This is a genomic window from Solimonas soli DSM 21787 (genome assembly GCF_000474945.1).
Classification (GTDB): Bacteria; Pseudomonadota; Gammaproteobacteria; order Nevskiales; family Nevskiaceae; genus Solimonas; species Solimonas soli.
The window spans coordinates 1-55,154 of the sequence record NZ_AXDW01000017.1 but is presented as its reverse complement, the minus strand read 5'-3'; the positions used below and the strand labels follow the sequence as shown (position 1 = coordinate 55,154).

General features: G+C 69.6%; 56 protein-coding genes and 1 tRNA gene (1 of these 57 running past the window's edge). 35 read left to right on the top strand and 22 right to left on the bottom strand.

Annotated elements, in window-relative coordinates:
• A protein-coding gene (locus K344_RS0109610; protein WP_043114212.1) for an MFS transporter crosses the window boundary here: on the top strand, positions 1-300 show its end. Its footprint begins 1,605 nt before the window's first position; 300 of the gene's 1,905 nt are visible here — the last part of the coding sequence; its start codon lies off the left edge, out of view; it ends in the stop codon at positions 298-300.
• 36 nt (positions 301-336) lie between these two features.
• Here the strand turns inward: K344_RS0109610 and rlmH are convergent, their stop codons facing one another.
• The 6 genes from rlmH to holA are packed head-to-tail and all read right to left on the bottom strand — an operon-like array spanning position 337 to position 4,745.
• Positions 337-807 (bottom strand): 23S rRNA (pseudouridine(1915)-N(3))-methyltransferase RlmH, encoded by a 471-nt coding sequence (rlmH, locus tag K344_RS0109605; protein WP_028080489.1) that lies wholly within the window; start codon positions 805-807, stop codon positions 337-339.
• A gap of 12 nt (positions 808-819) precedes the next feature.
• The gene (gene rsfS, locus K344_RS24990) at positions 820-1,359 is read right to left on the bottom strand and encodes a ribosome silencing factor (RefSeq protein ID WP_084197224.1); all 540 of its coding nucleotides are present in this window, start codon (positions 1,357-1,359) and stop codon (positions 820-822) included.
• Complete coding sequence (gene nadD / locus K344_RS0109595; RefSeq protein WP_028080488.1) at positions 1,343-2,005, bottom strand: nicotinate-nucleotide adenylyltransferase; 663 nt, start codon at positions 2,003-2,005, stop codon at positions 1,343-1,345. Before nadD ends, rsfS begins: the two co-directional genes overlap by 17 nt.
• A gap of 24 nt (positions 2,006-2,029) precedes the next feature.
• A complete protein-coding gene (locus K344_RS0109590) occupies positions 2,030-2,437 on the bottom strand; it encodes a VOC family protein (RefSeq protein ID WP_028080487.1) in 408 nt (135 codons plus the stop codon).
• Entirely contained in the window at positions 2,437-3,726 is a 1,290-nt protein-coding gene (locus tag K344_RS0109585; RefSeq protein ID WP_051362080.1) for a glutamate-5-semialdehyde dehydrogenase, read from the bottom strand. The genes K344_RS0109590 and K344_RS0109585 overlap by 1 nt, the downstream gene beginning before the upstream one ends.
• A complete protein-coding gene (holA, locus tag K344_RS0109580) occupies positions 3,723-4,745 on the bottom strand; it encodes a DNA polymerase III subunit delta (protein WP_028080485.1) in 1,023 nt (340 codons plus the stop codon). Before holA ends, K344_RS0109585 begins: the two co-directional genes overlap by 4 nt.
• A gap of 153 nt (positions 4,746-4,898) precedes the next feature.
• Between holA and coq7 the strand changes: the two genes are divergently transcribed.
• From coq7 to K344_RS21040, 3 genes are all read left to right on the top strand, one after another.
• On the top strand, positions 4,899-5,570 hold the full coding sequence (gene coq7 / locus K344_RS0109575; protein ID WP_028080484.1) for a 2-polyprenyl-3-methyl-6-methoxy-1,4-benzoquinone monooxygenase: 672 nt from the start codon (positions 4,899-4,901) through the stop codon (positions 5,568-5,570).
• Between the two features lie 112 nt (positions 5,571-5,682).
• Positions 5,683-6,063, top strand: coding sequence for an MAPEG family protein (locus tag K344_RS0109570; protein ID WP_028080483.1), 381 nt, complete (start codon positions 5,683-5,685; stop codon positions 6,061-6,063).
• Positions 6,064-6,074: 11 nt separating this feature from the next.
• Positions 6,075-6,440: a DUF6489 family protein gene (locus tag K344_RS21040; protein ID WP_043114210.1), complete on the top strand. Its 366-nt coding sequence runs from the start codon at positions 6,075-6,077 to the stop codon at positions 6,438-6,440.
• A gap of 16 nt (positions 6,441-6,456) precedes the next feature.
• On the opposite strand, the gene K344_RS0109560 is transcribed toward K344_RS21040, so the two are convergent.
• The 4 genes from K344_RS0109560 to K344_RS0109545 are packed head-to-tail and all read right to left on the bottom strand — an operon-like array spanning position 6,457 to position 10,149.
• Complete coding sequence (locus K344_RS0109560; RefSeq protein WP_028080482.1) at positions 6,457-7,737, bottom strand: c-type cytochrome; 1,281 nt, start codon at positions 7,735-7,737, stop codon at positions 6,457-6,459.
• Positions 7,734-8,483, bottom strand: coding sequence for a c-type cytochrome (locus K344_RS21035; RefSeq protein WP_245586177.1), 750 nt, complete (start codon positions 8,481-8,483; stop codon positions 7,734-7,736). Before K344_RS21035 ends, K344_RS0109560 begins: the two co-directional genes overlap by 4 nt.
• On the bottom strand, positions 8,480-8,725 hold the full coding sequence (locus K344_RS0109550) for a DUF2970 domain-containing protein (protein WP_084197222.1): 246 nt from the start codon (positions 8,723-8,725) through the stop codon (positions 8,480-8,482). Before K344_RS0109550 ends, K344_RS21035 begins: the two co-directional genes overlap by 4 nt.
• Before the next feature lie 11 nt (positions 8,726-8,736).
• Complete coding sequence (locus K344_RS0109545; protein ID WP_245586176.1) at positions 8,737-10,149, bottom strand: aminotransferase-like domain-containing protein; 1,413 nt, start codon at positions 10,147-10,149, stop codon at positions 8,737-8,739.
• A gap of 260 nt (positions 10,150-10,409) precedes the next feature.
• Between K344_RS0109545 and K344_RS0109540 the strand changes: the two genes are divergently transcribed.
• The 7 genes from K344_RS0109540 to K344_RS21030 are packed head-to-tail and all read left to right on the top strand — an operon-like array spanning position 10,410 to position 16,157.
• The gene (locus tag K344_RS0109540; RefSeq protein ID WP_028080479.1) at positions 10,410-10,892 is read left to right on the top strand and encodes an MSMEG_0572/Sll0783 family nitrogen starvation response protein; all 483 of its coding nucleotides are present in this window, start codon (positions 10,410-10,412) and stop codon (positions 10,890-10,892) included.
• A 7-nt stretch (positions 10,893-10,899) separates the two neighbouring features.
• The gene (locus K344_RS0109535; protein WP_043114207.1) at positions 10,900-11,952 is read left to right on the top strand and encodes a Nit6803 family nitrilase; all 1,053 of its coding nucleotides are present in this window, start codon (positions 10,900-10,902) and stop codon (positions 11,950-11,952) included.
• A complete protein-coding gene (locus K344_RS0109530; RefSeq protein ID WP_028080477.1) occupies positions 11,882-13,021 on the top strand; it encodes an MSMEG_0568 family radical SAM protein in 1,140 nt (379 codons plus the stop codon). Before K344_RS0109535 ends, K344_RS0109530 begins: the two co-directional genes overlap by 71 nt.
• A 2-nt stretch (positions 13,022-13,023) precedes the next feature.
• Entirely contained in the window at positions 13,024-13,587 is a 564-nt protein-coding gene (locus tag K344_RS0109525; protein ID WP_028080476.1) for an MSMEG_0567/Sll0786 family nitrogen starvation N-acetyltransferase, read from the top strand.
• On the top strand, positions 13,587-14,591 hold the full coding sequence (locus K344_RS0109520) for a sll0787 family AIR synthase-like protein (protein ID WP_043114206.1): 1,005 nt from the start codon (positions 13,587-13,589) through the stop codon (positions 14,589-14,591). The genes K344_RS0109525 and K344_RS0109520 overlap by 1 nt, the downstream gene beginning before the upstream one ends.
• Positions 14,584-14,868 carry an MSMEG_0570 family nitrogen starvation response protein gene (locus tag K344_RS0109515; RefSeq protein WP_028080474.1) on the top strand — a complete coding sequence of 95 codons (285 nt, stop codon included), beginning with the start codon at positions 14,584-14,586 and terminating at the stop codon, positions 14,866-14,868. The genes K344_RS0109520 and K344_RS0109515 overlap by 8 nt, the downstream gene beginning before the upstream one ends.
• A 20-nt stretch (positions 14,869-14,888) precedes the next feature.
• Complete coding sequence (locus tag K344_RS21030) at positions 14,889-16,157, top strand: MSMEG_0569 family flavin-dependent oxidoreductase (protein WP_043114204.1); 1,269 nt, start codon at positions 14,889-14,891, stop codon at positions 16,155-16,157.
• Here K344_RS21030 and K344_RS0109505 read toward each other — a convergent pair.
• Together K344_RS0109505 and K344_RS0109500 are read right to left on the bottom strand one after the other, a co-directional pair.
• Positions 16,154-16,453 (bottom strand): hypothetical protein, encoded by a 300-nt coding sequence (locus tag K344_RS0109505; RefSeq protein ID WP_028080473.1) that lies wholly within the window; start codon positions 16,451-16,453, stop codon positions 16,154-16,156. The genes K344_RS21030 and K344_RS0109505 overlap by 4 nt on opposite strands.
• Before the next feature lie 145 nt (positions 16,454-16,598).
• Complete coding sequence (locus tag K344_RS0109500) at positions 16,599-17,063, bottom strand: phasin family protein (RefSeq protein WP_028080472.1); 465 nt, start codon at positions 17,061-17,063, stop codon at positions 16,599-16,601.
• A gap of 224 nt (positions 17,064-17,287) precedes the next feature.
• Here K344_RS0109500 and K344_RS21025 point away from each other — a divergent pair, with 224 nt between their 5' ends.
• Together K344_RS21025 and K344_RS0109490 are read left to right on the top strand one after the other, a co-directional pair.
• Positions 17,288-18,610 carry a YihY/virulence factor BrkB family protein gene (locus K344_RS21025; protein ID WP_043114225.1) on the top strand — a complete coding sequence of 441 codons (1,323 nt, stop codon included), beginning with the start codon at positions 17,288-17,290 and terminating at the stop codon, positions 18,608-18,610.
• A 73-nt stretch (positions 18,611-18,683) separates the two neighbouring features.
• Complete coding sequence (locus K344_RS0109490) at positions 18,684-20,378, top strand: AMP-binding protein (RefSeq protein ID WP_028080471.1); 1,695 nt, start codon at positions 18,684-18,686, stop codon at positions 20,376-20,378.
• 211 nt (positions 20,379-20,589) lie between these two features.
• Here the strand turns inward: K344_RS0109490 and K344_RS0109485 are convergent, their stop codons facing one another.
• The 4 genes from K344_RS0109485 to minC form a co-directional block, all read right to left on the bottom strand.
• Entirely contained in the window at positions 20,590-21,366 is a 777-nt protein-coding gene (locus K344_RS0109485) for a ferredoxin--NADP reductase (RefSeq protein WP_028080470.1), read from the bottom strand.
• 200 nt (positions 21,367-21,566) lie between these two features.
• On the bottom strand, positions 21,567-21,824 hold the full coding sequence (gene minE, locus K344_RS0109480; protein WP_028080469.1) for a cell division topological specificity factor MinE: 258 nt from the start codon (positions 21,822-21,824) through the stop codon (positions 21,567-21,569).
• A 3-nt stretch (positions 21,825-21,827) separates the two neighbouring features.
• On the bottom strand, positions 21,828-22,643 hold the full coding sequence (gene minD, locus K344_RS0109475) for a septum site-determining protein MinD (RefSeq protein ID WP_028080468.1): 816 nt from the start codon (positions 22,641-22,643) through the stop codon (positions 21,828-21,830).
• Between the two features lie 44 nt (positions 22,644-22,687).
• The gene (minC, locus tag K344_RS0109470) at positions 22,688-23,404 is read right to left on the bottom strand and encodes a septum site-determining protein MinC (protein WP_028080467.1); all 717 of its coding nucleotides are present in this window, start codon (positions 23,402-23,404) and stop codon (positions 22,688-22,690) included.
• A gap of 131 nt (positions 23,405-23,535) precedes the next feature.
• On the opposite strand from minC, the gene K344_RS0109465 reads away from it, so the two are divergent.
• Both K344_RS0109465 and K344_RS0109460 read left to right on the top strand, forming a co-directional pair.
• Complete coding sequence (locus K344_RS0109465; protein WP_028080466.1) at positions 23,536-24,987, top strand: circularly permuted type 2 ATP-grasp protein; 1,452 nt, start codon at positions 23,536-23,538, stop codon at positions 24,985-24,987.
• Complete coding sequence (locus K344_RS0109460; protein WP_028080465.1) at positions 24,987-25,958, top strand: alpha-E domain-containing protein; 972 nt, start codon at positions 24,987-24,989, stop codon at positions 25,956-25,958. Before K344_RS0109465 ends, K344_RS0109460 begins: the two co-directional genes overlap by 1 nt.
• A gap of 18 nt (positions 25,959-25,976) precedes the next feature.
• Here K344_RS0109460 and K344_RS0109455 read toward each other — a convergent pair whose 3' ends face one another.
• Positions 25,977-26,747 carry a proteasome-type protease gene (locus K344_RS0109455; protein ID WP_028080464.1) on the bottom strand — a complete coding sequence of 257 codons (771 nt, stop codon included), beginning with the start codon at positions 26,745-26,747 and terminating at the stop codon, positions 25,977-25,979.
• 162 nt (positions 26,748-26,909) lie between these two features.
• On the opposite strand from K344_RS0109455, the gene K344_RS0109450 reads away from it, so the two are divergent.
• Positions 26,910-27,497 (top strand): 2-hydroxychromene-2-carboxylate isomerase, encoded by a 588-nt coding sequence (locus tag K344_RS0109450; protein ID WP_028080463.1) that lies wholly within the window; start codon positions 26,910-26,912, stop codon positions 27,495-27,497.
• 148 nt (positions 27,498-27,645) lie between these two features.
• Positions 27,646-28,644, top strand: a complete 999-nt coding sequence (gene gcvA, locus K344_RS21020; RefSeq protein ID WP_051362078.1) for a transcriptional regulator GcvA — start codon at positions 27,646-27,648, stop codon at positions 28,642-28,644.
• Positions 28,645-28,653: 9 nt separating this feature from the next.
• Here the strand turns inward: gcvA and K344_RS0109440 are convergent, their stop codons facing one another.
• From K344_RS0109440 to K344_RS21015, 3 genes are all read right to left on the bottom strand, one after another.
• Positions 28,654-29,169 carry a CC0125/CC1285 family lipoprotein gene (locus tag K344_RS0109440; protein WP_028080462.1) on the bottom strand — a complete coding sequence of 172 codons (516 nt, stop codon included), beginning with the start codon at positions 29,167-29,169 and terminating at the stop codon, positions 28,654-28,656.
• A 79-nt stretch (positions 29,170-29,248) separates the two neighbouring features.
• Complete coding sequence (locus K344_RS0109435) at positions 29,249-30,070, bottom strand: DUF72 domain-containing protein (protein WP_028080461.1); 822 nt, start codon at positions 30,068-30,070, stop codon at positions 29,249-29,251.
• Between the two features lie 25 nt (positions 30,071-30,095).
• The gene (locus K344_RS21015; RefSeq protein ID WP_211234512.1) at positions 30,096-30,443 is read right to left on the bottom strand and encodes a glycine zipper 2TM domain-containing protein; all 348 of its coding nucleotides are present in this window, start codon (positions 30,441-30,443) and stop codon (positions 30,096-30,098) included.
• A 175-nt stretch (positions 30,444-30,618) separates the two neighbouring features.
• On the opposite strand from K344_RS21015, the gene K344_RS0109425 reads away from it, so the two are divergent.
• From K344_RS0109425 to K344_RS0109375, 11 genes are all read left to right on the top strand, one after another.
• Complete coding sequence (locus K344_RS0109425) at positions 30,619-31,569, top strand: histone deacetylase family protein (RefSeq protein ID WP_028080460.1); 951 nt, start codon at positions 30,619-30,621, stop codon at positions 31,567-31,569.
• Positions 31,566-33,938, top strand: coding sequence for a GNAT family N-acetyltransferase (locus tag K344_RS0109420; protein ID WP_028080459.1), 2,373 nt, complete (start codon positions 31,566-31,568; stop codon positions 33,936-33,938). Before K344_RS0109425 ends, K344_RS0109420 begins: the two co-directional genes overlap by 4 nt.
• Positions 33,905-35,149 carry an MgtC/SapB family protein gene (locus K344_RS0109415; RefSeq protein WP_028080458.1) on the top strand — a complete coding sequence of 415 codons (1,245 nt, stop codon included), beginning with the start codon at positions 33,905-33,907 and terminating at the stop codon, positions 35,147-35,149. The genes K344_RS0109420 and K344_RS0109415 overlap by 34 nt, the downstream gene beginning before the upstream one ends.
• A 323-nt stretch (positions 35,150-35,472) precedes the next feature.
• Positions 35,473-35,991 carry a translation initiation factor IF-3 gene (gene infC, locus K344_RS0109410; RefSeq protein WP_157622860.1) on the top strand — a complete coding sequence of 173 codons (519 nt, stop codon included), beginning with the start codon at positions 35,473-35,475 and terminating at the stop codon, positions 35,989-35,991.
• 181 nt (positions 35,992-36,172) lie between these two features.
• Positions 36,173-36,370 carry a 50S ribosomal protein L35 gene (gene rpmI, locus K344_RS0109405; protein WP_028080456.1) on the top strand — a complete coding sequence of 66 codons (198 nt, stop codon included), beginning with the start codon at positions 36,173-36,175 and terminating at the stop codon, positions 36,368-36,370.
• A gap of 15 nt (positions 36,371-36,385) precedes the next feature.
• Positions 36,386-36,748 carry a 50S ribosomal protein L20 gene (rplT, locus tag K344_RS0109400; RefSeq protein WP_028008748.1) on the top strand — a complete coding sequence of 121 codons (363 nt, stop codon included), beginning with the start codon at positions 36,386-36,388 and terminating at the stop codon, positions 36,746-36,748.
• Positions 36,749-36,855: 107 nt separating this feature from the next.
• Entirely contained in the window at positions 36,856-37,860 is a 1,005-nt protein-coding gene (gene pheS / locus K344_RS0109395) for a phenylalanine--tRNA ligase subunit alpha (RefSeq protein WP_028080455.1), read from the top strand.
• An 86-nt stretch (positions 37,861-37,946) separates the two neighbouring features.
• Complete coding sequence (gene pheT, locus K344_RS0109390) at positions 37,947-40,316, top strand: phenylalanine--tRNA ligase subunit beta (RefSeq protein ID WP_028080454.1); 2,370 nt, start codon at positions 37,947-37,949, stop codon at positions 40,314-40,316.
• 21 nt (positions 40,317-40,337) lie between these two features.
• Entirely contained in the window at positions 40,338-40,634 is a 297-nt protein-coding gene (locus K344_RS0109385; RefSeq protein ID WP_028080453.1) for an integration host factor subunit alpha, read from the top strand.
• Positions 40,618-41,052, top strand: coding sequence for a MerR family transcriptional regulator (locus K344_RS0109380; protein ID WP_028080452.1), 435 nt, complete (start codon positions 40,618-40,620; stop codon positions 41,050-41,052). The genes K344_RS0109385 and K344_RS0109380 overlap by 17 nt, the downstream gene beginning before the upstream one ends.
• 79 nt (positions 41,053-41,131) lie before the next feature.
• Positions 41,132-41,208 (top strand) — tRNA-Pro (locus tag K344_RS0109375).
• Positions 41,209-41,537: 329 nt separating this feature from the next.
• Here the strand turns inward: K344_RS0109375 and K344_RS0109370 are convergent.
• Positions 41,538-43,181: an isovaleryl-CoA dehydrogenase gene (locus K344_RS0109370; RefSeq protein WP_028080451.1), complete on the bottom strand. Its 1,644-nt coding sequence runs from the start codon at positions 43,179-43,181 to the stop codon at positions 41,538-41,540.
• Between the two features lie 268 nt (positions 43,182-43,449).
• On the opposite strand from K344_RS0109370, the gene K344_RS0109365 reads away from it, so the two are divergent.
• Positions 43,450-43,785, top strand: a complete 336-nt coding sequence (locus tag K344_RS0109365) for a hypothetical protein (RefSeq protein ID WP_028080450.1) — start codon at positions 43,450-43,452, stop codon at positions 43,783-43,785.
• Positions 43,786-43,836: 51 nt separating this feature from the next.
• On the opposite strand, the gene K344_RS0109360 is transcribed toward K344_RS0109365, so the two are convergent.
• Positions 43,837-45,972, bottom strand: coding sequence for a site-specific recombinase (locus tag K344_RS0109360; protein WP_245586175.1), 2,136 nt, complete (start codon positions 45,970-45,972; stop codon positions 43,837-43,839).
• A 118-nt stretch (positions 45,973-46,090) separates the two neighbouring features.
• Here K344_RS0109360 and K344_RS0109355 point away from each other — a divergent pair, with 118 nt between their 5' ends.
• From K344_RS0109355 to K344_RS0109330, 6 genes are all read left to right on the top strand, one after another.
• Positions 46,091-46,771: a response regulator transcription factor gene (locus tag K344_RS0109355; RefSeq protein WP_028080448.1), complete on the top strand. Its 681-nt coding sequence runs from the start codon at positions 46,091-46,093 to the stop codon at positions 46,769-46,771.
• 3 nt (positions 46,772-46,774) lie between these two features.
• Positions 46,775-48,238 carry a sensor histidine kinase gene (locus K344_RS21010; RefSeq protein WP_084197217.1) on the top strand — a complete coding sequence of 488 codons (1,464 nt, stop codon included), beginning with the start codon at positions 46,775-46,777 and terminating at the stop codon, positions 48,236-48,238.
• The gene (locus tag K344_RS22995; RefSeq protein ID WP_051362076.1) at positions 48,238-48,915 is read left to right on the top strand and encodes a response regulator transcription factor; all 678 of its coding nucleotides are present in this window, start codon (positions 48,238-48,240) and stop codon (positions 48,913-48,915) included. The genes K344_RS21010 and K344_RS22995 overlap by 1 nt, the downstream gene beginning before the upstream one ends.
• Before the next feature lie 102 nt (positions 48,916-49,017).
• Entirely contained in the window at positions 49,018-52,209 is a 3,192-nt protein-coding gene (locus tag K344_RS0109340) for an efflux RND transporter permease subunit (RefSeq protein WP_028080447.1), read from the top strand.
• On the top strand, positions 52,196-53,401 hold the full coding sequence (locus tag K344_RS0109335) for an efflux RND transporter periplasmic adaptor subunit (RefSeq protein ID WP_028080446.1): 1,206 nt from the start codon (positions 52,196-52,198) through the stop codon (positions 53,399-53,401). The genes K344_RS0109340 and K344_RS0109335 overlap by 14 nt, the downstream gene beginning before the upstream one ends.
• 4 nt (positions 53,402-53,405) lie before the next feature.
• Positions 53,406-54,872: an efflux transporter outer membrane subunit gene (locus tag K344_RS0109330; protein ID WP_084197215.1), complete on the top strand. Its 1,467-nt coding sequence runs from the start codon at positions 53,406-53,408 to the stop codon at positions 54,870-54,872.
• The last annotated feature ends 282 nt before the right edge of the window (positions 54,873-55,154 follow it).

Below are 55,154 nucleotides of genomic sequence, written 5' to 3'. Positions count from 1 at the left end.
GCCGGCGACATCATCGGCATCTTCCCGGAAGGCCAGCTGACGCGCGACGGCGAGATCGGCGAGTTCCGCAGCGGCATCGAGAAAATCGTCGCACGCACGCCGGCACCGGTCGTGCCGATGGCTTTGCGCGGCCTGTGGGGCAGCTTCTTCAGCCGCAACAATTTCCTCGCGCGCATGCGACTGCCGAGCCGCTTCTGGTCGCGCATCGAGCTGGTCGCCGCGGCGCCGATCCCGCCGGCACAGGTGAAAGCGGCCGATCTGGAGCAAGGCGTGCGCGCCTTGCGCGGCACCATGGCCTAGAACCGCCCGCGCCGGTCATCGTCGGCACGGCCGCGCTCAGGCGCGGTGATACGGGTGATTCGCCAGCACGCTCCAGGCGCGGAACAGCTGCTCGGCGACGAACACGCGCACCAGCGCGTGCGGCAGGGTCAGCTTCGACAGGCCCCATTTGCGATCGGCGCGCGCCAGCACCTCGGGCGCGTGGCCGTCGGGTCCGCCGATCAGCAGCGCGGTGTCGCGGCCCGACTGCATCCAGCCCTGCAGCTCGCGCGACCATTCGAGGCTGCTCAGCTGCCGGCCGTGCTCATCGAGGGCGATGACGTGCGCATCGCGCGGCAGGGCCTTGAGGATCTTCTCGCCTTCCTGCTGCCTGGCGCGGGCGATGTCGGCGTTCTTGCCGCGCTGTGCCGGCGCGATCTCGACGAGCTCGAGCCGGCATTCGTGCGGCAGGCGCGCCGCGTAGTCCGCGTAGGCGGTCTGCACCCAGTCCGGCATGCGCGTGCCGACGGCGATCAGCCAGATGCGCACGCCGACGCCGCGCTACTTCCTGCGCACCGTCTTCTTGGCCGGTGCCTTCTTCGCCGCCTTCTTGGCCGCCGGCCTGGCGGAAGCCTTTCCGGCAGCTTTTCCCGCAGCTTTTCCGGCCGCTTTCTTGGCCGCCGGCTTGCCGCTCTTGGCGGATTTCTTCATGGCCGGCCTGGCCTTCTTCGGCCTGGCCTCGACCGGCGCGTCCTCGCTCTCCTCGGCCACCGCCCACAGCTTCTCGAGCTGGTAGAACGCGCGCGCCTGGGCCTGCATCACGTGCACCACGACGCCGCCGAGATCGACGAGCACCCATTCGCCCTGATCGGCGCCTTCGATGCCGAGCGGCTGGTAGCCGGCATGCTTGGCTTCCTCGGCGACGCTCTGCGCGAGCGACTTGACGTGGCGGTTCGAGGTGCCGGTGCAGATGATCATGGTGTCGGTGACCGTCGTCAGCTTCATCACGTTCAGCACCGTGATGCTCTGGCCCTTCATGTCATCGAGCGCCTGATAGGCGAGGCGCGCGAGCGGATCGAGCTTCTTAATGTTTGGTTGCATCGTTGTCCTGCGTCAGCGCCGCGATGTCGGCGGCAGTCATCGTGTTCAGTATCGCATCCGGCACCAGGCCACGCACGGAACGCTGCTGCGCGAGCAGACGGCGGATGCGCGTCGCGGAAATGTCGAGCGGCGGGAATTCGAGTGGCAGCCACAGGCCGGCGGTCTGTTCGTGCAGCGCCGCCACCGAATCCGTGCGCCGGCCCTCCAGCACTTCGCGCGTCTCGGCGCTGAGCTGCAGCGCGCTGCCGGGCCGCGCGATGACGGCGATGTGGGCGAGCTCGACGATCTGCTGCCAGCGGTTCCAGGTGTGGAAGTGCTCGAAGGCGTCGGCGCCCATCAGCAGCACCAGCGCCGCGCGCGGAAAGTCGCGGCGCAGTTCCTCGAGCGTGTCGACCGTGTACGAGACGCCGTCCCGCAGGATCTCGCGGTCGTCCGGCACCAGTGCCTTCTCGCGGCGCACCGCCGCGCGCAGCCATTCGAGGCGGCGCTGCGGCGAGACCCGCGAATCCGGCCGGTGCGCGGCGTGCGCGGTGGGAATGAGCCGTACCTGTGTCAGATCGAGACGCTCGCGCGCCTCGATGGCGACGCGCAGATGGCCGTTGTGGAAAGGCGCGAACGCGCCGCCGAACACGCCGATCGCCCTCATGCGGCGGCGACCACGCGAGAGCACTCACCCGGGAGCATGGCAGACCGCCTCGATGTTGTGGCCGTCCGGGTCGAGCACGAACGCGCCGTAGTAGTCGGCATGGTAGTGCGGCCGCAGGCCCGGCGCACCGTTGTCGCGCGCGCCGGCGGCCAGCGCCGCGCGATGGAAAGCGTCGACCAGTGCGCGCGCACGGACGCGGAACGCGACGTGCACCGGCGGCGCGGTGAACGAGGGTCCCGGCGCTGCGCCCGTTGCGCCGGCGCTGATCCAGAATTCGGGTTTCGGCGGCTCGCCGAAGCCGGCGTGCGCGCGGTCGAGGACTTTTTCGTCGAGCTCCATCACCAGCTCGAAACCGATCGCCGCGAGCGTCGCCCGGTAGAACGCCTTGCTGCGCTCGTAGTCCGCGACGACCAGGCCGATGTGATCGAGCACTACCGGACCGAACCGTCGCCCATGACGATCCACTTCAGCGAGGTCAGGCCTTCGAGGCCGACCGGACCGCGCGCGTGGAACTTGTCGGTGCTGATGCCGATCTCGGCGCCGAGGCCGTATTCGTAGCCGTCGGCGAAACGCGTCGAGGCATTGACCATCACCGAGCTCGAATCGACTTCGCGCAGGAAGCGGCGCGCCTTCGTCAGGTTCTCGGTGACGATCGCATCGGTGTGCTGCGAGCTGTAGCGGGTGATGTGGTCGATCGCCGCATCGAGGCCGTCGACGACGCGGATCGAGAGGATCGGCGCGAGGTATTCGGTGTGCCAGTCTTCCTCGGTCGCCGTGCCGGCCTCGGGAAGGATCTTGCGCGTGCGCTCGCAAGCGCGCAGTTCGACGCCGGCCTCGGCATAGATCTCGGCGAGCGTCGGCAGCACGCGCGCGGCGATCGGCGCGTCGACCAGCAGCGTCTCCATGGTGTTGCAGGTGCCGTAGCGCTGCGTCTTGGCGTTGACGGCGACGGCGACGGCCTTTTCCAGATCGGCCTCGGCGTCGATGTAGACGTGGCAGATGCCGTCGAGATGCTTGATCACCGGCACCCGCGCGGCTTCCGACACCGCCGCGACCAGGCCCTTGCCGCCGCGCGGAATGATGACGTCGACGAACTCCGGCATCGCCACCATTTCGGTGACGGCGCGCCGGTCGGTGGTATCGAGGATCTGCACGGCGTCCTTCGGCAGGCCGGCATCGAGCAGCGCGCGCTCGATGCAGCGCGCGATGGCGAGATTCGAATGCAGCGCTTCCGAGCCGCCGCGCAGGATCGCCGCGTTGCCGGACTTCAGGCACAGCGCGGCGGCGTCGGCGGTCACGTTGGGCCGCGATTCGTAGATGATGCCGACCACGCCGAGCGGCACGCGCATGCGGCCGACCTGGATGCCGGACGGGCGCAGCTTCATGTCGCTGATCTCGCCGACCGGATCGGCCAGCGCCGCGACCTGGCGCACGCCGTCGGCCATGGCCTCGATGCGTTTCGGATTCAGTTCGAGACGATCGAGCAGCGAGGCGTCGAGCTTGGCGTTGCGGCCCTCGCGCATGTCCTGGGCATTGGCTTCGAGAATGCTCCTGGCTTCGTCGAGAAGGCCCTGCGCGAGCGCGAACAGCGCGGCGTTCTTGGTGCCGGTGTCGGCCTTCGCCAGCAGGCGCGAGGCGGCGCGCGCGCGCAGGCCGCGGTCACGCATGTAGGCGGCGATGTTCTCGGTCCTGGCACGGACCGGCTTTGCAGCGGCTGTCATGATCGAGTCTGACGCGGGGCCGCCCCACTGGCGGCGAGGATCAATGTTAGCAATTCTTCCCAGGCCGCCGCTTCCTGGCCGGTCTTGACCATCTGGTCGACGCGCGCCGCGCGCTGCATCCAGCCGAGCGCCTCGGCCGGCCGCACGCGCGGCACGGCGCGCAGGTACTTGGCCTGCTGCGCGCGGAAGATGCCGGCCGCCTCGCAGGCCGCCGCCGCGTCGCGCAGCTTGGCGTAGTGGATCGCCGCCTTGGCGAGCGAGCGCAGCGACCACGACAGCGCACCGAGGATTTCCAGCGGCGCATAGCCTTCCTCGCGCAGGCGCTGCAGGCTGCGCACGCTGCCTTCGGCGTCGCCGTCGAGCACACGGTCGTTGAGATCGAAAGCCTCGAAGCGCGCGCTGTCGGCGACCGCCTGCGCCAGCATCTCGGCGCTGATGCGTTCGCCGGGGAACAGCAGCTTCAGCTTTTCCACGTCCTGCGCGGCGGCGAGCAGATTGCCTTCGGTGCGCTCGGCGAGCAGCTTCACCGCGTCGGCATCGGCCTGCACGCCGGCGGCCTTGAGGCGCGCGTCGAGCCAGGGCACGAACTCCTCGCTTTTCACCGGCCAGACGTAGAGCATCGCGCCGGCGGCGTCGAGTGCCCTCGCCCACGGCGCCTCGCGCTGGCGCTTGTCGAGCGCGCCGCAGCTGATGATCAGCAGCACGTCCTGCGGCGGCTGCGCGGCGATCGCCTGCAGGGTCTTGCGGCCCTCGTCGTCCGGCCCGCTCGCCATGCGGATCTCGACGATGCGCAGCGTGGCGAACAGCGAGAGGCTGGCGCCGGCCTCGAGCACGCGCTGCCAGCTGAAGCCGCGCTCGACGTCGAACACCTCGCGCTCGCTGTAGCCCTTGCGGCGCGCCGCGGCGCGGATCGCGTCGAGCGCTTCCTGGATCAGCAGCGGCTCCTCGCCGGCGACCAGATAGATCGGCGCCAGGCCCTTGGCGAGATGCGAGGCGAGCTGGGCGGATTTGAGTTGCACAGGTCTGGAAATACTGAACGGGCGGCCATTCTACGGGCCGAAAAGCGGAAACCGCAGATTTCACAGATTACACAGACTGGCCTTGCGGGATTTTCGACCGTTCTGCGGTGGAATCGGTGAAATCCGTGGTTGAAAAACTTCTAGAATGCGCACATGAGCCCTCAAGCCAAGACGCCCTCCGCCACCCTGCGCGAATTGCGCCCGGCCGATCCGCTGCTGTCGCTGCTCGGCCGCGGACTCTCGCTGCTCGCCGAGCGCGAGCGCGGCGCCGGTCGCGCCAATCCGGCGGTCCGCCAGCCGGACGCCGCGCTGGCCGAGCGCGAGCGTCGCCACGTGGCGGGCCTGATGCGCATCAACCACGCCGGCGAAATCGCCGCGCAGGCGCTGTACCACGGCCAGGCGCTGACCGCGCGCAACCCGGAAACCCGCCGCCATCTGCTCGAGGCCGCGCGCGAGGAGCGCGATCACCTGCGCTGGTGCGAGGAGCGGCTCGCCGAACTGGGCGACGCGCCGAGCAAGCTGCAGCCGTTCTGGTACGCCGGTTCGTTCGCGATCGGCGCCCTCGCCGGCCTGCGCGGCGACGCCTGGAGCCTCGGCTTCGTCAACGAGACCGAGCGTCAGGTCTCCGAGCATCTGGCCGAACATCTCGGTCAGCTGCCGGAACAGGACCGGCGCGGCCGCGCGATCCTGGAAACCATGCGCCGCGACGAGGAACGCCACGGCCGGGAAGCCGAGCAGGCCGGCGGCGCGCCGCTGCCGGCACCGGTGCGCGGCCTCATGCGCCAGGTGGCCAAGGTCATGAAGTTCGGCGCGTACCGCGTCTGAAGCGGGCGCGGCGCGGTTTGCCGCCGCGCAATCCCCGGCCTGCGCTGCGGCCGCTCGCCGTCGCGGCAGCGGCTGTTATGCTCGGACCACGACGAGAACAAGGGGAACTGCCGTGACGATTGCCTTGTGGTGCGTGCTGGTCGCTGCCTTGCTGCCGTTTCCGTTCACCCTCGCCGCCAAGTCGAGCAAGCGCTTCGACAATGCCGCGCCGCGCGAGTACCTAGAGCAGAGCAGCGGCTGGCGCAAGCGCGCGCACTGGGCGCAACTCAACAGCTTCGAGGCCTTTCCGCCCTTCGCGGCGGCGGTGATCATCGCCCACGTCGTCGCCGGCGCGAACGCGACGGCCGATGCGCTCGCCGTCGCCTTCATCGTGCTGCGCGTGCTGTACGGTCTCTGCTACATCGCCGACAAGGCGACGCTGCGTTCGCTGCTCTGGGCCGGCGGCATCGCCTGCATGATCGGCCTCTTCATCGTCGCCGCGCGCGCCTCGTAAAGGAGCCGCCCATGCAGATCAAGATCGAAATCGAGGTGCAGCCGGAAGAGCTGCGCCGCTTCCTCGGCCTGCCCGACGTCTCCGGCATCCAGGAGGATGTGGTGGCGTTCCTGCGCGACAAGATCGGCGCCGCGAGCGGCTTCGACGCCTCGCAGTTCGTGCGCAGCAACTTCGACGTGCTGCGCAAGACGCCGGCCTGGAAGAAGTTCACCTCGCGCCTGCGCATCAACGAGGACGGCGAGCCGCAGGGCGACGACGGCGACCCCGAGAGCGCGCCGGCCGCGCCGCCGCGCAGGCGCAAGCCGCGGGCGCGCAAGCGCGCCGCGAAGAAGACGGCGACGGCGAGCGACACGCCGTCCGACCAGGGCGCGGTCTAGGCTGCGGCGCGACGCTTCACCACAGCGGTCCCGAGCGGTTGTCGCGGACCTCGACGCCGGCGACCGGCCGCGCCGCGTTGCCCCAGGACGTGCGCACGTAGGTCAGCACCGCGGCGATCTGCTCGTCGCTCAGCGTCGGCGAGAACGGCGGCATGCCGAAGGGCCGCGGATGGCCGGCGGTCGACGGCGTGTAGCCGCCGAACAGCACAATGCGGATCGGATTGACCGCCGAAGTCATCAGCACGGCGCGGTTGCCGGCCAGCGGCGGCGCCGCCGGCGCGCGGCCTTGGCCCTGATCGCCGTGACACTGCGCGCAATGCTCGGCGTAGAGCTTCTCCCCGTCGCGACGCATCGCCTCGACCGCCTTGCGCGGCACGCTCTGGAAACCGGCGGCGGACGGCGCGCCGCTGTCGCGCAGCGATTTCAGGTACACGGCCATGGCGCGCAGATCGGCCGCGTCGGCGTGCTGCAGGCTCTCGTAGACGACCTCGGCCATCGGTCCCATCGCCGAGCCGCGTGGCGACACGCCACTCGCAAGCAGGGCGACGATGTCGTCCTCGCGCCAGTCCTGCACGCCGGCCTCGGCGCGGCTGGCGAGCGCCGGCGCGTACCAGTTCAGCACCAGGCCGCCGGACGGATTGTCCCGCGACTGGATCGCGCCGAGCGCATTGCGTGCTTCGTGGCAGGCGCTGCAGTGGCCGAGACCCTGCACGAGATAGGCGCCGCGATTCCACTGCGCGTCGCGCGTCGCATCGCCTTGATAGACGCCGGGCCGGAAGAACAGCAGGCGCCAGCCGACGAGCAGCAGACGATGGTTGTACGGAAACTTCAGCTCGTGCGCGCGGCTGGCCTGGTGCACGGGCGGCTGCGTGCGCAGGTAGGCGAACATCGCATCCGCGTCGCCGCGGCTGAGCTTGGTGAAGTTGGTGTACGGGAAGGTCGGATAGAGCGGCTTGCCGTCGCGGCTGCGGCCGTCGTGGATCGCGCGCCAGAAATCGTCGGCGCTCCAGCGACCGATGCCGGTCTCTTCATCGGGCGTGATGTTCGGCGCATAGAAAGTGCCGAACGGCGTGGCGATCGCGCGGCCGCCCGCGTAGGCGGCACCGCCGCGCGCGGTGTGGCAGGCGCGGCAGTCGCCGAGCGCGACGAGCTGACGCCCGCGCTCCAGCGGATCGGCGCGGCCGGCGCCGGGCGGCTGCGGCGCTTCGCCCGTCTCGCGATCGCGCGTCGACAACCAGCCGAGCGCGGCGCCCATGGCAATGACCAGCGCAACGATGACCCCCAGGCGTCGTTTCATCGACCGCTCTCCTCTTGCGTGGCCGGCACGGCCGCCGGTTCGGGCGCGCTGCCGCAGGCGAGCGGCAGCCTGGCGATCGCCGCGGCCGGCGCCGCGTCGGCCGGCACCGGCTGCGTCGCCAGCCAGGCGGCCGCCGCGTAGAGGTCCGCCGCCGACAGGCGCTGCGCGACGTCGTGCATGCAGTCCGGCGCGTGCGCGTGACGATTGCCTTCGCGCCAGGCGCCGAGCTGCGCCATCAGGTAGTCGTGCGAAAGCCCCAGCAGGCCCGGCGTCGCCGGCAGCGCGCCGGTCAGGCGCGCGCCGTGACAGGCCTGACAGGCGGGAATCTGCTTCGCCGCGTCGCCCTGCGTGACGAGCTGACGGCCGCGCTCGAGCACCGCGGCAGCGACGTCCGGCGCCTGCGGCGGCGGATACGGCAGCTGCTGCGCGGCGAAGAACCCGGCGATCTCGAACAGATAGGCATCGCTCTGCCGCTCGACGACGTAGGTCATCATCGCGTAATTGCGCCGGCCCTCGCGGAAGTTCAGCAGCTGGTTGTACAGATAGCCGGCCGGCTTGCCGGCGATGCGCGGGTAGTAGCCGTCGCTGGTCGCGCGACCTTCCTGGCCGTGGCAGGCCATGCACGGCAGCACGCGCTGCTCGATCGAATCGATCTCGTGCGCCGCGACCGCTTCGGCGGCGCGCGGCGCGGCGGCGTGCAGCAGCATGAGCACCGCGATGCAGCGACGCAGCGCGCGCGCGCTCACAGGCCCGCCCGGCGCAGCAGCAGGCGCACGATGCTCACCAGCACGACGATGAACAACACCGTCATCGCGATGCCGATGCCGATGAACAGCGCCGGGCTGCCGCGCGAGAAATCGCGCTCGCGGGCCTTGCTGCTCTGCACGCCGAACATCGCCATCAGCACGCTGCCGACCGTCGCCAGCAGGCCGACCTTGCGCGGCGGCGCCTCGTTCTGCTGCACGCGCGGAGTCGCTGAACTTTTCATCTCTCCCTCTCCTACATGACGCGCGAGGCGAGCGCGGGCAGCTGCTCGATCGCATCTTCGATCATTTCCAGGCTGTGGCCGCATTCGGCGCGGCTAGCCGCGCCACCCAGGCAGACGCGCACCGCTTCCGGCGCCGCGCCGCTGACGGTGAAGGTGTCCGACACCACGACGCCGACGCCGTGCGCGCGCAGGTGCGTGGCGAACTCGATGCGCGTCCACGGCGCGGGCGGCTTCAGCCAGAGGTGGAAGGCGTCCGGGTCGGTGACGTACTCGGCGCGGCGCAGGATGCTGGCGGCGAGCCGCTGGCGCGCGCGCGACTCGGCGCGCACCGCCTGCGCCGCCAGCTCGGCGGTGCCGTCGCTGATCCAGCGCGTCGCCAGCGCGTTGAGGATCGGCGAGGCCATCACCGAGGTCGTGCGCAGCACCGCCGACAGGCGCGCCGTGTAGCGCACGTTGGGCGTGGTCAGATAGGCGACGCGCAGGCCGGCGCCGAGGCATTTCGAGAAGCCGGTGACGTAGAACGTCAGCTCCGGCGCCAGCGTCGCGATCGCCGCCAGCGGCTGCGACGGCAGGCGCGCATAGGCGTCGTCCTCGACGATCGGCACGCCGTAGCGGCGCGCGATCTCGGCGATCGCTTCGCGGCGCGCCGGCGGCAGCGTCGCCGTGGTCGGATTGAGCAGGGTCGGGTTGAGGTACAGCGCCTTCGGCAGATCGGCCGCGCACAGGGCGCCGAACGCATCCGGGACCAGACCCTGCTCGTCGGCCGGCAGGCCGACCAGGCGGATGCCGAGTTGCGCGGCGAGGCCCTTGATGCCCGGATAGGTGACCGCCTCGCAGGCGATCGCGTCGCCCGGCCGCGCCAGCACCGTGAACAGGGCCAGCAGCGCGGCCTGCACGCCGGGGCAGACCAGCACGCGCTGGCCGCCGACGCCGGGCAGGTTGAGCCATTGCGCGCCGGCCTCGCGGTCCTCGTGCGTGCCGCCGAACTCCTGGTAGCGCAGCAGGCTGTACGCGTCCTGCGCGCCGAGGCTCGCGTAGCCCTCGGCGAAGCGCGCCAGCAGCGCCGGGTCCTGCGGCTCCGGCGGCATGTTCATGGTCATGTCGATCAGGTTGCCGGGCGCCACCGGGCGCCGCAGCGGGCCGGAGCCCACGGTCTCGCGCACCACCGTGCCGTGACCGGGGCGCGCATCGAGCAGGCCGCGGCGCTGCGCCTCGGCGTAGCCGCGCGCGACCGTCGTGAAGTTGAGACCGAGATCCTCGGCGAGCTGGCGCAGGGTCGGCAGGCGCTGGTTCGCCGTCAGGTGGCCGGACTGGATGTCGTCGGCGATGGCGTCGGCGATGGCGATGTAGGCCGGACGCCGGCTTTCATTGATTGCATGGCGCCAGCGACTTGATTGGTTTTTTGTGCCCGATTTTCGATCCACGACGCACCCCGACACAGCACCCGATGACCCCGCGGGCGCCATCATAAGGCAGCGGCGCGACGGCGAAAAGTCTAATTTCGGCAAGAACCGGCAGGGGTCCGGCCGCGGCCGTGAAAAAAAATCGCGGCCGCTCAGAAATGTCTCACATTGATTGCATCACGATCGCCGATCAATGTCGATTGATGGCATGTCGGTTGCGCTGGAGGACCGGCACGCCGCCGCACGCCGCGCCGGCCCGAGCCTCGCATCAGGAGCCAGACATGCCCGCAGTGACCACGCCCGCCCACCAGAAAGGTGATTTTTTCGTCGACTACGAGGAAAAGGTCTTCGAAGACGTCAAGGCCAAGCCCGGCGAGAAGGCGCTGATCACCTTCCACACCGTCGCCTTCGAGGGCTCGATCGGCCTCGTCAACATGCTGCAGGGCAAGCGCCTGCTGCGCAAAGGCTTCGCGACCTCGATCCTGCTCTACGGGCCCGGCGTGACGCTGGGCATCCAGCGCGGCTTTCCGACCCTCGGCGACGAAGCCTTCCCGGGTCACCAGAACTTCACCAACCAGCTGACCGCGTTCATGGCCGAAGGCGGCAAGGTCTACGCCTGCCGCTTCGCGCTGCAGGCGCTGTACGGTCACGGCGAGCCTTCGCTGATCCCCGGCATCCGCCCGATCAATCCGCTCGACGTGCTCGACCTGATCCTGATCCATCGCAACGACGACGCCTTCATGATCCACACGTGGACGGTCTGAGCGCGCCATGACGACGCCCCTCGCCCCCGTCGTGCGGGTCGCGGCCGCCCAGCTCTCGCCGGTGCTGGGCAGCCGCGACGGCACGATCGCCAAGGTCGTCGACGCCATCGCCGCGGCGGCGCGCCAAGGCGCGCAGCTGATCGTCTTTCCCGAGACGGTCGTGCCGTACTACCCGTACTTCTCGTTCATCACGCCGGCGGTGGCGATGGGCGCCGCGCACCTCGCGCTGTACGAGCAGGCGGTGACGGTGCCGAGCGCGGCGACCGACGCGGTCGCCGCCGCCGCGCGCCGCCACGCGATGGTCGTCGTGCTCGGTGTCAACGAGCGCGACCACGGCACGCTGTACAACGCGCAGCTGATCTTCGATGCCGACGGCCGGCTGCTGCTGAAGCGCCGCAAGCTCACGCCGACCTATCACGAGCGCATGGTCTGGGGTCAGGGCGACGGCAGCGGGCTGAAGGTGGTCGACAGCGCGGTCGGCCGCATCGGCGCGCTGGCCTGCTGGGAGCACTACAACCCGCTCGCCCGCTACAGCCTGATGGCGCAGCACGAACAGATCCACTGCAGCCAGTTCCCCGGCTCGCTGGTCGGCCCGGTCTTCGCCGAGCAGATGGAAGTGACGGTGCGCCACCACGCGCTCGAAGCCGGCTGTTTCGGCATCAACGCCACCGCCTGGCTCGGCGAAGAACAGATCGCGTCGGTCACCGGCGACCCGGCCCTGCAGAAAGCGCTGCGCGGCGGCTGCTACACGGCGATCGTCTCGCCGGAAGGCAAGCACCTCTGCGCGCCGCTGCGCGACGGCGAGGGCATGGTCTGCGCCGATCTCGATTTCAGCCTGATCACCAAGCGCAAGCGGATGATGGATTCGGTCGGCCACTACGCGCGCCCGGAACTGCTGTCGCTGCAGCTCGATGACCGCATCGCGCAGCCGCTGCGCACGCCGGCCTCACCCTCTTGCGTTCCTGCCTCGCTCAACCGGAGTGCCGGCGATGAATTCCCCGCAGACGAACCAGCAACTGATCACCGAACTGCAGTCGCGCGGCTTGCGGCTGGCCGATGACTCGGTCGGCGCGCCGAGCCGCCGCGGCGGCGCCGGGCCGTCCGATCACAAGGCGGTGACCATCGACGGCCGCACGTTCATGGTGCCGGTGCACACCGGCCCCGCCGCCGATTCACCATACGTGGCCGATACGCCCGCCGTCGACGGCAGCATCGCGCTGCGCCGCGGCGGCGTGAAGCTCGCCGATCTCGCGTTCCCGAAAGCGCCGCGCTTCTACGCCCTGCACGCCGCCGACGGCACGCCGTACTGGAAGATCGCCCAGCTGCACGGCAGCGACGTGCTGGCGACCACCGTGCTGCAGACCTGCATCCGCTACGGCCGGCGCAGCACGTCCTGCCAGTTCTGCGCGATCGGCGAATCGCTGGCGCAGGGACGCACCATCAATCGCAAGACGCCGGAACAGCTCGCCGAGGTCGCGCGCGCCGCCGTCGCGCTCGACGGCGTCACGCACATGGTGATGACGACCGGCACGCCGAACTTCAGCGACCGCGGCGCGGCGATCCTCGTCGAAAGCGCGCTCGCCGTGAGAGCCGCCGTGCCGACGCTGGCGATCCAGGCGCAATGCGAGCCGCCCGACGATCCGGCCTGGTTCCGGCGCCTGAAGGACGCCGGCGTCGACAGTCTCGGCATGCATCTCGAAGCGGTCACGCCCGACGTGCGCGCGCGCATCATGCCGGGCAAGGCCGAGGTGACGATCGAGCACTATCTGCAGGCGTTCGCCGACGCCGTCGCCGTGTTCGGCCGCGGCCAGGTCAGCACCTACATCCTGGCCGGGCTCGGCGACACGCGCGAAGCGATCCTGGCGATGTGCGAGACGCTGATCGGCCTCGGCGTCTATCCCTTCGTCGTGCCCTTCGTGCCGATCTCCGGCACGCCGCTCGAACATCGGGCGCCGCCCGAGCCGGCGTTCATGCGCGCGCTGCTCGCGCCGCTCGGCCGCATGCTGGTCGCCGCCGGGCTGCGCGCGCGCGACATCAAGGCCGGCTGCGGCAAGTGCGGCGCGTGCTCCTCGCTGGCCGCCTACGAAACCGATGGCGACGGCGCGGCGCCGGCCGCCGAGGCGGCCTGATCATGCTGCTGCCGACGCCACCCTTCATGCCGGGCGAATTCCGCATCCAGCACGCCAGCGCCGCGTGGGAACGCCGCGCCTGCGCCGAGCTGCGCCGCACGGTCTTCTGCGCCGAGCAGGGCCTCTTTGCCGGCGACGACGGCGACGCGATCGACGCCTGCGCGCTGCCGATCGCGGCGATCGCCTGCGTCGCCGGCATCGGCGAGCGCGTCGTCGGCACGGTGCGCATTCACCGGCCATCGCCGCAGCGCGAAGCGAATCTCTGGCAGGGCTCGCGCCTCGCCGTGCTGCCGGATTACCGACGCAGCGCCTGGCTCGGCAGCGAGCTGATCCGTCATGCCGTGTGCACGGCGCGTGCGCGCGGCTGCAAGCGTTTTCTCGCCCAGGTGCAGGTACAGAACGTCAAGCTGTTCGCGCGCCTGCACTGGACGTCGCTGGCGGCGATCGAGGTGCAGGGCCGTCCGCACGTGCTGATGGAAGCGCGGCTCGAGCACTATGCGCCGCGTCGCGACGATGCCGTCGCGTTCTACACCCGGGTTCACGCCCACGCGCGGCGGGCCGCCTGATGCTCGACGAACTGATCGCCGGCCTGCGCGGCAGCCGGGGCCTCGCCGCCAAGCGCGACATCGCCGCCGCCCTCGCCGCGCTCGGCATCGCCGATCCGTCGGCGGCGGTGCCGGTCGGCGACGACTGCGCGGCGCTGCCCCTCACCGACGATTGCGGCGACGGCCACCTGCTGTTCGCGATCGAAGGTTTCCTCAACGAGTTCGTCGCGCGCGATCCCTGGTTCGCCGGCTGGTGCGGCGTGATGGTCAACGTCTCCGACATCGCCGCGATGGGCGGCCGCGCGCTCGCCGTCGTCGACGCGCTGTGGAGCCGCGACCCGCAGCACATGCAGCCGGTCCTCGACGGCATGGCGGCGGCGGCGCGCGCCTTCGGCGTGCCGGTGGTCGGCGGGCACAGCAATGCGCGCGCCGCGCAGGAACAGCTGTCGGTCGCCATCGTCGGCCGCGCCAAGAAACTGCTGACAAGCTTCGACGCGCGGCCCGGCGACGCGCTGCTGGTCGCCGTCGATCTGCGCGGCGCGTACCGCGAGCCGTTTCCGCACTGGAACGCGGCGACCACGGCGCCGCCGCCGCGCCTGCGCGGCGATCTCGAACTGCTGCCGCAGCTCGCCGAAGCCGGCCTCTGCCGCGCCGCCAAGGACATCAGCCAGGCCGGCGTGCTCGGCACCGCGCTGATGCTGCTCGAATGCTCGGGCGCCGGCGCGACACTCGACGTGCGCCGCGTGCCGCGTCCGCCGCAGGCGCCGCTGGCGCGCTGGCTGCTGCACACCTTTCCGAGCTACGGCTACCTGCTCGCGGTGCCGCCGGCGCAGGTCGCCGAGGTCATCGCGCGCTTCGAGGCCCGCGATCTGGCCTGCGCCGCCGTCGGCCGCTGCGACCGCAGCCGGCAGCTGCGGCTTCGCGAACACGGCGAGGAACGTGTCGCCTGGGATTTCGCCGCGCAGGCGCTGACCGGCTGCGGTCCCGCCGCCGCGCCGCACATGGAGGAACGCCGCCATGCCTGAGATGCAGTTCCGCATCCGCTGGCCCGACGACTCGTCGATGCTCTGCTATTCGCCGTCGAGCAGCATCCGCGAGGCCTTCGTGCTCGGCCACCCGTATCCGCTCGGCGAGTTCGTCGCGAAAAGCCGCAGCGCGCTCGAATACGCAAGCCGGCGCGTCGCGCAGAAGTACGGCTTCGGCTGCGCGCACGCCGCCGTGCAGATCCGCGAGATCGAAGCGGCCGCCGCGCGCTTCGCGCGCGATCCGCACGCCACCGTCACCGTCGAGTCCTTCCTGTGAACGCTGCCGTTCCGTCGTCCATGCTGTCTCCGTCAGCGCCGATCGCGCGTCGCGTGCCGGTCGCCATCGTCGGCGGCGGTCAGGCCGGTCTGGCCATGAGCTGGCTGCTGAAGCGGCGCGGCATCGAACACGTCGTCTTCGAGAAGCACCGCGTCGCCCATGAATGGCGCGAGGCGCGCTGGGACTCCTTCTGCCTCGTCACCCCGAACTGGCAGTGCCGCCTGCCCGGCTGGCCGTATGCCGGCGACGATCCGCACGGCTTCATGCTGAAGGAGCAGATCGTCGCCTACCTCGAAGGCTACGCGGCCTCGTTCGCGCCGCCGCTGCACGAGGGGGTGCAGGTCACGCGCCTGCGCCGCGTCGATGGCGGCTTCGAGCTGCAGACCCGAGCCGGCGACTGCTTCGCCGGGCAGGTCGTCATCGCCACCGGCGGATATCACACGCCGATCGTTCCGCGCAGCGCCGAGCGCCTGCCGGGCACGATCCTGCAGCTGCATTCGTCGAGCTACCGCAATCCGCGCCAGCTGCCGGCGGGCGCGGTGCTGGTGGTCGGCAGCGGGCAGTCCGGTTGCCAGATCGCCGAGGATCTGCACCTCGCCGGACGCGAGGTGCATCTCGCCGTCGGCGCCGCGCCGCGCTCGCCGCGCGTCTATCGCGGCCGCGAAGTCACCGACTGGCTGACCGATTCGGGCTACTACGACATTCCCTACGAGCGCCATCCGCAGAAGGAAACGGTGCGCGAGAAGACCAACCACTACCTGACCGGCCGCGACGGCGGCCGCGAGATCGATCTGCGCCGCTTCGCGCTCGAAGGCATGCAGCTGTATGGACGCTTCGGCGAGATCATCGCCGGCGACGGCGCGCTGCTCGCGCGCTTCGCGCCGGACCTCGGGCACAACCTCGATCAGGCCGACGCGAGCTATCTGTCGATCCGCCGCAGCATCGACCAGTACATCGAGGCGCAGGGCATCGACGCACCGTGCGAAGCGCCGTACATGCCGGTGTGGGAACCGCAGGCGGAGCGCACGTCGCTGGACCTCGCCGGCGCCGGCATCACGAGCGTGATCTGGGCGATCGGCTTCGCCGCCGACTACCGCTGGATCGAGGCGCCGGTGTTCGACGGCCGCGGCCGGCCGGTGCAGAGGCGCGGCGTCACGGATGTCGACGGGCTCTACTTTCTCGGCCTGCCGTGGCAGAACACCTGGGGTTCCGGCCGTTTCGCCGACGTCGGCAAGGACGCCGAGTACCTGCTGCGGCACCTCGCGCTCGCCGACACCGGCGTCGGCTAAGGGCCGGGGCCGGCGCGGCGCGGCGCCGCGCGCAGATCCCTGAGCAGGCCGAGCCAGAGTTCGCGTCGGATCGCCCGGTCTTCGCGGCGACGCTGCTGTGCCTGACGCGACCGCGAGCGCCGTTCGCGGCGACGCTCGACGCCATCGCGCGCCCGCCAGGTCTGGCGCGCGCACAGCGCGAACGCCTGCGCGTCGCCCATCAGCGCGTCGATCTCATGCAGCGCGATCAGGGCGACGCCGCCGACGATGCGGTCGATGTCGAATCTGGCGCGCAGGGCGCTCAATTGCAGGCTCATGCCACCCGTCAACCTTCCTCGGTCCTCGCCGTTGAAAACGAAAAAGGGGCTGCCGAGTCGCCTCGACTTCCCCTCTCCCGTCGGCCCGAACCGGCTGGTTCAGGCCTGGCGGCGCCCGCTCGGCGCGCCGCGTCTTCCTTCAGGCTCAGGCCGCGGCCTTCTTGGCGGCCTTCTTGGCCTTGCTCGCGGTCTTGGTCACGGTCTTCTTCGCCTTGGCGACGACCGGCGCTTCGCCCTGAATCTTGGCGGTAATGGTCTCGACGCCGCTCTTCAGCGTCTTGGCCAGCTCGTCGCCGGTCTTGGTGACGATCTTCACGGATTCGGTGTAGGCGCCGACGACGGTGGCCTTGCCTTCCGGCAGATAGGCGACCGGATTGGCGGCCACGGCCTTGATGCCGTCGGTCTTGGCCTTGCTCACGCTGGCCTGCACCAGCGTCGACAGCTCCTTGCCGGCGGCGACGTTGGTCTGCACCAGTTCCTGCACGCCCTCGACGACGATCGTGTTGGCCGCCTTCAGGGTTTCGACGCCGGCGCCCAACACTTCCTGGCCACGGGTCACGACGACATCGGCGCGGCTCTTCACATCATTGACGATCGTTTCAACGCTCATGCTGCACTCCAAATTTCCAGACGAAAGAAAGTTAAAAGTCCCCAACCCTTGTTGCAATGCAACAATTGCTGCGGCACAGCATAAGGGCGGCGGCGATGATGTCAATGGCCGGGTTCGACCGTCCGACCAACGGCATCGGCGCGGCCCGCCCGGCCGGCGCGGCGGTTGCGGTCCGCGCGCCGCGTCCGTACCGGCCGACGCCGCGGCCTCTGTATGCTCGCGCCATGGAACGCTATCTGCGGCATGCCCATCAGCGGCTCTGGCACACCCGCCACGGCGATCGGCCGCGGCGGGCGGTGCGCGCCGCGCGCTATCTTTTCGTGCTGCTGCGCGATCTGCTCGACGGCCAGCTGACGATGCGGGCGATGAGCCTGGTCTACACCACGCTGCTGTCGATCGTGCCGCTGCTGGCCCTGGCCTTTTCGGTGCTGAAGGCCTTCGGCGCCCGCGACGCGCTGCATCCCTTCCTCAGTCAGCTGCTGGCACCGCTCGGCCCGCAGGCCGCCGAGCTGACGGAACAGATCGTCGGCTTCATCCAGCGCATGAAGGTCGGCGTGCTCGGTTCGCTCGGCGTCGCGCTGCTGATCTGGTCGGCGCTGTCCCTGATCCAGAAAGTCGAGAGCAGCTTCAACTTCGTCTGGCGCGTCGAACGGCCGCGACCGCTCGCGCAGCGGCTCGGCGAGTACTTCGCGGTGCTGACCATCGGCCCGGTCGTCGTTTTCATCGCCGTCGGCATCACCGCCTCGGTGCTGAATTCGGCGTTCGTCGGCGCGCTGGCCCGCTACGAACCGTTCGGCTTCGCGATCTTCCTGCTCAGCCGCCTCCTGCCATACGCGCTGATCATCGGCCTGTTCACCTTCCTCTACAGCTTCGTGCCGAACACGCGCGTGCAGATGCGGGCCGCCGCGACCGGCGGCGCGTTCGCCGGCGCGCTGTGGCAGACCGGCAGCCTCGCCTTCGCTTCCTTCGTCGCCCGCGCCACCAACTACAACGCGGTCTATTCCAGTTTCGCGATCCTGATCTTCCTGCTCATCTGGATCTACGTGAGCTGGATGATCGTGCTGCTCGGCTGTCAGCTGGCTTTCTACCTCCAGCATCCCGAGCACCTGAAGCCGCAGCGCGTGCCGGCCCTGCTCGGCGCGCGGCAGATGGAATACCTCGCGCTGGTCATCATGGGCGCGATCGGCCGGCGCTTCATCGCCGGGCAGCCGGGCTACACGGAGGAAGAGCTGAGCGTCATGCTCGGCGCCGAGCCGGAACACGTGGCGCGGGTCGTCGACCAGCTGATCTTCAACGGCCTGCTCACCGAGAGCGGGCAGGCGCGCACGCAGCTGACCCCGGCGGTCGACCTCGCCTCGGTGCCGCTGGCGCGGCTGTGGACGCTGGCGCGCGGCGGCGACGGCCTGCCCGCGGCGAAGGGCGAGCTGGCGCGCAGCGCGCGCGCCGTGCTCGAACAGGCCGAAGCCGACTTTGCCGCACGCCACGGCGAGCTGACGATCCGCGGCTGGCTGGATAGCCAAGGGCGCGACGCCGAGCCCTCCCTATAATCGCCGCGCGCCGACGGCGCGGGGACAAGACAAACCGACGCGAACCAACGCGCGACATCACGAGGACGAACCCATGACGACGGCCGGCGCTGCGCACGATTTTGCCTGGTACCAGTCCTACCCGGCCGGCGTGCCGCACAGCGTCGACCTTGCGGCCTATGCCTCGCTGGTCGAACTGTTCGAGAAAACCTGCGCGAGCTACGGCGGCAACACCGCCTTCGAATGCATGGGCGTCGGCCTGAGCTACGCCGAGCTCGACCGCCAGACCCAGGATTTCGCCTCGTACCTGCAGAACGTGCTCGGCCTGCATCGCGGCGACCGCGTCGCGCTGATGATGCCGAACCTGCTGCAGTATCCGGTGGCCCTGTTCGGCGTCCTGCGCGCCGGCCTGATCGCGGTCAACGTCAACCCGCTGTATACGCCGCGCGAACTCGAGCACCAGCTGCGCGACAGCGGCGCCAAGGCCATCGTCATCGTCGAGAACTTCTGCACGACCCTGCAGCAGGTGATCGCCAACACGCCGGTCAAGCAGGTCATCACCACGCAGGTCGGCGATCTCGCGCCGTTTCCGCAGCGCGCGATCGTCAACTTCGTGGTCAAGCGCATCAAGAAGCTGGTGCCGGCCTGGAGCATTCCGGCGTCGGTCGCCGCCACGGTCGGCTTCCGCGAGGTGCTGGCCAAGGGCCGCGCCCAGCCCTATGCGCGCGTCGCCCTGAAGCACGAGGACATCGCCTTCCTGCAGTACACCGGCGGCACCACCGGCCTGTCGAAGGGCGCGGTGCTCACGCACGGCAACGTGGTCGCCAACCTGCAGCAGGTCAGCGCCTGGATCGGCCCTTTCCTCGAGGAAGGCAAGGAAGTCGTCATCACCGCGCTGCCGCTGTATCACATCTTCGCGCTGACGGTGAACGCGCTGCTGTTCTTCCGCTTCGGCTGCCGCAACGTGCTGATCACCAATCCGCGCGACATGGCCGCCTTCTGCGCCGAGCTCAAGCGCAGCGGCTTCACCGCGATCACCGGCGTCAACACGCTGTTCAATGGCCTGCTGCACGCGCCCGGCTTCGCCGACCTCGATTTCTCAAAGCTCAAGCTCGCCGTCGGCGGCGGCACGGCGGTGCAGCAGACGGTCGCCGGGAAATGGCAGAAGGTCACCGGCGTGGCGCTGAGCGAAGGTTATGGCCTCACCGAATGCTCGCCGGTCGTCAGCTTCTCGCCGCTCGACAAGCCGCGGTGGAACGGCACGATCGGCGTGCCGCTGCCGTCGACCGAGGTCTCGCTGCGCCGCGACGACGAGAGCGAGGCCGCGCCCGGCGAGCCGGGCGAACTCTGCGTGAAGGGCCCGCAGGTCATGCAGGGCTACTGGCAGAAGCCGGAGGAGACCGCGAAGGTCTTCACCCGGGACGGCTGGCTGAAGACCGGCGACGTCGCGATCTTCGAGGCCAACGGCTTCCTGCGCCTGGTCGACCGCAAGAAGGACATGATCCTGGTGTCCGGCTTCAATGTGTACCCGAACGAGATCGAAGCCGTCGTCGCCCAGCACCCGGGCGTGCTCGAAGTCGCCTGCATCGGCGTGCCCGACGAGAAGTCCGGCGAAGTGCCGAAGGTATTCGTCGTGAAGAAGGACCCGGCGCTCACCGAAGCCGCGCTGCGCGCCTTCTGCCAGCAGAACCTGACCGGCTACAAGATGCCGAAGTACATCGCCTTCCTCGACGAGCTGCCGAAATCGAACGTCGGCAAGGTGCTGCGCAAGGAACTGCGCGGCAAGTAGCCTCGTGGTGACGGAAATGCAAAAGCCCCGGCAAGCCGGGGCTTTTTTGCAGCTTTTGATCAAATCATCGACGCCGAAATAACGTGGATCGGCGTCGCGAGCGAAGGCAGGTTGCGGGCCGCCACCGCGCAGCAGGCGGAACGTACATCAGTACGTGAGCATTGCGAGCAGTGCCGGCACGCAAGATGCCGAGCGCAGCAGCCGAGCCGTGTTATTTCTCGACGAAGGCGCGCTCGATGACATAGTCGCCCGGCGTGCCTATGTGCGGCGAAATCTCGAAGCCGCGCTTGTCGAGCACGGCGCACAGATCGGTCAGCAGCGAGGGACTGCCGCAGATCATCACGCGGTCGGTCTGCGGATTCAGCGGCGGCAGGCCGAGGTCGGCGCAGAGCTTGCCGTTCTCGATGAGATCGGTGATGCGGCCCCGGTTGCGGAACGGCTCGCGCGTCACCGACGGATAGTAGAGCAGCTGGTTCTTCACCAGCTCGCCGAGGAACTCGTGCTGCGGCAGTTCCTGGGTCAGATAGTCGTGATAGGCGAGATCGTCGACATGGCGCACGCCGTGGAACAGCACGACTTTCTCGTAGCGCTCGTAGACGTCCGGATCGCGCGCCAGGCTCATGAACGGCGCGAGGCCGGTGCCGGTGCCGATCAGGAACAGGTTCTTGCCCGGCTTGAGATCGTCGATCACCAGCGTGCCGGTCGGCTTGCGGCTGACGATCAGCTCGTCGCCGGCCTTGAGATGCTGCAGGCGCGAGGTCAGCGGGCCGTTCTCGACCTTGATGCTGAAGAACTCGAGATTCTCGTCGTAGTTCGGGCTGGCGATGCTGTAGGCACGCATCAGCGGCTTGCCGTTGACCTGCAGGCCGATCATCACGAACTGACCATTGCGGAAGCGCAGCGAGGTATCGCGCGTGCAGGTGAAGCTGAACAGCGTGTCGTTCCAGTGACGGACCGACAGCACGGTCTCGGTGGCAAGAGCAACCATGTCGAAGAAAATCCCGGGGAAATGCGTTCGAGGGCGCGAAGTTTAAGGAAAAACCCCCGGTGGCGCACTCATGCGTCCGGGTGAGCCCCTGCGCAGGATCGCGCGCGCCGGCGCGCTGCCGACACCGGCGTCCGTGTCGTGCAGCATCCACGGACTGCAATATCGCGCGGCTACCTTGCGCAGCCTGGGAAAGACCGCGCTCAGTTCGCCTCGGGCAGCGTGATGTTCATCTCCAGCACTTCGAGGCCGTCCTCGCGCTGCACATGGATGTTCACCGCGTTGTCGGGCACCTGCACGTACTTGCGCACCACGAGCAGGATCTCCTCGCGCAGCTTCGGCAGGTAGACGGGGCCGTTGGCACGGCCGTCACGCTGATGGGCGACGACGACCTTGAGGCGCTCCTTGGCCAGCGAGGCGGTGTTCTTCGGTTCGCTGCGCAAGAATTTGAGCCAGTCCATCGCTCAGGCTCCGGCGCCGAAGATGCGGCCGAGCAGGCCTTTCTTCTCGGCGGTGATGTAGCGGTGCTCGCGCTGCTCGCCGAGGAAGCGGGCGACCAGATCCTCGTAGGCGCGGCCGGCGTCGGTCTCCTTGTTGGCGATCACCGGCGAGCCCGCGTTCGACGAGGTCAGCACCGCCGGCGATTCGGGGATCACGCCGAGCAGCGGGATGGCGAGAATCTCCCTGACGTCGTCGACCGACAGCATCTCGCCCTTGGCCACGCGCGCCGGGTTGTAGCGCGTCAGCACCAGGTGCTCCTTGACGCGGCCCTCGCCTTTCTCGACGTGGCGCGTCTTGCTCGACAGCAGGCCGAGCACGCGGTCGGAGTCGCGCACGCTCGACACCTCGGGGTTGGTCACGACCAGGGCCTCGTCGGCGAAATACATGGCCAGGTGGGCGCCGCGTTCGATGCCGGCCGGCGAGTCGCAGACGATGTAGTCGAATTCCTTGGCGAGCTCGCCCAGCACGCGCTCGACGCCGGCCTCGGTCAGCGCATCCTTGTCGCGCGTCTGGCTGGCGGCGAGGATGTAGAGGTTTTCGTGCGTCTTGTCCTTGATCAGGGCCTGGCGCAGGTTGGCCTCGCCGTTGATGACGTTGACGAAGTCGAACACCACGCGGCGCTCGCAACCCATGATGAGGTCGAGATTGCGCAGGCCCACGTCGAAATCGATGACCACGGTCTTGTGGCCGCGCATGGCGAGGCCGGTGGAGAACGACGCGCTGGTCGTCGTCTTGCCCACGCCGCCCTTGCCGGAAGTCACTACGACGATTTTTGCCACGGGGTTTCCCTATCTTGTTGTGTCGGCGGCGAGCGCGAGGGCGCTCACCATTCCAGTCGTTCGATCTTAAGTTTGCCATCGGCCAGCACGACCTGCGCGGGCTTGCCGCGCAGGTCGCCCTGCATCTGCTCGGCGACCGCGTAGACGCCGGCGACGGCGACCAGCTCGGCCTCGAAGCGCCGGCAGAAGACGCGCGCGCTATTCTCGCCACGCGCGCCGGCGATGGCGCGGCCGCGCAGCGCGCCGTAGATGTGCACGCAGCCGTCGGCGACCACTTCGGCGCCGGGGCTGACCGTCGAAGTGACGACGAGATCGCCGTCGGCGACGTAGATCTGCTGCCCGGAGCGCACCGGTTCGCTGATGACGCGCGTGGCCTTGCGCGCGCCGGCGACCGCGGCGGGCGGCGTCGGCGGCGGGTTCGCCGCGGCGGCGGCCGGCTCGGCGGCCGGCAGCGGCCGCGCCTTGGCGGCGCCTTCCGGCGGCAGCACGGCGAGCCCCCAGCTGCGCGCCGATTCGGCGAGCGGGCCGTCGCCGACGCCGACCGGCTGCATGCCGACCTCGCGCAGTGCGGCGAGGATGCCGCCCAGGTCGACCGGCGCGTCGGCCTCGAGAATGATCGGCATGCCCTGCACGGCCTGCGGCATCTGCCGCGCGAAGTCGCGCAGCTGGGCGCTGATGGCGCCAAGGTCGGGATCGAGGATGCGGGCGCGCGTCAGCGACAGCATGCGGCCCTTGAATTCCAGCGCTTTCTTGGACGTCATGAGCTTGCAAAAGAGTTCGGGAGATTCTACACAGTTCGTACCTGCCGCCGCCCCATGGCAGGCCATTGGCTCGCGTTTTGCTTGATCGGGGGTGAAACTCAGCACAAAGACAGAACGCGCTCTGCATGGCCATCGACTGGAGTCAGTACCGCTGCAAGGGCTTCCACGACGAGCTGATCGCCGATGCGAGCGGCGAACCGCGGCCGGCGGCGCAGCATCTCGTGCACTACCTCGCCAGCCTGAGCGCCGCCGAACTGGCGGAGCGCCGCCTCGCCGCCGAGCTGGCGATCAAGGTGATGGGCATCAGCTTCACGGTCTACTCCGAAGGCCGCAACGTCGACCGTTCCTGGCCCTTCGACATCATCCCGCGCACCCTCTCGAAGGCCGAGTGGACGAAGACCGAGGCCGGCCTCACGCAGCGCGTGCAGGCGCTCAATCATTTCATCCAGGACATCTACGGCGCGCAGCGCATCGTCAAGGACGGCGTGTTCCCCGCCGAGTTGCTCGCCGAATCGGTCAACTTCCGGCCGCAGTGCATCGGCATGCGGCCGCGCGGCGGCGTCTGGGCGCACATCTGCGGCTCCGACCTCGTGCGCGATCTCGACGGCACGCTGTACGTGCTCGAGGACAATCTGCGCGTGCCGAGCGGCGTGAGCTACATGGTCGAGAACCGCCAGGTGACCAAGCGCGTGTTCCCCGAGCTGTTCCAGACCGGCGCGATCCTGCCGGTCGACGACTATCCGGCGCAGCTCTACGACATGCTGGCGGCGATGTCGCCGCGGCCCGGCGACACGCCGTCGATCGCCCTGCTGACGCCCGGCATCTACAACTCGGCCTACTTCGAGCACTCCTGGCTGGCGCAGCAGATGGGCATCGAGCTGGTCGAGGGTCAGGACCTGTTCGTCGGCGACGACAACTGCGTCTACATGCGCACGGTCTACGGGCCGAAGCGCGTCGACGTGATCTACCGCCGCGTCGACGATCTGTTCCTCGATCCGGAAGCCTTCCGCCCCGACTCGATCCTCGGCGTGCCGGGCCTGATGCGCGCCTGGATCTGCGGCAAGGTCGCCCTGGTCAACGCGCCCGGCGCCGGCGTGGCCGACGACAAGGTCGTCTATGCCTTCGTGCCGAAGATGATCAAGTACTATCTCGGCGAGGAGGCGATCCTGCCGAACGTGCCGAGCTATCTGTGCATGGACGAGAGCGACCGCGCCTACGTGCTCGATCATCTCGACCAGCTCGTCGTCAAGCCGGCCAACGAGTCCGGCGGCTACGGCATGCTGATCGGCCCGCGCGCGACGAAGAAGGAGCGCGACAAGTTCAAGGAGCTGATCATCGCCAACCCGCGCAACTACATGGCGCAACCGACGCTGTCGCTGTCGACGGCACCGACGCTCACCGACAGCGGCATCGAGCCGCGCCACCTCGACCTGCGGCCGTTCATCCTGTCGCGCGGCGACAGCACCTACGTCACCACCGGCGGCCTGACGCGCGTGGCGATGACCAAGGGCTCGCTGGTCGTCAACAGCTCGCAGGGCGGCGGCGCGAAGGATACCTGGGTCGTCGATCTGGAGACCGCCTGATGTTGTCCAGAGTTGCCGACAACCTGTACTGGCTGGGCCGCTATCTGGCGCGCGCCGAGAACACGGCGCGCCTGGTCAGCGTGCACTCGCACCTGCTGCTCGACCTGCCGCGCGGCATGACCCTGGGCTGGTCGCCGCTGGTCGACATTCTCGGCGCCAATCGCACCTTCGAGGACAGCTACGACACCTACTCGGAAGCCAACGTCGTGCGCTTCCTGATCACCGACGCCGAGAACGGCAGCTCGATCGCGACCTCCATCGCCCGCGCGCGCGAAATCCTGCGCACGGTGCGCGACAGCACACCGCGCGAGGCCTGGGAGCACATCAACGAGCTGCACCTGTTCCTGCAGGAACGGGGCGAGAAGCACCTGCCGCGCGCCTTGCGCCAGGAAGGCCTGGACCGCGTCATCGACAGCATGCTGCTGATGCGCGGCCTGCTCAGCGCCAACATGAATCACGACGTCGGCTATCACTTCCTGCAGATCGGCCTGTACCTCGAACAGGCCGACATGACGACGCGCATCATCGACGTGCGCACGGTGGACCTGATCCAGTCGAAGGCCGGTGAAGAGCTGCGGCCGTTCGCGCACATCCAGTGGATGAGCGTGCTGCGTTCGCTGATGGCCTATCAGGCCTATCGCCGCCACGAGAAGATTCGCGTCAGCGGGCCGGCCGTGCTGCGCTTCCTGCTGCAGAACCGCGAATTCCCGCGCTCGGTGACGTTCTGCCTCAATCACCTCAGCGGCACGCTGCCGCGCCTGCCGCACAACCGCGCCAGCGAACGCTCGCTCGACCGCATCCGCGCGCTGATCCAGGACGCCAACTTCGAACGCCTGCTCGAGCAGGGCCTGCACGAATGGATCGACGAGATCCAGGTCGGCATCGGCGCCGTGCACCAGTCGCTGGCGCAGAGCTATTTCCAGCCGCAGTCGGGCGCGGCACAGAGCCAGAGGCAGCTCGTCTTCGGCTGAGCGGCGCCCGCCGCCGCCTCAGCCGCCCTGATCGAGCAGGCTGCCCTGCGCCTCCGGCGTTTCCCAGTCGAACTTCGGCAGATTGCGGAAGGCGTTGATCAGCTGCTGACCCCAGAGCTCGCGGATCTGCGCGTAGAACGGCGTGTCGAGATCGAGGCGCAGCTTGTGCGTGATGTGCAGGGCATCCTTCGGCAGGATCGCCAGATCGAGCGGCGGGCCGACCGAGATGTTCGAGCGTATCGTCGAGTCGATCGAGACCAGCGCGCAGCGCGCCGCGTCCTCCAGGCTCACGCCCGGGCGGATCACGCGATCGAGGATCGGCTTGCCGTACTTGTGCTCGCCGATCTGCAGGAACGGCGTCTCCGGCGAGGACGAGATGCAGTTGCCCTCCGGATAGATCATGTAGATGGCCGGGTCCTCGCCCTGGATCTGGCCGCCGAGGATGAAGGTCGTGCGCAAGTCGACGCTGCTGTACTGCGACTGCTGGGCGACGTGCTTCTGCGCGGCCACCGACAGCGCGCCGACGTATTCGGCTGCGTCGTACATGTAGCGCGCCAGGCGCAGGCTCATCGGCACCACCGGCTCGTCGAGATCGCGCTTGATGTGCGCAAGCACGGCCTGCGTCGTCGCTAGGTTGCCGGCCGACAGCAGCACGAAGACGCGGTCGCCCGGAAACTCGAAAACATGGACCTTGTTATAGGTCCGCACGTCGTCGACGCCGGCGCTGGTCCGCGTGTCGCCGGCGAAGACCAGGCCTTCGTTCACCTTGATCGCACAACAGTAAGTCATGTTCCTGATCCTGCAGGGGGCGACAGTCTAGGCAAGTGCCCCGGTCACGTCACGCGCATCCGCCGTGCAAGACGCACAAGGCATGCCGTCGGCTGGCCGCGACCGGCGGCGCGTGACAGACTGCGGCACCCGCGACACACATCATGACAAGAGGACAAGCCGATGGCCGCGCCGATCGAGTTCTATTTCGACGCCGTCAGTCCGTACACCTATCTCGCCGCGACGCAGATCGACGCGCTGGCGGCGCGCCACGGCGCCGCGGTCGTCTGGATCCCGATCCTGCTCGGCAAGATCCTCGAAGCGAGCGGCAATCGCCCGCCGATCAGCGTGCCGGCCAAGGCCCGCTACATGCATCAGGATCTGCAGCAATGGGCCGAATGTTACGGCGTGCCGCTGCGTTTCCCGACTCATTTCCCGGTGTCGACCCTGAGCGCCCAGCGCATCGCCTGCGCGCTGCCGGACGCCGATGTCGGCCGCTGGGCGCGTGCCACGCTGCACGCCTATTGGGCCGAGGACGCCGATCTCTCGCAGCCGCAGACCCTGCGCGCGATCGCCGCCGGGCTCGGCTGCGACGGCGAGGCCCTGCTCGCCCGCGCGCAGGAGCCGGCGGTCAAGGAACGCCTCAAGCACAACACCGACGAAGCGCTGCGGCGCGGCATGTTCGGCGCACCGACTTTCTTCGTCGGCGAGACGATGTTCTGGGGCAACGATCGCCTGCCGCTGCTGGAGCGCGCCCTGGCGCGGGCCTGAACATCGCAGCGGCGCCGCCGCGCGGCGCCGTGCAAGCGCCGTGACTTTCCGTCATCATGCCCGGCGCCTCGCGGCGAGGCGGTGCGCGCCGGCGCCGCCCGGTCCGCACTGATCGCCGAACTGCACGCCGCGTAACCTGCCGCCCGCCATGCGCCTTCCCCCGCTCAATGCCCTGCGCGCGTTCGAAGCCGCCGCCCGCCACGCCAGCGTGCACAAGGCGGCGCAGGAGCTGCACGTCACGCCGGCCGCCATCAGCCACCAGATCAAGGCGCTCGAGGAACATCTCGGCATCGCACTGTTCAAGCGCCTGCCGCGTCGCATCGAACTGACGCCGGCCGCCGAAGCCTGCCTGCCGAAGCTGACCGCCGCCTTCGTGCAGATGGCCGACGCCGTCGCCGCCGCGCAGCACCTGGCGAACGCCGGCCGCCTGATGGTCGGCGTCTCGCCGGTGTTCGCCGCGAAATGGCTGATCCCGCGCCTCGGCAGCTTCCGCGACCAGAACCCCGACATCGACCTGCGCATCTCGGCGCGGCAGACGCTGATCGACCGCACGCACGGCGATCTCGACCAGGGCAGCCGCAATCTGCTGGAAAACGGCGACGTGGCGATCCGCTTCGGCGATGGCGACTACGGCGAGCTGATCGCCCACAAGCTGTTCGCCTCGTATCTGCTGCCGATGTGCAGCCCGCGCCTGATCGAAGGCTCGCAGCCGCTGCGCACGCCGGAGGACCTGCGCCATCACACGCTGCTGCACTACGAGAACGACGTGGCGATGATGGACGTCGGTCGTCCCAACTGGGCGTCGTGGCTGAAGGCGGCCGGCGTCAAGGGCATCAACACGCGGCGCGGCCCGACCTTCAACGACATGATGCTGGCCACGCAGGCGGCGGTCGACGGTCTCGGCGTCGTGCTCGCGGCGCCGCTGATGGCGCGCGAGGACATCGCCGCCGGCCGCCTGGTCGTGCCGTTCTCGCTGAGCCTGCCGACCGGCGCCTCCTACTATCTGGTCTACACCGCCGAGCGCGAGCGCGATGCTTCGCTGCGCGCGTTCCGCGACTGGATCATCGACGAGGCGCGCCGCGACCCCTGGGCCGATCCCGATCGCGTCCAGCCGACCTTGCCGCGTGGCGAGGACCGCAGCGGCTGAGGCGCCGGCTCAGGGCTTCTTGTCGTCGGGACGCACGATGCCGGCTTCAAGGTTGGCCTTGACCTCGCGGGCGTCGAAGGCCTGCGGGTTGTCGGCGGGCTTGCGGCCCTTGCAGGTGAGAATCTCGGCCTGCGCGCTGTACTCGGCGCCGCGCGCACTGTCCGTGCTGGTGCCGACGCCCACGCCGACGCCGCTGCGCGAGCCGAAGCCGAAACCGCCGAGCCCGAAGCTGAGCGTCGGCCCGCTGCCGTCCTTGGCGCTGGTCGAGCTGCTGGCGATGATGAAATAGTCGTTGCCGCTGTTCAGCGTGACTTCGGCGGCCTGGTACAGCAGATAGTTCTCGACCGTCTGCCGCGGCGTCGCCGAGCTGCCGGTGAAGCTCACGCGATAGCGGTTGTTCTCGATCAGCTGGGCGCTGTAGCCGTAGCCCTTGTGCGCCGGCTGGTAGGGCGTCACCGTCGCGCAGGCGGCGAGCAGCGTCACGACCATGGCGGCGAGCGCCCGCCCTGTGTTGTTATCGTTCATCTCGGATCTCCGGGGGCAGCCCCGCTGCGCGGGACTCGTCGGCGCCGATCTTACGATGCGCGGCGCCGGCCGGCACCGTTCAGTCGTCGAGCCGCTCGCGCAGCGCCACGGCGGCCGCCGGATTGCGCTCCTTGGCGCCGCTGATGAAGAACAGGAACACGTTACGCGCGCGCCGCGGCGGCGCCGTGCCGCAGACGGTCGGCAGATCGTCCGGCGCCGCGCCCTCGGCCCACCGGCGGCCGCGCGCCGCCCAGCGGTCCAGCGCTTCCGGCGCGTAGCCGGTCGCCTGCGCGGACTGGCTGCGCATCAGGCGCGCATAGACGAAGCCGGCGGTGACGTCGGCGAACGAGGGATAGTCGTCGCTGTCGGCATAGACCGTGGCGATGCCGCGTTCGCGCAGGGCCTCGACGAAGTCCGGCACCAGGAAGCTGTCGTGGCGGACCTCGAAGACGTGCCGCAGGGCGCGCCCGCCGAGCCGCGCCGGCAGCAGATCGAGAAAGCGCCGGCTGTCGTCGGCGTCGTAGCGATGCGTCGGCGGCAGCTGCCAGAGCAGAGGGCCGAGCTTGTCGCGCAGCTCGGCAATGCCGCTGTCGAGGAAACGGCGGATCGAGTCGCCCGCCTCCGCCAGCACGCGCCGCTGCGTGACGAAGCGCGGCGCCTTCAGCGCGAACACGAAATCGTCCGGCGTCTCGGCATGCCAGCGCGCGTAGGTCGACGGCGTCTGCAGCCGGTAGAACGTGCCGTTGACCTCGATCGCGCGCAGGCGGCCGCTCGCATAGGCGAGCTCATCCTTCTCGCGCACGTGCGGCGGATAGAAGGTCTCGCGCCAGGGCGCGTAGTTCCAGCCGCCGATGCCGGTACGGATCGTGCCGCTCGCCTGCGGCTTCGTGCGGGTCGTCACGCGGCGATCATCGCACGAGGCAACTCTATTCCACCGGCGTGCAGACGCGGCGCGTCGTCACCTGCTCCTGGGCATTGTTGTCGTTGTACTTCTTGCCCGCCACCGCGCCGCCGACGGCACCGGCGCCGGTCGCCAGATCCTGGCCCTTGCCGCCGCCGAACTGATGGCCGACCGCGCCGCCGGCGATCGCGCCGATCACCGGCGCGGCGATCGGATGGTCGCCCTTCTTCGTCACCACCTGCTCGTCGTGGCACTCGACGCGCTGGCCCTTGTCGTTGGTATAGACCTCGGCGTGCGCGAGCCCGGACGCCAGCATGCCGCCGGCGGCCAGCAGCGCGGCGGCGGCGCGGCGATGGATACCTGTCTTGTTCATGATCATCCTCCTGACCATGCATGGACTTTCCACCGTAGGCGCCGCGACTGAATTGCCGGTGAACCCGCCGCGGCGACCGCCTGCCGGGGTCGCGACGCGAATTCATTGATCTGCGTAAGTGTCAGCGCGCGGCGACTTGGGCAGAATGGGTTTCACGTTCCCCAACCGCCCGCGCATGCCTGCCTCGCTGCCCGTCGCCTGGATCACGCACCCGGACTGCCGGCGCCACGAAATCGCGCCCGGGCATCCGGAGTCGCCGCTGCGTCTGGCGGCGATCGAGGACCGCATGATCGCCTGCGGCTACGCCGACTTCATGCAGCATTTCGAGGCGCCGGAAGCGCGGCGCGAAGATCTCGCGCGGGCGCACAACGGCGCGCACATCGACCGCATGCTCGGCCTGCGCCATATCGGCGACAGGCGTTGCGAGCTCGACGCCGACACCGCCGTGACCCGATACACGATCAGCGCCGCCCTGCGCGCCGCCGGCGCCGGCGTGTTCGGCACCGATCTGCTGCTCGACGGCCGCGCCAGCCTCGCCTTCTGCGCCGTGCGTCCGCCGGGCCATCACGCCGAACGCGCGCGGCCGATGGGCTTCTGCTACTTCAGCAATGCCGCGATCGCCGCCAAGCACGCCCTGGCGCGCGGCCTGCGGCGCGTCGCCATCGTCGATTTCGATCTGCACTACGGCAACGGCACGGCCGATTGCATCGTCGACGAGCCGCGCATCGTCCTGTATTCGACGTACCAGCACGCGCTGTATCCGCACTGGCACAGCGATCCGGCGCGGCGCAATCTCGTCGATGCGCCGCTGGCACCGTTCGCCGACGGCGCGGCGTTCCGCGAACACGTCGTCAGGCATTGGCTGCCGGCGCTGGAACGGCAGCAGCCGGAACTGATCATCGCCTCGGCCGGCTTCGACGCGCACGCCGCCGATCCGCTCGGCGACCTGCGCCTGCAGTACGAGGACTTCCGCTGGATCGGCGGTTTCATCCGCGAGCTGGCCGAGGCCACCGCGCAGGGCCGCGTGCTGGCGATGCTCGAAGGCGGCTACGATCTGACCGCCCTCGCGCGCAGCGTGGAGGCCTTCCTGACGCCTTTCCTCGGTGGCGACGCCCTGCCGCTATGACGATCCGCCACGTCGAATCGCTGTTCCGACCGCGCGGCGTGCTCGGCATCGGCCAGCCGGCCGACGTGCCGGCCAGCGAACTGCTGGCCCGCCTCGATCGCCTGCCGGACGCGCAGCGCGCGCTGTTCGGGCACACGCGCGAAGGCTGGCGCACCTGCGAACGCATTCGTGATCTGCAGGGCTGCGAGCTCGGCGTGGTGTTCGATGCCGGCGAGATGACGCCGTCCTTCGTGCGCGGCCTGTCCGAGCACGGCTGCCGGGCCTTGATCTGGCTGCCCGACACGCCGGTGCCGGAAGCGGTCCTGCGCGCCGGCCGCGACGAGACGCTGCGCGTGCTCGGGCCCGGCAGTTCCGGCGCCGCGCACGCGCGCACGCTGAGCCTGTCGGCCTGGGGCCTGCCGGCGGCCGGCACCACGGCACTGATCGCGCAGTCGCGCTCGATCGCCGCCGCCGCGCTCGACTGGGCCGCCGGCCACGCGCTCGGCTTCTCGTGGACCGCCGTCACCGGCGGCGAAGCCGACGTCGACGTCGCCGACCTGCTCGACTACGCCGCCCTCGATCCTTCCACGCAGGCCGTCGTGCTGCAGCTCTCGCACATCCGCAGTCCGCGCAAGTTCATGTCGGCGGCGCGCGCCTGCGCGCGCAGCAAGCCGGTGGTCGTGCTGCAGACGCCGGACGCCAACGACGTGACGGCGCAGCCGGCCGATCCGGTGCTGTCGGCGGCCTTCCGCCGCGCCGGTCTGGTCGAGGTCGATCGCATCACCGCGATCTTCAGCGCGCTCGCCGCGCTGGCGCGCATCGGCGAAGCCATGCAGGGACGCGTCGCCGTGCTCGGCACCGGCAACGGCATCTGCCAGCTGGCGCGCGCCTCGCTGTGGCGCGAAGGGCTCCGCAGCGTGGCGCCGCAGGACGATGCCTGGCGGCGCCTGCGCGAGCACCTGCCGGCGTCGGCGGCCGACGCGCAATGGCTCGACGTCGGCCTCGCCGACGACGACCGCACCATCGAAGCGCTGCGCGGCACCCTCGATGCGCCGGGCGTCGATCTGGTGATGTTCGTGCGCAGCCCGGCGCCGGGCCGCGACGACGAGGCGTTTGCGCGGCGGCTGGTCGCGACCAAGCTGCGTGAACGGCTGGTCGTCGTGTTCCTCGGTCAGGAGCGCGCGCAGCCGGCGCTGCGCCTGTGCGCGGCCGGGGGCATCGCCGCCTTCGCCTCCGTCGAAGCGGCGGCACGCGCGCTGCGCTACCGCCGCGAGCATCGCCGCACGCAGGAACTGCTGATGCAAACGCCGACGCTCGATCCGCTCGCGCACGGCGGCACGACACCGTCGCTGCCCAAGCCGCCGCACGGCGACGATCACTGGACCCTGCCGGCCGCCGAGGCCGCCGCGCTGCTGCGCGCCTACGGGCTGCAGCCGGCGGCGTGGGCGGAAGCCGCCGGCCGCGGCCTGCGCGTGCGCATCCGCCGCCATCCGGAACTCGGCCTGCATCTCGAGGCGCGTCTCGATCCGGCCTCGACGGCGGCGCTGACGGCCTACGCGCTGCCGCCGCTCGACGACGTGCTGGCGCGGACCCTGCTCGCGGAAATCGGCCTCGGCGGCGATGAGCGCGCCGCCCAGGGCCTGCGCGCCGCCGACTACGCGACGGCGGTCGTGCGCCTGGCGCAGCTCGCCGTCGAACAGCCGCGCCTGCTCGAAGCCGACGTGCGCCTGCTGCCGGCGATCGGCATCGCCGAGGTCGGCTACGCGCGCCTGATCGCCGAAGCCGAGGCGCCGCCGGAACGCGCGCGCCTGGCGCTGGCGCCGTATCCGCAGGCGCTGCAGCGCGCTGCGCCGCTGAAAGGACAGCGCACGATGACGCTGCGCGTGATCCGCCCCACCGACGAGCCGGCCCTGATCCGCATGCTGTCGGCGCTCGATCCGGAAGAGATCCGCCTGCGCTTCTTCCGATACATCCGCCAGTTCACGCATTCGATGGCGGCGCGCATGTCGCAGATCGACTACGACCGCGAGATGACCTTCGTCGCCGAAGCCGACACGCGGCCGGGCGACATCGCCGGCGTGTCGACCCTGGTCTCCGACCCGACCGGCAGCGAGGCCGAGTTCGCCGCGCTGGTGCATCACGACTTCGGCGGCATCGGCCTCGGCCGCCAGCTGATGCTGGCGATCCTCGATTACGGCGCACAGCGCGGCATCCGCCGCATCTGGGGCGACGTGCTGCTGGAGAACACGCCGATGCTGAGCCTCGCGCAAAGCCTCGGCTTCCGTCGCGAGCGCCATCCGGACGATCCGGGCTGCGTGCGCGTGATCCTCGACGTCCCGCAGGAGAAGCCCAGCGCATGGACGACTATGCGATCGCTCGCGCGTATCTGATCAGCCTCGGCATCGGCCTGCTGATCGGCCTCGAGCGCGAACGCGCCGCCGCCGGCAGCGCCGGCCTGCGCAGCTTCGCGCTGGCGGCGCTGTCCGGCACCACCGCGGCCTGGCTGGCGAGCGAGAGCGGCAGCCTGTGGCTGCTGCCGGCCGCGCTGCTCGGCATCGTCGCGCTGTGGCTGGCCGGCGATCTGCGCGATCCGTCGCGCGCCCGCGATCCCGGCATCACCACCGGCGTCGCCCTGCTGCTGTGCTTCCTGCTCGGCGCGATGCTCGCGTATCACGCGACCTATCTCGCCGTGGCGATCGCCGTGGTCGTCACCCTGCTGCTGTACTTCAAGGCCGAGCTGCACGGCCTGACGCACCGCCTGACGCGCGAGGAGCTGCTGTCCTTCCTGCAGTTCGCGGTGCTTGCCTTCGTGCTGCTGCCGCTGCTGCCGGATCGCGGCTACGGCCCTTTCGCGGCGCTCAATCCGGCGCGCATCGGTCTCATCGCCGTGCTGGTCTGCGCCATCAATCTCGCCGGCTATGCGGCCTTGCGGCTCTTCGACGGCGAGCGCGCCGTGGCGCTGACCGGCCTGCTCGGCGGCCTCGTATCGAGCACGGCGACGACGCTGGCGCTGTCGCGACAGACGCGCAGCGGCGCCGCGCCGCCGGCGCTCGCCGCGCTCGGCGTGCTGCTCGCCAATCTGACCGTCCTGCTGCGCCTCGGCGCGGTGTCGGCGTTCGTCGCGCCGGCCATCCTGCCGCAGCTTCTGCCGGCGCTGCTCGGCGCCGCCGCCGCCGGCCTCTTGGTGCCACTGTGGATCTGGCGCCGCCTGCCGCCGCAGCAGCCGAAGATGAGCATGGCCGTGGAGAATCCCGCCGAGATCAAGACCGCGCTCGGTTTCGCGCTGCTGTTCTCGGTCGTGCTGGTGCTGACGGCGGCGGCACACCACTGGTTCGGCGCGCGCGGCGTCTATGTCGTGGCGGCGATCTCCGGCCTCACCGATCTCGATGCGATCACGCTGTCGACCCTGCAGATGTTCAGCGGCGCGCAGCTGCAGGCGTCGGCGGTGGTCGCCGTCGTGCTGATCGCCTTCGCCGCCAATCTGGTCTTCAAGCTCGGCCTGGTGCTCGGCATCGGCGGGGTGGCGCCGGCGCGCAGCGTCGCCGCCGGCTACCTGCTCGGCGTCGCCGGACTCTGTGCTGGCTGGCGGCTCGCCGCTTGAGCGCGGCCCGTGTGCTGCCCTTGCCGCCGACCGAGTTCGCCGGCCGCAGGCGTTCCGCGAACCTCCGCGGCGACCGCTCGACGGTGCTGGAAGCGAGCGGCGAGCGCTGGCGCCGCGGGCGCCGCGGCCTCACGCGCCGCTCCAAAGCCCGGCGGGCCGCGCGGTGGCCGGCGTCCGCGCGAAGCAATTGCGCCCGTCCCCTTGAGCGATCGGTCGCGGGTCCGTAGAATGCGCGCCCTTGTCCTCGAACGGCAGGCCACTTTTTGTCCAGCGTTCGAGTTCCGGTTCGCGCCGATCGCGCGGATTCATCAGGAGAATGTCGCATCGCTTTTGAACGAGAAGACCGGCGCAACTACCAGATCACGGCGCCGCGGGTCCGCGTCATCGCGGAAGACGGCGCCCAGGTAGGCATCATGCTGACGCGTGACGCCGTCGCCAAGGCCGAAGAAGCAGGGCTCGATCTGGTGGAGATCTCGCCGAACGCGGAACCGCCGGTCTGCAAGATCATGGATTACGGCAAGTACCTTTACCAAAAGGACAAGGCCGCGCACGCTGCGAAGAAGAAGCAGAAGCAGATCCAGATCAAGGAAATCAAGTTCCGGCCGACCACCGAGGATGGCGACTACCAGACCAAGCTCCGGCAGATCAAGGGCTTCCTGGAAGAGGGGGACAAGGTCAAGATCGTGGTCCGCTTCCGCGGCCGCGAAATGGCGCATCAGGAGCTCGGCATGCAGGTCATGGAGCGTCTGAAGGCCGAACTGGTGGAGCTCGCGGCGGTCGAGCAGCACCCGAAGATGGAAGGTCGCCAGTCCGTGATGGTGATGGCGGCGAAGAAGAAGTAAGAACAAGGCCGGTGCCGCGAGGCGCCGGCCGCAATCAGCGAAGCCTCGTGCTTCGGTGACGCGGGAAGCGGGCGAAGCGCCCGAAACTCGAGAAAAAGTCCCTCTCCGCCGGAGGGGGCCCGGTCAGCTCCTTGGCAAGGATGTGAAACCGGCAGCAGTGGTTTGAAAAAGGAGTTTTGTCATGCCGAAGATGAAAACCGTGAAAAGCGCCGCCAAGCGCTTTTCCAAGACTGGTAAGGGTGGCTTCAAGCGCTCTCACTCGCACAAGCGCCACATCCTGACCAAGAAGTCGGGCAAGCGCATCCGTCAGCTCCGTGGCGAGGCGCAGGTTCACGCGTCGGACGTCCGCGAAGTCCGCATCATGCTGCCGTACGCCTAAGCGAGGAGATAACCCATGGCACGCGTCAAACGTGGTGTTACCGCCCGCGCCAAGCACAAGAAGGTCCTGAAGAAGGCCAAGGGCTACTACGGCGCCAAGTCGCGCCAGTTCCGCTCCGCCAAGGAGCAGGTCATCAAGTCGGGCCAGTACGCCTACCGCGACCGTCGCGTCAAGAAGCGCGAATTCCGTTCGCTGTGGATCGTCCGCATCGGCGCGGCGACCAAGGAACTCGGTCTGTCGTACAACCGATTTATCAACGGGCTCGCCAAGGCCGGCGTCGCCCTCGATCGCAAGGTCCTCGCGGATCTGGCGATTCACGACAAGGCGGCGTTCGCGGCTCTGGTGACCCAGGCGAAAGCCCAGCTCGGCGTCGCCTAAGCACAGCCAGCCCGTCGTTATCTAGCTGTTGCGAAGGGGAGCGGCGCTTGGCCGTTCCCCTTTTTTGTTTTCCGAACACCGCGCGCGGCGGCGCGCAGACCGCAGACATGACCGACCCAATCGAAGAACTGGTGCAGCAGGCGCAGGCCGACATCGCGGCCTGCGGTGATGAACGGACGCTGGAGACCCTGCGCGTCGAACTGCTCGGCAAGAAGGGCCGCGTCACCGAACTGCTCAAGCAGCTCGGCGGCATGGCGCCGGACCAGCGCAAGGCCTTCGGCGAGCGCGTCAACCGCGCCAAGGATGCGCTGTCGGCGGCCCTGGAATCGCGCGGCGCGACGCTCGCCGAGTCGACGCTCGCGGCACGGCTCGCCGCCGAACGCATCGACGTCACCCTGCCCGGCCGCGGCGAGGCAAGCGGCGGCCTGCACCCGATCACGCGCACCATCCAGCGCATCGCCGAGATCTTCGGCGAGATGGGTTTCGAGAGAGTTGAAGGCCCGGAGATCGAGGACGACTTCCACAACTTCGGCGCGCTGAACATTCCGGAAGCACACCCGGCGCGCGCGATGGCGGACACCTTCTATGTGCTCAACGGCGAGCGCCTGCTGCGCACGCATACCAGCCCGGTGCAGATCCGCACGATGCAGCAGCGCGAGAAGCCGCCGATCCGCATCATCTGCCCGGGCCGCGTCTACCGAGTCGACTCCGATCGCACGCACAGCCCGATGTTCCACCAGATGGAAGGCCTGTACGTCGCCGAGAAGGTCTCGCTCGCCGATCTGAAATACGACCTGCAGACTTTCCTCTCGCGCTTCTTCGAACGCGACATCGAGGCGCTGTTCCGGCCGTCGTACTTCCCCTTCGTCGAACCGGGTGCCGACGTGCACATCAGGTGGACGCTGCCGGATGGCAGCTGGCGCTGGCTGGAAGTGCTCGGCTGCGGCGTCGTGCATCCGAAGGTGCTCGAAGCGGTCGGCATCGATTCCGAGAAATACTCGGGCTATGCCTTCGGCATGGGCATGGAGCGCATGGCGATGCTGCGCTACGGCGTCGACGATCTGCGCCTGTTCTTCAACAACGATCTGCGCTTCCTCGAACAGTTCCGATGACAGCGCGATTCGTGATCGGTGATTGGTGATTCGCAAAGCCAAACGCCATCCACGAATCATCCATCACGAATCACCGATCACGTCCTATGAAATTGAGCGAAAACTGGCTGCGCGAGTGGGTCAACCCGGCAGCCACCGTCGAGCAGATCGCCGAGCGCCTGGTGATGGGCGGCCTCGAACTCGAGATCGAGCCGGCGCTGAGCGAGACGGCGAGCAAGGTCGTCGTCGGCCTGATCACCCGGGCCGAGCGCCATCCGCAGGCCGATCGCCTGCAGGTCTGCGAGGTCGACGCCGGAACCGGCACGCCGCTGCAGATCGTCTGCGGCGCGCCGAACGCGCGCGTCGGCATCAAGGTGCCGTGCGCGCTGGTCGGCGCTGAACTGCCGGGGGGCCTGAAGATCACCGAGGCGCAGCTGCGTGGCGTCGACAGCTTCGGCATGCTGTGCTCGGCGAAGGAGCTGGCACTGTCCGACAAGTCCGACGGCCTGCTCGAACTCGATGCCGACGCCAAGGTCGGCGCGCCGATCGAGCAGCATCTCGGCCTGCCCGACAAGGTGCTCAACCTCGAAATCACGCCGAACCGCGGCGACTGCCTCTCCGTGCTTGGCCTGGCGCGCGACGTCGCCGCGCTGTACGGCGTGCAGATGAAGCGGCCGGCGCAGGCGCAGGTCGTCGTCGAGGGCCATCAGCAGATCAAGGTCGAGGTCGAGAGCGTCGACGACTGCCCGAACTATGCCGGCCGCGTCGTCTCCAAGCTCAACCCGAAGGCGCGCACGCCGGACTGGATGCGCGAGCGCCTGCGCCGCTCCGGCATCCGCTGCATCCATCCGGTCGTCGACATCACCAACTACGTGATGCTCGAACTCGGCCAGCCGCTGCACGCCTTCGACGCCGACAGGTTGTCGGGCAGCGTGCGCGTGCGCCGCGCCCGCGACGGCGAAGAAATCCGCCTGCTCAACGAACAGCTGATCGCGTGCCGCAACCGCGAGCTGCTGATCAGCGACGACTCCGGCGCGGTCGCGCTGGCCGGCGTCATGGGCGGCCTCGGCAGCGGCGTGCAGAACGGCACGACGCGCATCTTCCTCGAGTCGGCCTGCTTCGCGCCGGCCGCGGTCGCCGGCACCGGCCGCCGCCACAAGCTCGCCTCCGACGCCTCGTATCGCTTCGAGCGCGGCGTCGATCCAGGCCTGCAGCGCCAGGCGCTCGACCGCGCGACGCAGCTCGTGCTGCAGATCTGCGGCGGCGAGACGCATCCGGTCACGCAGGTCGGCCGCAGCCAGCCCGATCCGGTGTCGATCCGCCTGCGCCGTTCGCGCCTCGTGCAGGTGCTCGGCCACGAGATCGCCGCCAAGGAAGTCGAAGTCTTGCTCGGCCGCCTCAACATCACGCTGCGCGCCGAAGTCGGCGACGCCTGGATCGCGCGCGTGCCGAGCTATCGCTACGACCTGCGCATCGAGGCTGATCTGATCGAGGAAGTCGGCCGCCTGTACGGCTACGACCGGATTCCCGGCAGGCCCTATGCCGCGCAGCTGGCGCCCTCGCAAGCGCGCGAGGCACGCCGGCCGCTGCTGCGTATCAAGGAAGTGGCCGCGGCGCGCGGCTGGCAGGAAATCATTTCGCTGGCCTTCGTCGATCCGGCGCTGCAGCAGGCGCTGAACCCCGAGGTGCCGGCGATTCCGCTCGACAATCCCATCGCCGACAACCTCTCGGTGATGCGCACCACCTTGTGGGCGGGCCTCATCCCGGCCTGGCTGTACAACCGTGCGCGCCAGCAGGACCGCGTGCGCCTGTTCGAGGCCGGCGTCTGCTTCACGCTGCGCGGCGGCGCCGTCGTCGAGACATCGCGCATCGCCGCGCTCGCCGCCGGCCGCGCCCTGCCCGAGCAATGGAGCAGCGCCAGCCGCCCGGTCGATTTCTACGATCTGAAGGCGGAGCTCATCGCTCTGCTCGGCAACAGCGTCGGCGAGTACCGTTTCGAAGCCGCCGAACATGCCGCCCTGCACCCGGGGCGCAGCGCGCGCGTCCGGCGCGCCGGCACGCCCTGCGGCTGGATCGGCGAGCTGCACCCGCAGCTGGTGCGCCGCCTCGACCTGCCGGAGGCCGCCCTGGTCTACGAGCTGGACTGGGAGACCATGCGCGACGTCAAGGTCCCGAAGGCCGAGGCGCTGTCCGAGTTTCCGTCGTCGCGTCGCGACCTGGCGATCGTGTTGCCGGAATCGGTCAGCGCCGAGCAGGTTCTGCACTGCATTTCCGGCGCCGGCGTCGGCTTTTTGACAAACGTCAGGGTTTTCGACATTTATCGTGGTAAAGGTCTCGCCGAGAACGAGAAAAGTGTTGCACTGGGCTTGCTTTTCAATGACGCCTCGCGCACCCTAACTTTGCAAGAGATCGATGCGGCCAGCTCGGCCATTACGCAGGCCTTGATGCGTGATCTGGGCGCCGTCATTCGGCAGTAGTGAAGAATCGGGGAATCGTCTGTGGCCTTGACCAAAGCCGAACTGGCGGAAGCGCTGTTCGAAGACCTTGGGCTGAACAAGCGCGAGGCCAAGGAGTTCGTCGATCTCTTTTTCGAAGAAATCCGTGGTCGTCTCGAGGCCGGCAAAGAGGTCAAGCTGTCCGGCTTCGGCAACTTCGAACTGCGCTCGAAGAACCAGCGCCCGGGCCGCAATCCGAAGACCGGCGAGGAGATTCCGATCTCCGCGCGTCGCGTCGTCACGTTCCGCCCGGGTCAGAAGCTCCGCCTGCGAGTGGAAACCGATGCGACCCGTCGATAAACCGCTCGCCGTCCTGCCCGACATTCCGCGCAAGCGCTACTTCGCCATCGGCGAAGTCAGCGAACTGTGCGACGTCAAGCCGCACGTGCTGCGCTACTGGGAGCAGGAGTTTCCGCAGCTCAAGCCGGTGAAGCGGCGCGGCAACCGCCGCTACTACCAGCAGGATGACGTGCAGATGGTGCGCCACATCCGCAGCCTGCTCTACGAACAGGGCTTCACGATCGGCGGCGCGCGCCAGCGCCTCAAGGAAATGCCGCGTCACGGCGGCAGCGACAACGTACACGGCACGACCACGGTCGTGGCGATCGGCAAGCCGCGCCCGGTGCCGCTCGCTGCCGCGCCGGCCGGCGGCCGCGCGCAGGAGATCAAGAACCTGCGCGACGAACTCGAGTCCCTGCTGCGCCTGTTCCCAGAGTAGTCCGCGGCGCTTTCCCATCGGCCGCGCCGTTCGCTACACTGCGCGCCCCCGCAGCACCCTTGCATCACCAGCCTCTCGTCGGGGCGTAGCGCAGCCTGGTAGCGCACTTCCTTGGGGTGGAAGTGGTCGGAGGTTCAAATCCTCTCGCCCCGACCAATCAATTCTTCGACCTTTCACCCTCGCCGCGCGTGCGGTGCCGGAGCTTGTTCGCCTGCGGCGAACCCTGCGCTGACGCTCCGGGCTCCGCGCCCGCTGCGCGGGTGCTCGCTCGATGCCGATGGCATCGTCAAATCCTCTCGCCCAGACCCGCCAATTCTTCGAATTTCCGCGGTGTTCGCTCCGCGCAGCGGCGCCGTGCGACGAGCCTGTGCGGCACAGGTCGGATGGCGGCCGTCCATGTCCGCCGCCGTCTCCCGCCCGCGTCGAGCGCGGCGATGGGCGCGGACGGTCGATTCGCATCGACCGTTGGTCAGCCGGTTCGCCGTTCAGGCTGCGAAGGCCCGCACCAGCAAGGCCTCGAACGGCGTCTGCGCCGACAGCGTTCCGTAATTGAGCCCGTGCTCGCCGCCGAGACGGCTGGCGCACCAGGTGCTGGCGACGTCGTCATTGCCGGCGCGCAGCAGAATCGCTGCCTGCAGGGCCAGCGCGATGCGCTCGACCACCATGCGCGAGCGCAGTTCAAGCGTCGTGCGATCGTCGAAGGCCTCGGTCAGCCAGTGAATCTCGCGATCGAGATCGGCGTGCGCGCCGCGCGCGCCGAGCAGCTCCGCGAACAGGGCTTCGCGCGTTTCCGGCTCCTTGCCGATGGCGCGCAGCACGTCGAGGCACTGGATATTGCCGCTGCCCTCCCAGATCGAATTGAGCGGCGCCTGACGGTAGAGGCGCGGCATTGGGCCGTCCTCGACGTAGCCGGCGCCGCCGAGACATTCCTGCGCCTCGTTGACCAGCGGCGGGCAGCGCTTGCAGATCCAGTACTTGCCGATCGCCGTGGCGATGCGCGCGAAGGCGGCCTCGCCGGCGTCGCGCGGCGCCGCATCGACGGCGCGCGCCACGCGCAGGGTCAGCGCCGTCGCCGCTTCGGTCTCGAGCGCGAGATCGGCGAGCACGTTGCGCATCAGGGGCTGATCGATGAGCAGCTTGCCGAACGCCTTGCGATGGCGCGCGTGATGCACGGCCTGCACCGTCGCCTGTCGCATGAGGCTCGCCGAGCCGATCATGCAGTCGAGGCGCGTCAGCGCCACCATCTCGAGAATCGTCGACACGCCGCGGCCTTCCTCGCCGACGCGCTCGGCCCAGGCACCGAGGAATTCGACCTCGCTCGACGCGTTGCTCCAGTCGCCGAGCTTGTCCTTCAGGCGCTGGATGTGGATCGCGTTGCGCGAGCCGTCCGGCCGCAGCTTCGGCATCAGGAAGCAGGTCAGGCCGGCATCCACGTAGGCGAGCACCAGCCAGGCATCGCACATCGGCGCCGAGAAGAACCATTTGTGGCCGACGATCTCGTACGAACCGTCCGCCTGCGCATACGCCTTCGTGCTGTTGGCGCGCACGTCCGAGCCGCCCTGCTTCTCGGTCATGCCCATGCCCATGGTGCAGCCCTTCTTCTGAGCGAATGGCAGCAGGCGCGGGTCGTACTCATACGAATGGATCTGCGGCAGCCAGCGCCTGGCGACGTCCGGCGAATGCGCGAGCGCCGGCGCTGCGGCGTGCGTCATGGTCAGCGGGCAGCTGCTGCCGGCCTCGGCCTGATTGTGCAGATACGAGATCGCGGCGCGGGCGACGTGCGCGCCCGGCTTGTCGGCGTTGCGCCAGGCGAAGGCATGCACGCCGTACTGCATGCCGAGCTGCATGACGCGGTGGTAGGCCGGATGGAATTCGATCTCGTCGATGCGGTGGCCATAGCGGTCGTAGGCCCTCAGCTTCGGCTTGTTCTCGTTGGCCGCGTAGCCGAGCGCGATCATCTCGCCGCCCGTCACGGCGCCGTAGGCGGACAGATGCGCCTCGGCCCAGCCGCCGCCTTCGCGCGCCACCGCCTCGCGCAGGGCGGGATCGCTCAGATAGGCGTTGTAGTCGAGCAGCGGCGGCGCCTGGTTGTCGACGCTGTGCGTCAGGAATCGTTCGGCATGAGTCATCGGTGTCCTCCATGGGCCGAGAATAGTCGCGCCGGCGGGCCGCCGCATTCGCCGCCACGGTCCGGCGTGGCCGTCGTTGCGGCCAGATGCGGCTTGCCGGACAGGGTCTTGCGTGACATATGAAAATCATTATCATTTACGCGGCCGGGTTCTCCTCCCCCCGGCCGACTCGCCACCTCCACGGCACGCCCCGCCGCCGGCAGCTCTCCTTTCGATGTGGCCCTGCGCCACATCCGCGTTCACGCGCGAGCGCTGCCGGAGCCACGAGATGACGATCATCGATGCAATCGCCTGGACCCTGATGGCCGCCGCGCTCCTGCGCAGCCTGCGCGAGGCGCGCGACGAGCACGAGCGGTCCGTCAAGCTCGAACACTGGCTGGCGGCGGTCATGCTCAACGGCACCGCGCTCGCCCTGTGGAACGTCAGCGTCGGCCCGCTGGTCGCCTTTCAGCACTGGCTGATCGCACTCGGCGCGCTGTGCGGGCTCCGCGTCCTGCTGCAGAGCCTGCGCCGTCACGCCGGCGCCCTGCGTCCGCTGCAGCGCGCCGTGCCGACGGCAAGCGCCGCGTTCGGCCTGCTGTGGCTCTACGCGCTGCGCCCCTGATGCGTCGCCGCGGCGGTCGTCCACGGACCTGGCAGGGCCGCGGGCCTGCGCTCATCGCGCATGGCGCGGGCCGTCCGCTGCGTCCTGCGCTCCGCGCGGCGGCCAGAAGAATTCGCCGGGCCGCGCGATGAAGCGCCGGCCGAGCGTGCGCAGCAGCGCGCGCCGATCCTCGAAGCGCACCTGCTGCGCACGCAGGGCGACGCGCAGCGCCAGCGAAAAACTCACCGTCAGATTGATCAGGCCGATACCGACAATGCCGAGCGCCAGCAGCGCTCCGTCGCGCCAGCCGATGTTCCAGTCCAGCGCCACCAGCGAGTAGCCGGCGTAGGCCGACGAGAAGGTCACGTGCCGGATGTCGAGCGGCAGGCCGACGATGAAGCCGAGCGTGCCCATCGAACCGAGCATGCAGCCGAAGAAGAAATTGCCCGCCAGCGCGCCGAGATGATTCTCGAGATACGCGGCCAGCCGCGCGAGACGCGCCGGGCCGAGCAGGCGGCGCAGCGCGCGCACCTGCTGCAGGCGCTGCGGGATGCGGTTGTAGACCGCCTTGTTGTCGAAGTAGCCGGAGATCAGGCCGGAGAGAAACAGACAGACGCCGGCGATCGCCGCGTGCAGCCAGGCCAGGCTGGCGATCGGATTCTGGTCGTGCAGCAGGTGCCGCGCCTTGTCGACGCCGACGAGAGGGTGGCCGGTGTTGGCGTAGACCGCCATCGCCAGTGCCACCGGCACGGCGAACGCGAACAGCACGTTGCCGAAGATCGCCACCAGCTGCGTGCGCAGCGTGCGCACGATCTGCTCGACCAGCGGCCCGAGGCGGTCCCTGCCTTCGGCATTGGCGATGCTGGCGGCAAGATACGAGGCGGTCATCGCCGGCTGCTTGGTGGCGATGGTGAAATGCAGCAGATAGATGAGCACGAAGCCGAGTCCGTAGTTGAGGCTGTAGAGCAGGGCGGTGATCAGCGGCGAATGCGGTGTCGCGCCCATCGCCAGCTTGAGCAGGGCCATGAACGGCACGATGAAGCCGGCCCCGAGCGCCGAGCGCAACATCGCGAAGTATTCGCGCCGCGTCGCCGTCACGTAGTGCTCGCCGGTCTTGCTGGCGTTCTCGGTGATGCGCGCGGCGAGCAGCTCGCTGATCTGCCGCCACATCTGCGGCACGCTGTTGCGCTGGTTCTCCGCACGCACCAGCACCTTGAAGAAGCCGACGCGCAGCACATTGAGTTCGTGCGCCGGCCGGTCCTCGAGCAGGCGCAGCAGCAGGCGCAGGCGTTCGAGGTTCTGCGACAGGCGCACCAGCAGCACCGTCAGGCTGATGCTGGCGCCGCTCTGCGCCGCCTGCTTGCGCACCTTGACGACGATCTCGCGGCACTGCTCGAGCAGCACCAGCAGGTGCTTGTCGTCGAGCGTCGCCGCGCCCGGCTCCGCCGCCGCTTTCTTGCGCGCTTCGAGAAAGGCGTGCAGCTCGACGTTCTGGGTCAGGAACGGCGACTCGTAGCGCTCGATCGCCGGATGGTTGCGCACCAGCTCCGGTTCCAGGCCGATCGCGGCGATGCGGTACGAGATGACCTGCAGCGCCTCGAGAATCGGCAGCGTCATGGCCGGCCGCTCGCCGGCCGCGCTCGCCGAGAAATCCAGGGCGTCGAGCAAGGCGATCCACACCGTGTCGTCGACGGCATCGATCCACTGATGATCGCGCGCGTCGTCGAACAGGTAATGCAGGCAGTCCTTCAGCTCGTCCGGCCGCCATTCCTCGGGCAGCACGCGATCGGTGAGGCGGCGCCACAGCGCCGCGACCAGGCCCTCGTGGGCGAGCACGCCGGATTCGGTCAGCAGGCGCAAGGGCTGGCGCGTGCCGAGCAGCCAGAGCAGCGCTTCGCGCAGGGCCGCGCGCTGCGCCGGATTCTCGCGCACGCGCTGGGTCAGGTTGACCAGCTGGGCGCGCGCCACGTTGGCGAGCTGCGGACGCGCCGGCCGCACCGCGGCGATCAGCGCGCGCAGCGCCGGCAGGCGCCGCGCTTCATCGGCGGCGATCAGGCCCTGCAGCGCGGTGTCGAGCGCGCGAGCGCGCTGCGCGGCGTCGGGCAGGCCGGACCACCAGCGGCGCAGGGTCATGCGCCTGCGCGCCGGCGCCTGCGGATCGGCATCGTCGGGCGGCGGCACGGCGGGCAGCGGGGCGGAAGCGTTCATGTCCGGCAAGGCTGGCACAGAACGCCGGGCGCCGGAATCGCCTGACCGCCACTTGGGGAACCGCTGGCGCATGGAGTAAGGTCTCGCCGATTCGGCGGTTCCGCTGACGACTGACGCTATGCCCAGAGTTCTGACGATCGAAGACGACGAGGTCACGGCACGAGAGATCATGGCCGAGCTCGCCGTGCACGGCATCGAGGTCGAGTGGATCGACAACGGCCGCGAGGGCCTGGTCAAGGCGGTCAGCCATCAGTACGACGCCATCACGCTCGACCGCATGCTGCCCGGCCTCGACGGCCTCGCCATCGTCACCACCATGCGCCAGGTCGGCGTCGAGACGCCGGTGCTGATGCTCAGCGCGCTGTCCGACGTCGACGAGCGCGTGCGCGGCCTGCGCGCCGGCGGCGACGACTACATGACCAAGCCGTTCACGCCCGACGAGATGGCGGCGCGCGTCGAGGTGCTGATGCGGCGCAGCCGCAGCGCCGCGCCGGCCACCGAACTGCGCGTCGGCGATCTCGAACTGAACCTGATGACGCGCACCGCGCGCCGCGACGGCGTCGAGCTGGAACTGCTGCCGACCGAGTTCCGCCTGCTCGAATTCATGATGCGCAACGCCGGCCAGGTGCTGACGCGCATGATGATCTTCGAGACCGTGTGGGGCTTCCATTTCGACCCGGGCACCAACCTGATCGACGTGCACATCGGCCGCCTGCGCAAGAAGGTGGACCGCGCCGGCCTGCCGCCGCTGATCCGCACGGTGCGCGGCTCCGGCTACATGATCGCCGAGGCGGGCTGAATCATGTCGCCGTTCGACAGCGACCTGCGCGCGACGGCACGCCCGGAGACGCGCGCCGCCGATGCCGCGGCCGCGCCGCGCGCGTCATGGCGCTCGTCCTCGACGCGCCTGCTGCTGATCTACGGCGCGCTGTTCGTGCTGTGGAGCACGGTGCTGATCGGCGTCGTGCATTGGGAGACGCGCAGCTACCTGTCGACCGTGGTCGACGAGATTCTCGAGCAGCGCGCGCACTATCTGAGTTCGATCGAGCGCGCGCGGCTGCCGGATGCGATGGCCGCGGCAAGCCAGGTCGACCTGCAGGGCGTGATGGCCTACGGCCTGTTCGCGCCGGACGGCCGCTACCGCAGCGGCAACATCACGCAGCTGCCCGGCGGCCTGCCGGTCGACGGCCGCGTGCGCCTGCTGCGCGACGGGATCGAGCGCAGCGATCGCCGCGACAGCCGCCACGCCGCCGTGCGCGCGCTGGCGCTGCGCCTGGACGGCGGCGAGGTGATGGTGCTGGCGCGCAGCACGCGCGTCCTCGATCAGGTCGGCGTGATCCTGCGCCAGAGCCTGCTGTGGGCGCTGTCGCTGACCCTGATTCCCGGCCTGATCGGCGGTTACCTGCTCAGCCGCGGCCCGCTGCGCCGCGTGCGCGCGATCGAAGCCGCCGTGCAGCCGATCATGCGCGGCAATCTCGACCGTCGCCTGCCGGTCAGCCGGCGCCGCGACGAACTCGATCTGCTGGCGAGCATCGTCAACACCATGCTCGCCGAGCTCGAACGCCTGATGGTCGAAGTCAAGGGCGTGTGCGACAACATTGCGCACGACCTGCGCACGCCGCTGACGCGCCTGCGCGCGCAGCTGCACCGCCTGCAGCAGCAGACCGGCGGCGACGACGAACGCGGCGCCCTGATCGAGCACTGCATCGGCGACGTCAATGCCCTGCTGCAGCGCTTCTCGGCGCTGCTGCGCATCTCGGAGATGGAAGACCTGCGGCGCCGCGCCGGCTTCGCCGAGATCGATCTCGGCGCCCTGCTGCGCGACATCCACGACCTCTACGCGCCGCTCGCCGAGGACAAGAGCGTGCAGATCCGGCTCGCGCTCGAATCGGCGCCGCGGATCGCGGCCGATCGCGAGCTGCTGTTCGAGGCGATCAGCAACCTGGTCAGCAACGCCATCAAGTTCACGCCCGGCGGCGGCACCGTGCGCCTGCGCCTGAAGGCGCACGAGAGCGGCGCCAAGATCTGCGTGGTCGACACCGGGCCCGGCATCCCGGCCGGCGAGCGCGACGCCGTGCTGCAGCGCTTCTACCGCAGCGACGGCACGCGGCAGGCGCCGGGCTTCGGGCTCGGCCTCAGCATCGTCTCGGCGATCGTGCGCCTGCACGGCTTCCGTCTCGAGATCAGCGAAGGCGAAGGCGGCGGCACGCGCGTTTCGCTGTTCTGCGTGCCGCAGGACCTGGCGATCGGCGCCGGAACACGCTGATGCGCACCCTCTACATCGCCGACCCGGTCGACGCGCGTCTGCGTCAGGCGCTGCGCCAGGCCGGCCACGCCGTGCACACGCTGCAGCCCGGCGAGGCCGACTGGGCGATCGCCGAGAGCCGCCACCAGGTCATCGTCTGCGATCTCGCCGTGCCGGACCCGGCGCGCATCCGGCGCTGGACCGCGCTGCGCCCGGCGCACGCGGTGCTGCTGGTGATCGGCGGCGAGCACAGTCCGACACCGGCCGCGGCCGTGCTGCGCGCCGGCGCCGATGCCTGCCTGCGGCGACCGCTGGCGTTGATCGAACTCGAGGCGCGCATCCAGGCGCTGCTGCGGCGCGCCGTGATCGGCGCCGGCCATCATTGCCCGCGGGCGCGCTCCTCGCGCCTGACCATCGGCCTGCGCGCGCGCATCGCCAGCTACGGCGACCGCGAACTGACCTTGCCGCCGCGCGAGCATGCCCTGCTGTTCCTGCTCGGCCGCGCCGCCGACAATGCGGTGAGTCGCGACGTGCTGTGGCAGCATCTGTGGTGCGAGGAAAGCGAGCCACGGCCGGAGCGCATCGAGTTGTATGTTTCACGCCTGCGCCGCAAGCTGGCGACGCTCGGCGCGCCGAACGCGCTGCAGACGCTGCGCGGTTTCGGCTACCGGCTGCAGGGCCCGGTTTCGCTGCGCTGAAGCCCTTGTGGCGGACATGAAGTTTTTTTCATGAATCCGACAGCCGCTCGCTAAGCACCGCTGTCCATACTGCGCGCCCTCCCGCTCTCGCAGGATCGGCTCATGCAGGCTCTGGTCAGAATCGCGCTGTCGCGCCCATACACCTTCGTCGTGCTGGCGCTGCTGATCCTGATCGTCGGGCCGCTGTCCTACCTGCGCACGCCGACCGACATCTTCCCCGACATCCGCATTCCGGTGATCGCCGTGGTCTGGCAGTACAGCGGCCTGCCGCCGGACCAGATGGCCGGGCGCATGACCACGCAGTTCGAGCGCGTGCTGACGACCACCGTCAACGACATCGAGCACATCGAGTCGAATTCGCTGGTCGGCTTCGGCATCGTCAAGGTCTTCTTCCAGCCGAACGTCAACATCCAGACCGCCAACGCGCAGGTCACGGCCATCGCGCAGACCCTGCTCAAGCAGCTGCCGGCCGGCACCACGCCGCCGCTGATCCTCAACTACAACGCCTCGACGGTGCCGATCATCCAGCTGGCGCTGTCGGGCACCGGCTTCTCCGAGCAGAACCTCGGCGACCTCGCCCTCAACACGATCCGCACGCAGCTCGTCACCGTGCCGGGCGCCGCGGTGCCGTTCCCGTTCGGCGGCAAGTCGCGGCAGATCATGATCGACATCGACAACGCCAAGCTGCAGGCGCGCGGCCTGTCGCCGCAGGACGTGTCGAACGCGCTCGCCGCGCAGAACCTGATCCTGCCGGTCGGCACGCAGAAGATCGGCAGCTTCGACTACACGGTGAAGCTCAACAACTCGCCGCTCGGCTTCGACGAACTCAACGATCTGCCGATCAAGGCGGTCAACGGCACCAACGTCTACATCCGCGACGTCGCCTACGTGCACGACGGCAATGCCGTGCAGAGCAACATCGTGCACGTCAACGACGGGCGCTCGGTGCTGATCACCGTGTTCAAGAACGGCGCGGTGTCGACGCTCGACATCGTCGACGGCATCCGCAAGCGCGTCGAGGAGCTCAAGGATCTGGTGCCGGACGGCCTGAAGATGGACCTGATCGGCGACCAGTCGCTGTTCGTGCGCGGCGCCGTCAGCGGCGTGATCCGCGAAGGCGCCATCGCCGCGGCGCTGACCAGCCTGATGATGCTGCTGTTCCTCGGCTCCTGGCGCTCGACGGTGATCATCGCCGTGTCGATCCCGCTGTCGGTGCTCGGCGCGATCACCTTGCTGTCGCTGTCCGGGCAGACGCTGAACATCATGACGCTCGGCGGCCTCGCGCTCGCGGTCGGCATTCTCGTCGACGACGCCACGGTGACGATCGAGAACATCAACTGGCATCTCGAGCAGGGCAAGGACGTCGAGACCGCGATTCTCGACGGCGCCCAGCAGATCGTCACGCCGGCCTTCGTGTCGCTGCTGTGCATCTGCATCGTCTTCGTGCCGATGTTCTTCCTCGAAGGCATCGCCGGCTTCCTGTTCGTGCCGATGGCGATGTCGGTGATGTTCGCGATGCTGTGCTCCTTCCTGCTGTCGCGCACGCTGGTGCCGACCATGGCGAAGTACCTGCTCCAGCCGCACGGCGGCGCGCACGGCCACGAGGAAAAGCCCGTCTCGCGCAATCCGCTGGTGCGGTTCCAGCGCAGCTTCGAGGCGCGCTTCGAGGGCCTGCGGCACGGCTATCACGGCCTGCTGGCGCTGGCCCTGCATCATCGCCGCGTGTTCGTGCCGGGCTTCCTGGCCTTCGTCGCGCTGTCGATGCTGCTGGTGCCCTTCCTCGGCCGCAATTTCTTCCCGTCGGTCGATTCCGGCGCGATCCTGCTCCACGCGCGCGTGCCGGTCGGCACGCGCCTGGAGGAAACCTCGCAGCGCTTCGCGCACATCGAGCAGGCGATCCGCAAGGTGATTCCGCCGGACGAGCTGGCGGCGATCGCCGACAACATCGGCCTGCCGATCTCCGGCATCAACAACACCTACAACAACACCGGCACCATCGGCCCGCAGGACGGCGACATCCAGATCGCGCTCAAGGCGGATCACCGGCCGACCGCCGAATATGTGCAGCGGCTGCGCGAGGAACTGCCGCGCCAGTTTCCCGGCGTGACGTTCTCCTTCCTGCCCGCCGACATCGTCAGCCAGATCCTCAACTTCGGCGCGCCGGCGCCGATCGACCTGCAGATCCGCGGCCCGCACGAGGACGCCAACTTCGCTTACGCCCGCACGCTGCTGCGCAAGCTGCGCCTGGTGCCGGGCGTCGCCGACGCGCGCATCCAGCAGTCGCAGCGCTATCCGACGTTGAACATCGCCATGGACCGCTCGCGCGCGCAACAGGCCGGCGCCACCGCCAGGGATGTCACCAACAGCATGGTGATCTCGCTGGTCGGCTCCAGCCAGGTGTCGCCGACCTTCTGGCTGAACCCGCAGAACGGCGTGTCCTACCCGATCGTCGCGCAGGTGCCGCAGTACAGGCTCGATTCCCTCTCCGATCTGCAGTCGCTGCCGATCGCCACGGCCGACGGCACGCAGATCCTCGGCAGCATGGCGACCATCCAGCGCGACATGAGCGACGCCGTCGTCACGCACCGCGACATCATGTCGGTAGTCGACATCTACGCGACGCCGCAGGGCCGCGATCTCGGTGCCGTGGCCTCCGACATGCAGAAGGTCATCGCCGACAGCGCGCACGACGCGCCGAAGGCGACGACCGCCACGCTGCGCGGCCAGGTGATGACGATGAACCAGGCCTTCTCCGGCCTGCTGTTCGGCCTGCTCGGCGCCGTGGTACTGATCTATTTCCTGATCGTCATCAACTTCCAGTCCTGGGCCGATCCGTTCGTCATCATCACCGCGCTGCCGGCGGCGCTGGCCGGCATCGTCTGGATGCTGTTCACCACGCACACCACGCTGTCGGTGCCGGCGCTGACCGGCGCGATCATGTGCATGGGCGTGGCGACCGCCAACTCGATCCTGGTCATCGCCTTCGCGCGCGAGCGCCTCGACCATCTCGGCGATGCCACGCAGGCCGCGCTCGAGGCCGGCTTCGTGCGCTTCCGTCCGGTGCTGATGACGGCGCTGGCCATGGTCATCGGCATGCTGCCGATGGCGCTCGGTCTCGGCGAGGGCGGCGAGCAGAACGCGCCGCTCGGCCGCGCCGTCATCGGCGGCCTGATCTTCGCCACCGCCGCCACGCTGATCTTCGTGCCGGTGGTGTTCAGCATCGTCCACGCGCGCCACCGGCGCGCCACGCCCTCACCGTCCGCCCCCGCGGGAGAAGCCCATGTCGCCCACTAACTCCTCCGCACCGACGCCCGTCGCGCCGCGCGGCCTGCGCACCGCCGGCATCGTCGCCGTCGTCGTGCTGGCGGCGATCGTCGCCATCGGCCTGACGACGCGCGCGCGCAGCGCCAGCCAGCTGCGCGAGTGGACGGACGCGCACGCCATCCCGACCGTCACCGTGGTCACGCCGCAGCCGGCCGGCGCGGCGGCGAGCCTGCAGCTGCCGGGCCGCCTCGAGGCCTACGCGCAGGCGCCGATCTACGCGCGCGCCAACGGCTATCTGAAAAGCTGGAGCGCCGACATCGGCACGCCGGTGAAGGCCGGCCAGGTGCTCGCCGAGATCGAAGCGCCGGATCTCGACCAGCAGCTCGCGCAGGCACGCGCCGATCTCGCCAAGGCCGAAGCCGACGCCGAACTCGCGACGAGCACCGCCAAGCGCTGGCAGTCGATGCTCGGCAGCGACGCCGTCTCGCAGCAGGAAGTCGACGAGAAGACCGGTGATGCCGCCGCCAAGCAGGCCGCCGCCGCCTCGGCGCGCGCCAATCTCGAACGCCTGGTCGCGACGCAGGGCTTCAAGCGCGTGCTGGCGCCGTTCGACGGCGTGATCACCGCGCGCAACACCGACGTCGGCGCGCTGATCGGCACGAGCGGCAGCGGCACGCCGCTGTTCACCATCGCCGACACCCGCACGCTGCGCGTCTACGTGCAGGTGCCGCAGGTCTACATGCCGTCGATCCAGATCGGCCAGGCCGCGCGGCTGACGGTGCCGGAGTATCCGGGCCGCAGCTTCGACGCGCGCATCGAGAGCACGGCGCGCGCGGTCAGCGCGACGTCCGGCGCGACGCTCGTGCAGATGGCCGTCGACAACCATGACGGCGCCCTGCTCGCCGGCGGCTACGCCGACGTCAGCATCGCCCTGCCCGGCGGCGCCAAGGGCAGCAGCGTGCCCGCCAGCGCGTTGATCTTCGACGCCAGCGGCATGCACGTGGCGACGCTCGGCGCCGACGACAAGGTGGCGATGAAGCCGATCACCATCACGCGCGATCTCGGCAAGCTCGTCGAAGTGTCCGGCCTCGACGCCGGCGCACGCATCATCGACAGCCCGCCGGATTCGCTGCTCGAAGGCGACACGGTGCGTGTCGCCGAAAAGCCCGCGCCGGGCCACGCCGAGGGGCCGGCCGCCGCGCCCGCGCCGAAGAAGAGCTGAAACCATGCACGCGCCCTTCCGCATCGCGCTGCGGCCGCTGCTCGGCACGCTGACGCTGTCGGCGCTCGCGGCCTGCTCGTTCGCGCCGCAGTACGAAGTGCCGGCCGTGCCGGTCGGCGAGCACTACAAGGAAGCCGCCGACGGCGACTGGACACCCGCCACGCCGGCCGATCATCTGCCGCGCGGCCGCTGGTGGACCTTGTACGGCGACGCCGATCTGAACGCGCTCGTCGATGGCCTCAATCGCAACAGCCCGAATCTCGCCGCCGCGCTCGCGCGCTACGACCAGGCCAAGGCCTATCGCGACCAGGCGCAGGCAGCGCTGTTCCCGAGCTTCTCGCTCGGCGGTAAGGTCGAGCGCGATCGCAGCGCCGAGCTGCAGCCGCCGAGCGGCTCGCTGCCCGAGCACTACGGCAACAACACGCTCGGCGTGTCGGCGAGCTATGAGCTCGATCTCTGGGGCCGCGTGCGCAATGCCGTGAAGGCCGGCAATGCGAACTTCGCGGCGGCCGGCGCCGATCTCGAATCGGCGCGCCTCTCGCTGCAGGCCCAGCTGGTCGACGATTATCTGCAGCTGCGCGGCCTCGACATCGCCGGCCAGCTGCTGCGCGACACCGCCATCACCTACCAGAAGGCGCTGGAGCTGACGCAGTCGCGGCAGACCGCCGGCGTCGCCTCCGGGCTCGACGTCGCCCGCGCGCGCACGCAGCTGCAGGCGGCGAAGGCGCAGGTCGAAACCACGGCCGCGCAGCGCGCCGTGCTCGAACACGCGATCGCCGTGCTGATCGGCGAATCGCCGTCGACTTTCACGCTCGAGCCGCGCACCGACAAGCTCGACGTGCCGAGCATCCCGACCGACGTGCCGGCAAGCCTTCTGCAGCGCCGCCCGGACGTCGCCGCTGCCGAGCGGCGCACGGCCGCCGCCAACGCCAATGTCGGCATCGCGCGCGCCGCGTGGTTCCCGACCTTCAGCCTCGGCGGCAGCGTCGGCTACGCGAGCTACGAGCGCACCGACTGGTTCAAGGCCTCGAACCTGTTCTGGGCCGCCGGTCCGAATCTCGCGCTGACGCTGTTCAACGGCGGCCTGCGCGAAGCACAGATCCGCCAGGCGCGCGCCGCCCTCGACGAAGCCGGCGCCGACTACCGCGCCACCGCCCTCGCCGCCTTCGCGCAGGTCGAAGACAACCTGGCCCTGCTCGCACGCTACAAGACCGCCGCCGAAGAGCAGGCGCTCGCTGTCGAGTCGGCGCAGAAGTCGGTCGATTACGCGATGACGCGCTATCGCGAAGGCGCGACGAACTTCCTCGACGTGACCACCGCGCAAGCCTCGGCGCTCGCCACGCAACGCGACAGCGTGACCATCGACACCAACCGCCTGCGCGCCAGCGTTGCACTGATCCGCGCGCTGGGCGGCGGCTGGTCGGCCGATGCAGGGGCACAACCGCCCACGACGATCGACCCGGCGCCGTAATCGCACACGCGTCCGTCGCCGCGCTTGCAGAGTCCGCCGCGCGCGCCGCAGCGCCCTCCTCACCCGACCCTCTCCTCCCGGTGGGAGGAGAGGGCTCGAAGAAACGCGCCGCTCTTTCAATTCGATCCCCCTCCGCCCGCTCGCGGGGGGAGGGGCCAGGGGAGGTGGGCGCCTGCATCGCGCACCGAACCCGCCGCGCGCGCCGCGGCACCCTCCTCACCCAACCCTCTCCTCCCGTCGGGAGGAGAGGGCTCGAAACCGCACGCCGCGCTCTCAACACCG

What these genes read in the sequence shown, in the direction of transcription:
- rsfS (WP_084197224.1), bottom strand. Translation starts at nt 1,359, where the DNA reads ATGCAACCAAACATTAAGAAGCTCGATCCGCTCGCGCGCCTCGCCTAT.
- nadD (WP_028080488.1), bottom strand. Translation starts at nt 2,005, where the DNA reads ATGAGGGCGATCGGCGTGTTCGGCGGCGCGTTCGCGCCTTTCCACAAC.
- K344_RS0109585 (WP_051362080.1), bottom strand. Translation starts at nt 3,726, where the DNA reads ATGACAGCCGCTGCAAAGCCGGTCCGTGCCAGGACCGAGAACATCGCC.
- coq7 (WP_028080484.1), top strand. Translation starts at nt 4,899, where the DNA reads ATGAGCCCTCAAGCCAAGACGCCCTCCGCCACCCTGCGCGAATTGCGC.
- K344_RS21040 (WP_043114210.1), top strand. Translation starts at nt 6,075, where the DNA reads ATGCAGATCAAGATCGAAATCGAGGTGCAGCCGGAAGAGCTGCGCCGC.
- K344_RS0109560 (WP_028080482.1), bottom strand. Translation starts at nt 7,737, where the DNA reads ATGAAACGACGCCTGGGGGTCATCGTTGCGCTGGTCATTGCCATGGGC.
- K344_RS0109550 (WP_084197222.1), bottom strand. Translation starts at nt 8,725, where the DNA reads ATGAAAAGTTCAGCGACTCCGCGCGTGCAGCAGAACGAGGCGCCGCCG.
- K344_RS0109540 (WP_028080479.1), top strand. Translation starts at nt 10,410, where the DNA reads ATGCCCGCAGTGACCACGCCCGCCCACCAGAAAGGTGATTTTTTCGTC.
- K344_RS0109535 (WP_043114207.1), top strand. Translation starts at nt 10,900, where the DNA reads ATGACGACGCCCCTCGCCCCCGTCGTGCGGGTCGCGGCCGCCCAGCTC.
- K344_RS0109530 (WP_028080477.1), top strand. Translation starts at nt 11,882, where the DNA reads ATGAATTCCCCGCAGACGAACCAGCAACTGATCACCGAACTGCAGTCG.
- K344_RS0109525 (WP_028080476.1), top strand. Translation starts at nt 13,024, where the DNA reads ATGCTGCTGCCGACGCCACCCTTCATGCCGGGCGAATTCCGCATCCAG.
- K344_RS0109520 (WP_043114206.1), top strand. Translation starts at nt 13,587, where the DNA reads ATGCTCGACGAACTGATCGCCGGCCTGCGCGGCAGCCGGGGCCTCGCC.
- K344_RS0109515 (WP_028080474.1), top strand. Translation starts at nt 14,584, where the DNA reads ATGCCTGAGATGCAGTTCCGCATCCGCTGGCCCGACGACTCGTCGATG.
- K344_RS21030 (WP_043114204.1), top strand. Translation starts at nt 14,889, where the DNA reads ATGCTGTCTCCGTCAGCGCCGATCGCGCGTCGCGTGCCGGTCGCCATC.
- K344_RS0109505 (WP_028080473.1), bottom strand. Translation starts at nt 16,453, where the DNA reads ATGAGCCTGCAATTGAGCGCCCTGCGCGCCAGATTCGACATCGACCGC.
- K344_RS0109500 (WP_028080472.1), bottom strand. Translation starts at nt 17,063, where the DNA reads ATGAGCGTTGAAACGATCGTCAATGATGTGAAGAGCCGCGCCGATGTC.
- K344_RS21025 (WP_043114225.1), top strand. Translation starts at nt 17,288, where the DNA reads ATGGAACGCTATCTGCGGCATGCCCATCAGCGGCTCTGGCACACCCGC.
- K344_RS0109490 (WP_028080471.1), top strand. Translation starts at nt 18,684, where the DNA reads ATGACGACGGCCGGCGCTGCGCACGATTTTGCCTGGTACCAGTCCTAC.
- K344_RS0109485 (WP_028080470.1), bottom strand. Translation starts at nt 21,366, where the DNA reads ATGGTTGCTCTTGCCACCGAGACCGTGCTGTCGGTCCGTCACTGGAAC.
- minE (WP_028080469.1), bottom strand. Translation starts at nt 21,824, where the DNA reads ATGGACTGGCTCAAATTCTTGCGCAGCGAACCGAAGAACACCGCCTCG.
- minC (WP_028080467.1), bottom strand. Translation starts at nt 23,404, where the DNA reads ATGACGTCCAAGAAAGCGCTGGAATTCAAGGGCCGCATGCTGTCGCTG.
- K344_RS0109460 (WP_028080465.1), top strand. Translation starts at nt 24,987, where the DNA reads ATGTTGTCCAGAGTTGCCGACAACCTGTACTGGCTGGGCCGCTATCTG.
- K344_RS0109455 (WP_028080464.1), bottom strand. Translation starts at nt 26,747, where the DNA reads ATGACTTACTGTTGTGCGATCAAGGTGAACGAAGGCCTGGTCTTCGCC.
- K344_RS0109450 (WP_028080463.1), top strand. Translation starts at nt 26,910, where the DNA reads ATGGCCGCGCCGATCGAGTTCTATTTCGACGCCGTCAGTCCGTACACC.
- gcvA (WP_051362078.1), top strand. Translation starts at nt 27,646, where the DNA reads ATGCGCCTTCCCCCGCTCAATGCCCTGCGCGCGTTCGAAGCCGCCGCC.
- K344_RS0109440 (WP_028080462.1), bottom strand. Translation starts at nt 29,169, where the DNA reads ATGAACGATAACAACACAGGGCGGGCGCTCGCCGCCATGGTCGTGACG.
- K344_RS21015 (WP_211234512.1), bottom strand. Translation starts at nt 30,443, where the DNA reads ATGAACAAGACAGGTATCCATCGCCGCGCCGCCGCCGCGCTGCTGGCC.
- K344_RS0109425 (WP_028080460.1), top strand. Translation starts at nt 30,619, where the DNA reads ATGCCTGCCTCGCTGCCCGTCGCCTGGATCACGCACCCGGACTGCCGG.
- K344_RS0109420 (WP_028080459.1), top strand. Translation starts at nt 31,566, where the DNA reads ATGACGATCCGCCACGTCGAATCGCTGTTCCGACCGCGCGGCGTGCTC.
- K344_RS0109415 (WP_028080458.1), top strand. Translation starts at nt 33,905, where the DNA reads ATGGACGACTATGCGATCGCTCGCGCGTATCTGATCAGCCTCGGCATC.
- rpmI (WP_028080456.1), top strand. Translation starts at nt 36,173, where the DNA reads ATGCCGAAGATGAAAACCGTGAAAAGCGCCGCCAAGCGCTTTTCCAAG.
- rplT (WP_028008748.1), top strand. Translation starts at nt 36,386, where the DNA reads ATGGCACGCGTCAAACGTGGTGTTACCGCCCGCGCCAAGCACAAGAAG.
- pheS (WP_028080455.1), top strand. Translation starts at nt 36,856, where the DNA reads ATGACCGACCCAATCGAAGAACTGGTGCAGCAGGCGCAGGCCGACATC.
- pheT (WP_028080454.1), top strand. Translation starts at nt 37,947, where the DNA reads ATGAAATTGAGCGAAAACTGGCTGCGCGAGTGGGTCAACCCGGCAGCC.
- K344_RS0109380 (WP_028080452.1), top strand. Translation starts at nt 40,618, where the DNA reads ATGCGACCCGTCGATAAACCGCTCGCCGTCCTGCCCGACATTCCGCGC.
- K344_RS0109370 (WP_028080451.1), bottom strand. Translation starts at nt 43,181, where the DNA reads ATGACTCATGCCGAACGATTCCTGACGCACAGCGTCGACAACCAGGCG.
- K344_RS0109365 (WP_028080450.1), top strand. Translation starts at nt 43,450, where the DNA reads ATGACGATCATCGATGCAATCGCCTGGACCCTGATGGCCGCCGCGCTC.
- K344_RS0109360 (WP_245586175.1), bottom strand. Translation starts at nt 45,972, where the DNA reads ATGAACGCTTCCGCCCCGCTGCCCGCCGTGCCGCCGCCCGACGATGCC.
- K344_RS0109355 (WP_028080448.1), top strand. Translation starts at nt 46,091, where the DNA reads ATGCCCAGAGTTCTGACGATCGAAGACGACGAGGTCACGGCACGAGAG.
- K344_RS21010 (WP_084197217.1), top strand. Translation starts at nt 46,775, where the DNA reads ATGTCGCCGTTCGACAGCGACCTGCGCGCGACGGCACGCCCGGAGACG.
- K344_RS22995 (WP_051362076.1), top strand. Translation starts at nt 48,238, where the DNA reads ATGCGCACCCTCTACATCGCCGACCCGGTCGACGCGCGTCTGCGTCAG.
- K344_RS0109340 (WP_028080447.1), top strand. Translation starts at nt 49,018, where the DNA reads ATGCAGGCTCTGGTCAGAATCGCGCTGTCGCGCCCATACACCTTCGTC.
- K344_RS0109335 (WP_028080446.1), top strand. Translation starts at nt 52,196, where the DNA reads ATGTCGCCCACTAACTCCTCCGCACCGACGCCCGTCGCGCCGCGCGGC.
- K344_RS0109330 (WP_084197215.1), top strand. Translation starts at nt 53,406, where the DNA reads ATGCACGCGCCCTTCCGCATCGCGCTGCGGCCGCTGCTCGGCACGCTG.